This is a genomic window from Agromyces sp. CCNWLW203, from assembly GCF_036576125.1.
Taxonomy (GTDB): domain Bacteria; phylum Actinomycetota; class Actinomycetes; order Actinomycetales; family Microbacteriaceae; genus Agromyces.
In genome coordinates, this window is the sequence record NZ_JAZHYX010000004.1 from 1 (window position 1) to 56974 (window position 56974).

The 56974-nt window shown below is 70.3% G+C and carries 52 protein-coding genes (1 of these 52 cut by a window edge); 5 read left to right on the top strand and 47 right to left on the bottom strand.

Annotated elements, in window-relative coordinates:
• Positions 1 to 242: 242 nt before the first annotated feature.
• The gene (gene tyrS / locus VPH61_RS10310; protein WP_332063412.1) at positions 243 to 1544 is read right to left on the bottom strand and encodes a tyrosine--tRNA ligase; all 1302 of its coding nucleotides are present in this window, start codon (positions 1542 to 1544) and stop codon (positions 243 to 245) included.
• Positions 1545 to 1652: 108 nt separating this feature from the next.
• Between tyrS and VPH61_RS10315 the strand changes: the two genes are divergently transcribed.
• Entirely contained in the window at positions 1653 to 2258 is a 606-nt protein-coding gene (locus tag VPH61_RS10315) for a DNA-binding protein (protein ID WP_332063413.1), read from the top strand.
• Positions 2255 to 2860, top strand: a complete 606-nt coding sequence (locus tag VPH61_RS10320; protein ID WP_332063414.1) for a hypothetical protein — start codon at positions 2255 to 2257, stop codon at positions 2858 to 2860. Before VPH61_RS10315 ends, VPH61_RS10320 begins: the two co-directional genes overlap by 4 nt.
• 89 nt (positions 2861 to 2949) lie before the next feature.
• Here the strand turns inward: VPH61_RS10320 and VPH61_RS10325 are convergent, their stop codons facing one another.
• The 17 genes from VPH61_RS10325 to infC form a co-directional block, all read right to left on the bottom strand.
• On the bottom strand, positions 2950 to 3567 hold the full coding sequence (locus tag VPH61_RS10325) for a DNA-3-methyladenine glycosylase (RefSeq protein ID WP_332063744.1): 618 nt from the start codon (positions 3565 to 3567) through the stop codon (positions 2950 to 2952).
• Complete coding sequence (gene argH, locus VPH61_RS10330) at positions 3564 to 5039, bottom strand: argininosuccinate lyase (protein WP_332063415.1); 1476 nt, start codon at positions 5037 to 5039, stop codon at positions 3564 to 3566. Before argH ends, VPH61_RS10325 begins: the two co-directional genes overlap by 4 nt.
• The gene (argF, locus tag VPH61_RS10335; RefSeq protein ID WP_332063416.1) at positions 5039 to 5968 is read right to left on the bottom strand and encodes an ornithine carbamoyltransferase; all 930 of its coding nucleotides are present in this window, start codon (positions 5966 to 5968) and stop codon (positions 5039 to 5041) included. The genes argH and argF overlap by 1 nt, the downstream gene beginning before the upstream one ends.
• A gap of 33 nt (positions 5969 to 6001) precedes the next feature.
• Positions 6002 to 7189 (bottom strand): acetylornithine transaminase, encoded by a 1188-nt coding sequence (locus VPH61_RS10340; RefSeq protein ID WP_332063417.1) that lies wholly within the window; start codon positions 7187 to 7189, stop codon positions 6002 to 6004.
• On the bottom strand, positions 7186 to 8088 hold the full coding sequence (gene argB / locus VPH61_RS10345) for an acetylglutamate kinase (protein WP_332063418.1): 903 nt from the start codon (positions 8086 to 8088) through the stop codon (positions 7186 to 7188). The genes VPH61_RS10340 and argB overlap by 4 nt, the downstream gene beginning before the upstream one ends.
• A 2-nt stretch (positions 8089 to 8090) precedes the next feature.
• Positions 8091 to 9242: a bifunctional glutamate N-acetyltransferase/amino-acid acetyltransferase ArgJ gene (gene argJ, locus VPH61_RS10350; RefSeq protein ID WP_332063419.1), complete on the bottom strand. Its 1152-nt coding sequence runs from the start codon at positions 9240 to 9242 to the stop codon at positions 8091 to 8093.
• Positions 9239 to 10282: an N-acetyl-gamma-glutamyl-phosphate reductase gene (gene argC, locus VPH61_RS10355; RefSeq protein WP_332063420.1), complete on the bottom strand. Its 1044-nt coding sequence runs from the start codon at positions 10280 to 10282 to the stop codon at positions 9239 to 9241. The genes argJ and argC overlap by 4 nt, the downstream gene beginning before the upstream one ends.
• 467 nt (positions 10283 to 10749) lie before the next feature.
• Complete coding sequence (gene pheT, locus VPH61_RS10360; protein ID WP_332063421.1) at positions 10750 to 13290, bottom strand: phenylalanine--tRNA ligase subunit beta; 2541 nt, start codon at positions 13288 to 13290, stop codon at positions 10750 to 10752.
• A gap of 69 nt (positions 13291 to 13359) precedes the next feature.
• Positions 13360 to 14400: a phenylalanine--tRNA ligase subunit alpha gene (gene pheS, locus VPH61_RS10365; RefSeq protein ID WP_332063422.1), complete on the bottom strand. Its 1041-nt coding sequence runs from the start codon at positions 14398 to 14400 to the stop codon at positions 13360 to 13362.
• 61 nt (positions 14401 to 14461) lie between these two features.
• The gene (locus VPH61_RS10370; protein ID WP_332063423.1) at positions 14462 to 15388 is read right to left on the bottom strand and encodes an amino acid ABC transporter permease; all 927 of its coding nucleotides are present in this window, start codon (positions 15386 to 15388) and stop codon (positions 14462 to 14464) included.
• Positions 15385 to 16032, bottom strand: a complete 648-nt coding sequence (locus VPH61_RS10375) for an amino acid ABC transporter permease (RefSeq protein WP_332063424.1) — start codon at positions 16030 to 16032, stop codon at positions 15385 to 15387. The genes VPH61_RS10370 and VPH61_RS10375 overlap by 4 nt, the downstream gene beginning before the upstream one ends.
• Positions 16033 to 16099: 67 nt before the next feature.
• Positions 16100 to 16966 (bottom strand): glutamate ABC transporter substrate-binding protein, encoded by an 867-nt coding sequence (locus VPH61_RS10380; RefSeq protein WP_332063425.1) that lies wholly within the window; start codon positions 16964 to 16966, stop codon positions 16100 to 16102.
• A 54-nt stretch (positions 16967 to 17020) separates the two neighbouring features.
• Positions 17021 to 17809, bottom strand: coding sequence for an amino acid ABC transporter ATP-binding protein (locus VPH61_RS10385; RefSeq protein ID WP_332063426.1), 789 nt, complete (start codon positions 17807 to 17809; stop codon positions 17021 to 17023).
• A 56-nt stretch (positions 17810 to 17865) separates the two neighbouring features.
• A complete protein-coding gene (locus VPH61_RS10390) occupies positions 17866 to 18678 on the bottom strand; it encodes a TrmH family RNA methyltransferase (protein ID WP_332063427.1) in 813 nt (270 codons plus the stop codon).
• Between the two features lie 91 nt (positions 18679 to 18769).
• The gene (gene rplT / locus VPH61_RS10395; RefSeq protein ID WP_332063428.1) at positions 18770 to 19156 is read right to left on the bottom strand and encodes a 50S ribosomal protein L20; all 387 of its coding nucleotides are present in this window, start codon (positions 19154 to 19156) and stop codon (positions 18770 to 18772) included.
• Positions 19157 to 19187: 31 nt separating this feature from the next.
• The gene (gene rpmI / locus VPH61_RS10400; protein WP_056657888.1) at positions 19188 to 19382 is read right to left on the bottom strand and encodes a 50S ribosomal protein L35; all 195 of its coding nucleotides are present in this window, start codon (positions 19380 to 19382) and stop codon (positions 19188 to 19190) included.
• A 55-nt stretch (positions 19383 to 19437) separates the two neighbouring features.
• On the bottom strand, positions 19438 to 20058 hold the full coding sequence (gene infC, locus VPH61_RS10405; RefSeq protein WP_332063745.1) for a translation initiation factor IF-3: 621 nt from the start codon (positions 20056 to 20058) through the stop codon (positions 19438 to 19440).
• A gap of 262 nt (positions 20059 to 20320) precedes the next feature.
• Here infC and VPH61_RS10410 point away from each other — a divergent pair, with 262 nt between their 5' ends.
• Complete coding sequence (locus tag VPH61_RS10410; protein ID WP_204459730.1) at positions 20321 to 20671, top strand: DUF1844 domain-containing protein; 351 nt, start codon at positions 20321 to 20323, stop codon at positions 20669 to 20671.
• Positions 20672 to 20757: 86 nt separating this feature from the next.
• Here VPH61_RS10410 and VPH61_RS10415 read toward each other — a convergent pair whose 3' ends face one another.
• From VPH61_RS10415 to VPH61_RS10455, 9 genes are all read right to left on the bottom strand, one after another.
• Positions 20758 to 21534: a DNA-formamidopyrimidine glycosylase family protein gene (locus VPH61_RS10415; protein ID WP_332063429.1), complete on the bottom strand. Its 777-nt coding sequence runs from the start codon at positions 21532 to 21534 to the stop codon at positions 20758 to 20760.
• 14 nt (positions 21535 to 21548) lie between these two features.
• Positions 21549 to 26105 carry an ATP-dependent helicase gene (locus VPH61_RS10420; protein ID WP_332063430.1) on the bottom strand — a complete coding sequence of 1519 codons (4557 nt, stop codon included), beginning with the start codon at positions 26103 to 26105 and terminating at the stop codon, positions 21549 to 21551.
• A gap of 8 nt (positions 26106 to 26113) precedes the next feature.
• Positions 26114 to 27541, bottom strand: coding sequence for a pyridoxal phosphate-dependent decarboxylase family protein (locus VPH61_RS10425; protein ID WP_332063431.1), 1428 nt, complete (start codon positions 27539 to 27541; stop codon positions 26114 to 26116).
• A gap of 71 nt (positions 27542 to 27612) precedes the next feature.
• On the bottom strand, positions 27613 to 28398 hold the full coding sequence (locus tag VPH61_RS10430; protein ID WP_332063432.1) for an SseB family protein: 786 nt from the start codon (positions 28396 to 28398) through the stop codon (positions 27613 to 27615).
• Entirely contained in the window at positions 28395 to 29141 is a 747-nt protein-coding gene (gene priA, locus VPH61_RS10435) for a bifunctional 1-(5-phosphoribosyl)-5-((5-phosphoribosylamino)methylideneamino)imidazole-4-carboxamide isomerase/phosphoribosylanthranilate isomerase PriA (protein WP_332063433.1), read from the bottom strand. The genes VPH61_RS10430 and priA overlap by 4 nt, the downstream gene beginning before the upstream one ends.
• A 100-nt stretch (positions 29142 to 29241) precedes the next feature.
• A complete protein-coding gene (gene hisH / locus VPH61_RS10440) occupies positions 29242 to 29880 on the bottom strand; it encodes an imidazole glycerol phosphate synthase subunit HisH (RefSeq protein WP_332063434.1) in 639 nt (212 codons plus the stop codon).
• Positions 29877 to 30491: an imidazoleglycerol-phosphate dehydratase HisB gene (gene hisB / locus VPH61_RS10445; RefSeq protein WP_332063435.1), complete on the bottom strand. Its 615-nt coding sequence runs from the start codon at positions 30489 to 30491 to the stop codon at positions 29877 to 29879. The genes hisH and hisB overlap by 4 nt, the downstream gene beginning before the upstream one ends.
• Positions 30488 to 31579 carry a histidinol-phosphate transaminase gene (locus VPH61_RS10450; protein ID WP_332063436.1) on the bottom strand — a complete coding sequence of 364 codons (1092 nt, stop codon included), beginning with the start codon at positions 31577 to 31579 and terminating at the stop codon, positions 30488 to 30490. The genes hisB and VPH61_RS10450 overlap by 4 nt, the downstream gene beginning before the upstream one ends.
• Before the next feature lie 43 nt (positions 31580 to 31622).
• Entirely contained in the window at positions 31623 to 32033 is a 411-nt protein-coding gene (locus VPH61_RS10455; RefSeq protein WP_332063437.1) for a LysM peptidoglycan-binding domain-containing protein, read from the bottom strand.
• A 266-nt stretch (positions 32034 to 32299) separates the two neighbouring features.
• Here VPH61_RS10455 and lexA point away from each other — a divergent pair, with 266 nt between their 5' ends.
• Positions 32300 to 32977, top strand: coding sequence for a transcriptional repressor LexA (gene lexA, locus VPH61_RS10460; RefSeq protein ID WP_332063746.1), 678 nt, complete (start codon positions 32300 to 32302; stop codon positions 32975 to 32977).
• Positions 32978 to 33013: 36 nt separating this feature from the next.
• Here lexA and VPH61_RS10465 read toward each other — a convergent pair whose 3' ends face one another.
• From VPH61_RS10465 to hflX, 4 genes are all read right to left on the bottom strand, one after another.
• Positions 33014 to 33781, bottom strand: coding sequence for an alpha/beta fold hydrolase (locus VPH61_RS10465; RefSeq protein ID WP_332063438.1), 768 nt, complete (start codon positions 33779 to 33781; stop codon positions 33014 to 33016).
• An 85-nt stretch (positions 33782 to 33866) separates the two neighbouring features.
• Positions 33867 to 36218, bottom strand: a complete 2352-nt coding sequence (gene metE, locus VPH61_RS10470; RefSeq protein ID WP_332063439.1) for a 5-methyltetrahydropteroyltriglutamate--homocysteine S-methyltransferase — start codon at positions 36216 to 36218, stop codon at positions 33867 to 33869.
• Entirely contained in the window at positions 36215 to 37201 is a 987-nt protein-coding gene (locus VPH61_RS10475) for a methylenetetrahydrofolate reductase (protein WP_332063440.1), read from the bottom strand. The genes metE and VPH61_RS10475 overlap by 4 nt, the downstream gene beginning before the upstream one ends.
• Before the next feature lie 216 nt (positions 37202 to 37417).
• Positions 37418 to 38947 (bottom strand): GTPase HflX, encoded by a 1530-nt coding sequence (gene hflX, locus VPH61_RS10480; protein WP_332063441.1) that lies wholly within the window; start codon positions 38945 to 38947, stop codon positions 37418 to 37420.
• A 42-nt stretch (positions 38948 to 38989) separates the two neighbouring features.
• Between hflX and VPH61_RS10485 the strand changes: the two genes are divergently transcribed.
• The gene (locus VPH61_RS10485) at positions 38990 to 39604 is read left to right on the top strand and encodes a class I SAM-dependent methyltransferase (protein ID WP_332063442.1); all 615 of its coding nucleotides are present in this window, start codon (positions 38990 to 38992) and stop codon (positions 39602 to 39604) included.
• Positions 39605 to 39625: 21 nt separating this feature from the next.
• Here VPH61_RS10485 and dapF read toward each other — a convergent pair whose 3' ends face one another.
• From dapF to VPH61_RS10565, 16 genes are all read right to left on the bottom strand, one after another.
• Positions 39626 to 40507 carry a diaminopimelate epimerase gene (dapF, locus tag VPH61_RS10490; RefSeq protein ID WP_332063443.1) on the bottom strand — a complete coding sequence of 294 codons (882 nt, stop codon included), beginning with the start codon at positions 40505 to 40507 and terminating at the stop codon, positions 39626 to 39628.
• A gap of 4 nt (positions 40508 to 40511) precedes the next feature.
• Complete coding sequence (gene miaA / locus VPH61_RS10495) at positions 40512 to 41432, bottom strand: tRNA (adenosine(37)-N6)-dimethylallyltransferase MiaA (RefSeq protein ID WP_332063444.1); 921 nt, start codon at positions 41430 to 41432, stop codon at positions 40512 to 40514.
• Position 41433: 1 nt separating this feature from the next.
• Positions 41434 to 43020: a tRNA (N6-isopentenyl adenosine(37)-C2)-methylthiotransferase MiaB gene (gene miaB, locus VPH61_RS10500; protein WP_332063747.1), complete on the bottom strand. Its 1587-nt coding sequence runs from the start codon at positions 43018 to 43020 to the stop codon at positions 41434 to 41436.
• A 45-nt stretch (positions 43021 to 43065) separates the two neighbouring features.
• Positions 43066 to 43914: a RecX family transcriptional regulator gene (locus VPH61_RS10505; protein WP_332063445.1), complete on the bottom strand. Its 849-nt coding sequence runs from the start codon at positions 43912 to 43914 to the stop codon at positions 43066 to 43068.
• A 35-nt stretch (positions 43915 to 43949) separates the two neighbouring features.
• Positions 43950 to 45014: a recombinase RecA gene (recA, locus tag VPH61_RS10510; protein WP_332063446.1), complete on the bottom strand. Its 1065-nt coding sequence runs from the start codon at positions 45012 to 45014 to the stop codon at positions 43950 to 43952.
• A 276-nt stretch (positions 45015 to 45290) separates the two neighbouring features.
• Positions 45291 to 45536 carry a DUF3046 domain-containing protein gene (locus VPH61_RS10515; RefSeq protein ID WP_332063447.1) on the bottom strand — a complete coding sequence of 82 codons (246 nt, stop codon included), beginning with the start codon at positions 45534 to 45536 and terminating at the stop codon, positions 45291 to 45293.
• A 69-nt stretch (positions 45537 to 45605) separates the two neighbouring features.
• Positions 45606 to 45914, bottom strand: a complete 309-nt coding sequence (locus tag VPH61_RS10520; protein WP_056013571.1) for a helix-turn-helix domain-containing protein — start codon at positions 45912 to 45914, stop codon at positions 45606 to 45608.
• A gap of 146 nt (positions 45915 to 46060) precedes the next feature.
• On the bottom strand, positions 46061 to 46579 hold the full coding sequence (locus VPH61_RS10525) for a CinA family protein (protein WP_332063448.1): 519 nt from the start codon (positions 46577 to 46579) through the stop codon (positions 46061 to 46063).
• A gap of 13 nt (positions 46580 to 46592) precedes the next feature.
• Complete coding sequence (pgsA, locus tag VPH61_RS10530) at positions 46593 to 47195, bottom strand: CDP-diacylglycerol--glycerol-3-phosphate 3-phosphatidyltransferase (RefSeq protein ID WP_332063449.1); 603 nt, start codon at positions 47193 to 47195, stop codon at positions 46593 to 46595.
• 85 nt (positions 47196 to 47280) lie between these two features.
• Entirely contained in the window at positions 47281 to 50190 is a 2910-nt protein-coding gene (locus tag VPH61_RS10535; protein WP_332063450.1) for an FtsK/SpoIIIE family DNA translocase, read from the bottom strand.
• 119 nt (positions 50191 to 50309) lie between these two features.
• Complete coding sequence (locus VPH61_RS10540; RefSeq protein WP_332063451.1) at positions 50310 to 50801, bottom strand: GNAT family N-acetyltransferase; 492 nt, start codon at positions 50799 to 50801, stop codon at positions 50310 to 50312.
• An 87-nt stretch (positions 50802 to 50888) separates the two neighbouring features.
• Positions 50889 to 52487 carry a collagen-binding domain-containing protein gene (locus VPH61_RS10545; protein ID WP_332063452.1) on the bottom strand — a complete coding sequence of 533 codons (1599 nt, stop codon included), beginning with the start codon at positions 52485 to 52487 and terminating at the stop codon, positions 50889 to 50891.
• Between the two features lie 115 nt (positions 52488 to 52602).
• Positions 52603 to 53844, bottom strand: coding sequence for an ABC transporter permease (locus tag VPH61_RS10550; RefSeq protein WP_332063453.1), 1242 nt, complete (start codon positions 53842 to 53844; stop codon positions 52603 to 52605).
• The gene (locus tag VPH61_RS10555; RefSeq protein ID WP_332063454.1) at positions 53841 to 54599 is read right to left on the bottom strand and encodes an ABC transporter ATP-binding protein; all 759 of its coding nucleotides are present in this window, start codon (positions 54597 to 54599) and stop codon (positions 53841 to 53843) included. The genes VPH61_RS10550 and VPH61_RS10555 overlap by 4 nt, the downstream gene beginning before the upstream one ends.
• The gene (locus VPH61_RS10560; protein ID WP_332063455.1) at positions 54596 to 55672 is read right to left on the bottom strand and encodes an efflux RND transporter periplasmic adaptor subunit; all 1077 of its coding nucleotides are present in this window, start codon (positions 55670 to 55672) and stop codon (positions 54596 to 54598) included. The genes VPH61_RS10555 and VPH61_RS10560 overlap by 4 nt, the downstream gene beginning before the upstream one ends.
• 217 nt (positions 55673 to 55889) lie before the next feature.
• A protein-coding gene (locus tag VPH61_RS10565; RefSeq protein ID WP_332063456.1) for a ribonuclease J crosses the window boundary here: on the bottom strand, positions 55890 to 56974 show its 3' portion. Its footprint extends 592 nt past the window's final position; 1085 of the gene's 1677 nt are visible here — the last part of the coding sequence; its start codon lies beyond the right edge, outside the window; its stop codon occupies positions 55890 to 55892.

A 56974-nucleotide genomic window follows, 5' to 3' on the forward strand; every position in this document is an offset into this window, starting at 1 on the left:
GAAGAACAAACCTTCACGAGCTCGGGATCATCGTGCCAACTTGAGGATCAGAACCAGACGCTTCACAGCAATCCCGCTCTGCGCTCCTGTGGGGCAACGAAGGATTACTTTACGCGGGCCCCGCAATCATCCGCAAATCCCCCATGCATCCCGGGCGTGTCGCCCTGAGAGCCCCGGAAACGCACGGAGCCCGGCCGCTCACCGAAGTGAACGACCGGGGCTCGGAACGCGACGAGAAGCCGCTATTCGACGAAGATTCCGGCGAGCGTCTTCTTGCCGCGGCGAAGCACCGCCATGCCGCCTGCCGCCACGCGACCGTCGAGCGTCGCCGTGTCATCGTCGATGCGCACGTTGTCGAGGGAGACTCCGCCCTGGGCGATGGCTCGCCGGCCTTCGCTCTGGCTCGAGACGAGACCGGTGTCGACGAGCAGCTGGACGACCGAGGCATCCGTCGTGGCCGTGGTGTTGGGCAGTTCGCGAAGTGCCGCCTCGAGCGTCGTTCGATCGAGGGCCGCGAGATCGCCCTGCCCGAACAGCGCGCGAGATGCGTCGATCACGGCCTGCGTCGCATCGGCTCCGTGCACCAGCGTGGTGACCTCGGTCGCGAGCACCTTCTGCGCCTCGCGCTTGAACGGCTCGGTCGCGACGAGCGCCTCGAGCTCCTCGATGCGCTCACGAGTCAGGAACGTGAAGATCTTCAGCCGCGAGATCACGTCCGCGTCGTCGGTGTTGAGCCAGAACTGGTAGAACGCGTACGGGCTGCACATCGAGGCATCCAGCCAGATGGCGTTTCCTTCGCTCTTGCCGAACTTCGTGCCGTCGGAGTTCGTGACGAGCGGGGTTCCGATCGCGTGCACGCTGGCCCCCTCCACACGGTGGATGAGATCCGTGCCGCTCGTGAGGTTGCCCCACTGGTCGCTGCCGCCTGTCTGCAGCATGCAGCCGTACTGCCGGTAGAGCTCGAGGTAGTCGAAGCCCTGCAGGATCTGGTAGCTGAACTCGGTGTAGCTGATGCCGGCGTCGGAGTTCAGGCGCGAGGCCACCGCGTCCTTCTTCAGCATCGTGCCGACGCGGTAGTGCTTGCCGATCTCGCGCAGGAAGTCGATGGCCGAGAGCCCGCCCGTCCAATCGAGGTTGTTGACGAGTCGAACCGCGTTCTCACCCTCGCCTGAGAGGAATCGGGAGACCTGGCCCTGCAGGTATCCGACCCACTCGGCGACGGTCTCCTTGGTGTTCAACGTGCGCTCGGCAGTGGGTCGGGGATCGCCGATCAGACCGGTCGAACCGCCGACGAGCCCGAGCGGCTTGTGCCCGGCGAGCTGGATGCGGCGCATCGTCAGCAGCTGCACGAGGTTGCCGAGGTGCAGGCTCGGCGCCGTGGGGTCGAACCCGCAGTAATACGTGATCGGCTCGCCCGCGAGAAGCTCTTTCAGCGCAGCCTGGTCGGTCGACACATGCACGAGGCCGCGCCAGACGAGCTCCTCCCAGACGTCTGCGAACGAGTCGTCGTTGTGCTGGGTACTGAGGATCACGGGGTCTGACACTCCGTCAGGTTATCAGCGCGCGGATTAGGTTCCATCTCTAACCACTTCTTGATTAATGCTGTATGCTTATTCCCATGCCAATGAACGCTGCAAGCTGAAGGAGGCATCATGATCGTCGTCACCGCAGATCAGGTTGCGAGCCGCACCACCGCCGATCTCGCCGGCGCTGCCCGTGATCGCCTCCAGCGCGAGCACGGCGAGCACCTGCTGCTCCCCGTCGCCCGCAACGCCGGAGACGAGATCCAACTGCTCACCCGCGATGCGCGCACGGTCGTCGACGTCGTCCTCGACCTCACGCGCACCGGCGACTGGAGCGTCGGAATCGGCTGCGGCGACGTGCGCACTCCCCTGCCCAGCGACATCCGGGAAGCCAGCGGCGAGGCGTTCTTCGCAGCACGCGACGCCGTCGAGCGGGCCAAGAAGAGCTCGCCGCGCCTCGCGATCGAAGCGGCGCACGGCGACGCCGAGCATGTGGAGGCGCTGTTCCGGCTCGCGCTCCTCCTCCGCGAACGCAGGTCCGACCAGGGCTGGGAGGTCTACGACCGCATCGTCGCCGGCGCCATGCAGTCGGAGATCGCCGACGAGCTCGGGGTGAGCGCCCCGGCCATCAGCTCGCGCATGAAGTCCGCGAACATCCGCGCCGAGCTCGATGCCGTGCCCGCGCTCGCTAGGCTGCTCGAGAACCTCGACGAATCGACTGGAGCCAGCGCATGAACCACTTCGTCTTCATCGCCGACGCCATCACGTGGTCGGCCCTCGTGATCTCCATGGTCGCCGCGGCCGGGCTCTCGGTGCTCTCCTACCTGCGCCCGCGCCGCGCCTACATCTGGTTCGCCGCCGGCGCACTGGGCGTGGCGCTGCTCGCAGCGGCGTCGGCGAACAGTCCTGCCCAGTTCGGTCTCGCACCGCTGATCACCGTGCTCGGCCTCACCGTCGCCGTCTTCGGCGGCAGTCCGGCCGCGTCGACGGCACTCGACCTCGCGATGGGCGGCACCGTCGCACCAGGCCTCCACGGCGGCATCATCGTCGCCGAGAAGCGCTCGGCCGACGAGGAGCGCCGCGGCGTGCAGGCGACCACTCGACGCGAGGTGCTGCGCGGCGGCCTGACGATCGGCGTGCTCGAACGCATCGCCTCGGCGGGCGCCATCATCGCCGGCTTCCCTGAGGCACTCGCGATCGTCGTGGCCGTCAAGGGCGTCGGCCGGTTCACAGAGCTCGAGGCGCCCGAGGCCCGCGAGCGATTCATCATCGGCACCTTCGCGAGCCTCATCTGGGCGTGCGCCGGCGCGCTCGTCGTGCATCTCGCGCTGCGCTGAGCACGCGCTTCACGCGCTTCACGCGACGTCGCGGCCGACCTGGGGCGCTCGGCTCATTCAGATCAGCGGATGCCGCGTGGCCGCTGCCGTCACTCCGCCGCGAGCTTGTGCCGCCGATACGGGGACACACCCTCGTCGCCGGGCAGCCAGAACCGCCACGGATACCGCGAGCCGCCGCCCTCGCCGCCGACACCCGTGCGCGGTCCGCTCGCCGCGTGCAACGGAGCCGCCAGCACCTGCAGGGTGAACGGCGGCGCGAGCAGGTCGCTGCCGCGCGCCTCGAGCGGCACCCCGAGCGTCTTTGCGAGTCGACCCGGGCCGCGCGCGAGATCGCGGTCGGGGACGCCAGGTCGGCGACGCCGCGCCAGCTCGATGCCGTCGACGACGGTGGCTCCGCGCATCAGCACGCCCGATGAGGTGCCCGCCGGCCTCGCGACGATGTTCAGGCACACGTGCATGCCGTAGCTGAAATACGCGTACAGGTGCCCTGGTGCGCCGAACATCACCTCGTTGCGCGGGGTCCGGCCTCGGAAGGCATGCGAGCCGGGATCCTCGCCCACGCCCCGATACGCCTCGAGCTCTGAGAGACGAATCGCCACGCAGCCGTCAGGCGCGTCGAAGGCCAGCACCGCCCCGAGGAGGAGCGGTGCCAGCGCGACGGGATCCTGTTCGAAGAACGCCCGGTCGGGAGTGACGAGGTCGTTCAGCTGCTCGCCTCCGGGCTGTTCTCCACGGGCAGGCTCGCCACGAGGTGTCGCACCCGGTCGGCGAGACGGGAGAACTGCTCGTCGACGCGCACGGGGGCCGTGCCGCCGATGCCGTCGCGGCTCGCGACCGACCCCTCGACCGTGAGCACCTCGCGCACCTCGGGCGTGAGGTGCGTCGAGATCGCCGCGAGGGCGGCGTCGTCGACGGCGTCGAGTTCGAGACCGTGGTCTTCGGCGTATCGAACGAGGCTGCCGGTGATCTCGTGGGCGTCGCGGAACGGCACCCAGCGCTTCACGAGCCACTCCGCGACATCCGTCGCCAGGGAGAAGCCGGCCGGTGCGAGCTCGGCCATGCGCTCGGTGTGGAAGGTCAGGGTCGCGACCATCCCGGTGAAGGCCGGCAGCAGCACCTCGAGCGTCTCGACGGAGTCGAAGACGGGCTCCTTGTCTTCCTGCAGGTCACGGTTGTAGGCGAGCGGCAGCGCCTTCAGCGTCGAGAGCAGACCGGTGAGATTGCCGATCAGCCGGCCAGACTTGCCGCGAGCAAGCTCGGCGATGTCGGGGTTCTTCTTCTGCGGCATGATCGACGAACCGGTCGAATAGCCGTCGTGCAGCGTGACGAACCCGAACTCGCGGGTGTTCCAGAGGATGATCTCCTCCGCGAAGCGCGAGAGGTCGATGCCGATCATGGCCGTGACGAAGGCGAACTCGGCGACCACGTCGCGGCTCGCGGTGGCGTCGATCGAGTTCTCGGCCGGGCTCGCAAGCCCGAGGTCGCGGGCGACGGATGCCGCGTCGAGGCCCAGGGTCGAGCCGGCGAGGGCGCCGCCGCCGTAAGGCGAGACATCCGCTCGCTTGGTCCAGTCGACGAGCCGTTCGAGGTCGCGTGACAGCGCCCACCCGTGTGCCAGCAGATGGTGGGCGAGGAGCACCGGCTGCGCGTGCTGCAGGTGCGTGCGCCCGGGCATGATCGCCGTGCGGTGCACGTCGGCCTGCGCGGCGAGCGCGTCGATGAGGTGCACGAGGTCGCGACCGATGGTCGCGGCGTGGTCTTTCAGATAGAGGCGCACGAGCGTGGCGATCTGGTCGTTGCGGCTGCGGCCCGCGCGGAGCTTGCCGCCGAGCTCGGGGCCGACGATCGTGATCAGGGCGGCCTCGAGGGCGCCGTGCACGTCTTCGTCGCCCTCCTCGGCGACGATCTCGCCCGAGACGACGCGCGCCTCGAGGGTGTCGAGCCCGGCGAGCATCGACTCGAGTTCATCGGCTTCGAGGTAGCCCGCCGCAGCGAGTGCGCGGGCGTGCGCGCGCGACCCCGCGAGGTCGTAGCCCGCGAGCTGCCAGTCGAAGTGCGTCGACTTCGAGAGGCGCGCCAGCTCGGGCGAGGGGCCGGAGGCGAAGCGCGCACCCCAGAGCGAACCTTCGTTGGTGCCGTGGGCCTCGGCCGTGCCGTCGATGCCGTTCTCGTCGCTCATCAGGCGTCCTTCCTCGCGAGCAGCCACACGAGCAGCGCCTTCTGCGCGTGCAGGCGGTTCTCCGCTTCATCCCAGATGATCGACTTCGGACCGTCGATGACGTCGGCGCTCACCTCGTAGCCGCGATCGGCGGGCAGGCAGTGCATGAACACGGCGTCGGATGCCGCGTGCGACATGAGTTCGTCATCGACCTGGTACCCGCCGAAGGTGGCGACGCGATGCGCCTTCTCCTCCTCTTTGCCCATCGACACCCAGGTGTCGGTGACCACGACGTCGGCGCCCGTCACGGATTCGCGTCCGTCGGTGACGACGGCGACGGAGCCGCCCGTCGTCGCCGCGATGCGCTCGGCGTCGGCGACGACGGATGCCTCGGGGGCGAACTCCGCGGGAGCGGCGATGCGCACGTGCATGCCGGCGGTGGCGCCGGCGAGCAGGTACGACTGCGCCATGTTGCTGCGGCCGTCGCCGAGGAAGGTGACCGTGAGCCCGGCGAGCCGGCCCTTGTGCTCGCGGATCGTGAGCAGGTCGGCGAGGAGCTGACATGGGTGGAAGTCGTCGGAGAGGGCGTTGACGACGGGGACGGTGGTGCCTGCGGCCATCTCTTCGAGCCCCGACTGCGCGTAGGTGCGCCAGACGATCGCGGAGACCATTCGCTCGAGCACGCGGGCGGTGTCGGAGGGGGTCTCCTTGCCGCCGAGCTGGCTGTTCGCGGTCGAGATGATGAGCGGTGAGCCGCCGAGGTCGGCGATGCCGACAGCGAACGACACGCGCGTGCGCGTCGAGGACTTGTCGAAGATCACGGCGACGGTCTGCGGGCCGGCGAGCGGGGTCTGCGACCAGCGGTCGGCCTTGAGCTGCTCGGCGAGATCGAGGATCTCGATCTGCTCGGCCTGGGTGAGGTCGTCGTCCCGGAGGAAGTGGCGGGTCATGTGGAGCGTCCGTTCGTGGGGAGGTCGGTCGGGTCAGTACGGGTGAGCGTCGGAGAGGGCGCGCGAGAAGCGCACCTCGAACTCGTCGATCTCGGCGTCGCCGATGATGAGCGGCGGCGCGATGCGGATGGTGGTGTCGTTCGCGGCGTTCACGATGAGCCCGTGGCGCATGGCGTGCGCGACGACGTCGCCGGCGACCGGCGCGGTCAGCGCGACGCCGACGAGGAGCCCGCGACCGCGCGTGCCCGCAACGAGCGGCGAACCGATCGCCTCGATGCGCCGGCGCAGCTGCACGCCGCGCAGGGCGGCGTTCTCGACCAGTCCGGCGCGCTCGATCTCGCCGAGCACGGCGTTGGCGACCGCGGTCGCGAGCGGATTGCCGCCGAACGTCGAGCCGTGATGGCCCTTCTGGTACAGCCCGGATGCACGGCCGAAGGTGACGAGACCGCCGATCGGGATGCCGCCGCCGATGCCCTTCGCGACCGTGATCGCGTCGGGCGTGATGCCGTCGTGCTGGAAGCCGAACCACTCACCGGTGCGGCCGGCTCCGGTCTGGATCTCGTCGACGATGAGCAGCGCGCCGTGCCGGAGCGTCAGCTCGCGGGCCCGCTCGAGGAACCCCTCGGGCAGTTCGACGACACCCGCCTCGCCCTGGATCGGCTCCACGAAGACGGCGGCGACCGCGTCGTCGATGGCTGCCTCGAGCGCCTCGATCGTCGCGGGGATGTGCTCCACTCCCCCGGCCATCGGCTCGAACGGCGCCCGCATGTGCGGCTTGCCGGTCAGGGCCAGCGAGCCCATCGTGCGCCCGTGGAAGGCGTCGACGAGCGCGATCACGCGGGTGCGCGCACCGCCCGAGTTGTTCAGCCGGGCGAGCTTGAACGCAGCCTCGTTGGCCTCGGCGCCCGAGTTGCCGAACCAGGCGCGCCCGTCGGGCCCGGCGCCAGCGAGGCGCACGAGCCGCTCGGCGAGTTCGAGCGCGGGCTCGGTCGTGAAGTAGTTCGACACGTGCGCGAGCTTCGACGCCTGCGCGGTGACCGCCTCGACGAACACGGGGTGGGCGTGCCCGAGGGAGTTCACCGCGATGCCGGCGAGGAAGTCGAGGTAGGTCGTGCCCGCGGCATCCGTCACCCAGGCGCCGGAGCCGTGCTCGAGCTTCGCGAGCGGCATGCCGATGGAGCGCATGATGCGCTGGTCGAATCGCAGCTGCCAGTCGTTCATGCCGCCACCACCTCGGTGCCGATGCCCGACTGCGTGAAGACCTCGAGCAGGATCGAGTGCGGCACGCGACCGTCGATGATCGCCGCCTTCGCGACGCCGCCCTCGACGGCTTCGAGGCACGCCGACATCTTCGGGATCATGCCCGACTCGAGGCTCGGGAGCAGCTCGATGAGCGAGGGCACGTCGATGACCGAGACGAGCGAGTCGCGGTTCGGCCAGTCGCGATAGAGGCCCGCGACGTCGGTGAGGATCACGAGCTTCGCCGCGCCGAGCGCGACCGCGAGCGATGCCGCGGCCGAGTCGGCGTTGACGTTCAGCGACTGGCCGGTCACGTCTCCGTCGGGCGCGATCGAGGAGACCACGGGGATGCGCTCGGCGGCGAGTTCGGCCAGCACCGCGGCCGGGTCGACGGCGATGACGTCGCCGACGAGTCCGAGGTCGACCTCTTCGCCGTCGACGACGGCGCCGCGCCTGCGCCCGGTGAAGAGTCCGGCGTCTTCGCCCGAGAGGCCCGACGCGAGCGGGCCGTGCTCGTTGATGAGCGAGACGAGCTCGCGATTCACCTGACCCGAGAGCACCATGCGCACGACGTCCATGGTCTCTGGTGTCGTCACGCGATATCCGCCGCGGAACTCGCTCGGAATGCCGAGCCGCTCGAGCATCGCCGAGATCTGCGGGCCGCCGCCGTGCACGATGACGGGCTTGATGCCCGCGTAGCGCAGGTAGACCATGTCCTCGGCGAACGCGCGCTGCAGTTCAGGGCTCACCATCGCGTTGCCGCCGAACTTGACGACGATCGTCTCGCCGTGGAATCGCTTCAGCCACGGCAGCGAATCGATGAGCACCTGGGCCTTCGCCGCGGCGTCGTTCGTGTCTTCGGGTTCTGTCTCGTCGCTCATGCTCAACTCGCGTAGGCGCTGTTCTCATGCACGTAGTCGTGCGTGAGATCGTTCGTGAAGATGGTGGCGGATGCCTCGCCCGCGTGCAGCTCGATGAGCACGTGCGTCGCCCGCGGCGTGAGATCGACCTGGTCGCGCGGGGCGTCGGGGCGCCCGGCATGGCAGACGCGCACCCCGTTCATCGAGACGTCGACGAGATACGGGTCGAACGGCGCGCTCGTCGTACCGATCGCGGCGAGTACCCGGCCCCAGTTGGGGTCGTTGCCGAAGATGGCCGCCTTGAACAGGTTGTTGCGGGCCACCGAGCGCCCGACCTCGACCGCGTCGTCTTCGGTCACCGCACCGACGACCTCGATCGCGATGTCGTGGCTCGCGCCCTCGGCGTCGGCCTGCAGCTGCAGCGCCAGGTTCTGGCACGCCTCCGTCAGGGCAGCGGTGAACTCGGCGAGGTCGGGCGTCACGCCCGACGCCCCAGAGGCCAGCAGCGACACCTGGTCGTTCGTCGACATGCAGCCGTCGGAGTCGAGCCGGTCGAACGTCACTCGGGTGGCCTCGCGGAGCGCGGCGTCGAGATCAGGCGCCGGCAACGCGGCATCCGTCGTCACGACCACCAGCATCGTCGCGAGACCGGGTGCCAGCATGCCGGCTCCCTTCGCGATGCCGCCGATCGACCAGCCGTCGCCCTCGACGACGACCTGCTTCGGCGTCGTGTCGGTCGTCATGATCGCCCGCGCCGCATCATCGCCGCCGTCGCCCGAGAGGCGGGCGATCGCCGAGACGACACCCTCTTCGAGCACCTCGCCGTCGAGCTGGTCGCCGATGAGCCCCGTCGAGCAGACGAGCACGTCGCCGGCCGCGATGCCGAGGCCCGACGCGACGGCCTCGGCCGTGCGGTGCGTGACCTGGAAGCCCTCTGGGCCCGTGAAGCAGTTGGCTCCGCCGGAGTTCAGCACGATCGCCGAGACGATGCCGTCGGCAGCGACCTGCTTCGACCAGATGATCGGGTTCGCCTGCGCCCGGTTCGAGGTGAACACGACCGCGGCCTGCTGCGATGGTCCGCGGTTCACGACGAGCGCGAGGTCGAGCGCACCCGATCGCTTGATGCCCGCGGCGATGCCCGCCGCCTCGAATCCCTGCGGGCGGGTGACGGTCACGGGGCGACTCCGTTCACGGGGAGTCCGGTCGACTCGGTGAGCCCGAGTGCGATGTTCGCGGACTGGATGGCGGCACCCGCGGTGCCCTTCACGAGGTTGTCGACGGCGGCCACCACGACGACGCGGCCCGAGTTCTCGTCGATCTGGAGGCCGAGGAGCGCAGTGTTCGCACCGAGCACGTCGGCCGTGCGCGGGAATTGGCCCTCGGGCAGCAACTGCACGAAGCGTTCGCCCGCATAGGCGTCTTCCCACGCGGCCCGGACCGCCGCGGCATCCGTGCCGGGAACGATGCGCGCCGTCGAGGTCGCGAGGATGCCCCGCGACATCGGCACGATCACGGGAGTGAACGAGATGGTGGGGTTGCCGCCGCCCGCCCAGCGCAGCGCCTGCTGGATCTCGGGGATGTGGCGGTGCACGCCGCCGACCGAGTAGGGATTCGCCGAACCGAGGAGCTCGGAGCCGAGCAGGTGCGCCTTCAGGCTCTTGCCGGCACCCGACGGACCGACCGCGAGCACCGAGACGATGTCGGAAGCCTCGATGACCCCCGCCCGGATGCCCGGAGCGAGCGACAGCGCGACGGTCGAGGCGTTGCAGCCGGGCGCCGCGATGCGCTTCGTCTTCGCGAGCCGGTCGCGCTGCGTGCCCGTCAGGCGCGGCAGCTCGGGAACCCCGTAGGTCCACGCGCCGTGGAAGTCGCCGCCGTAGAACGCCGCCCAGTCGGCCTTGCTCTCGAGACGGTGGTCGGCGCCGCAGTCGATGACGAGGGTCTCGGCCGGCAACTGCGCGGCGATCGCCCCCGACGCGCCGTGCGGCAACGCGAGGAACACGATGTCGTGACCGGCGAGATTCTCGGCCGTCGTGTCCTGCAACGTGAGATGCGTGTAGCTGCGCAGGTGCGGCTGCACCGCGATGAGCGGCTGGCCGGCATTGGAGTGCGCGGTCACGGTGCGCACGTCGAAATCGGGATGATCGGCGAGGAGGCGAAGGATCTCGCCTCCGGCATAGCCGGACGCGCCGGAAACGGCGACGGTGAACGTCATGGTTCCACCTTAAAGGTCGGAAGTGGTCGAGGTTGGTTCACGACGACGCATACGACCTCAAAGGTCGGAAGTGGTCGAGTGACTCCCGGCGACGCGTGCGACCTGGACGGTCGGTATGTCGAGGGATGGCTCCGGCGACACCTGCTTCGGCTCCGTTGCCGCATGCGGGGTCGCCTAGAGTCGGCGCTCGCCACGACGTCGGCTGCGCACCACGACGACACGCGAGAAGCGTGCGGGGGCTGCGAACCGAGCGGCGGACATACAGCGACCCTATCCGGGGCGGGTCGTGCGGCGCAAACGCGGCGCAAACGCGCGCGAACGCGCGGCCCCGCCGCCCCCGCCCGTTGTCGCCATGGTCACCGCAGAAACGAGGAGATCCGCAATTCCGAGGACGGATCGACGTTCGATCACCCTCGGAATCGCGGATCTCCTCGGAATCGCAGGCCTTCAGCCGCACGCGACAGCGATCACTCGCGGATGGTCGCTCCGAACCGCTCGTTCGCGAGCGCCGCACCCGCGAGCTTCGCCTCGCTGGCCTCGGCCGCGGTGAGCGTGCGGTCGTCGGCACGGAACCTGAGCGCGAACGTCAGGCTCTTCGCCTCGGCGGGCACGCCCTGGCCTCGGTAGTCGTCGACGATCGAGAGGTGCTCGAGCAGTGCGCCTGCGCCCTCGCGAATCGCAGCGGCGACGTCGGCCGCTGCGACGCCGACGGGCACGATGAGCGAGAGATCCTGCGTCGCGGCGGGCATCGTGTCGATCGTGCGCGCCTCGAGCGCGGCATCGGTCAGCGCGATGACGGCGTCGAGGTCGAGCTCGACGACGGCAACGACCCGCGGCAGGTCGGCCTCGGTCGCGAGTGCCGGCAGCAGTTCGCCGGCGTAGCCCACGAGAGTGCCGGCGACGCGCAACTCGGCCGTGCGGCCCGGGTGCATCGCCCGGTGCGAGCCCTGCGAGACGTCGATGCGAGCGCCCGTCGCCAGTTCGACCTGGTGCACGACGTCGAGCGCGTCGGCGATGCCGGCGGCAACGGCAGGTTGACCAGGCTGCTTCGCCACCATGTCGCCCACGATGAGCGCTCCGAGGTGGCGCGGCTGCGGCGGAATGCCGGCGTCGAGCGACGCGAGCATCTCGTCGCTCGGCTTCGCGCCGCCCGGGGGCAGCTCGAGCGAGCCGTAGCTGTACCCCGGTTCCGGCAGGAAGACCGTGCCGATCTCGAACAGGTCGAGATCGGTGAATCCGCGCGAGAGGTTGCGCCGCGCAGCACCGATCAGGCCCGGTACGAGCGAACGACGCAGGAACGGCGCGGTCTGGTCGAGGGCGTTCGCGATGCGCACGGATGCCACAGGCTCGCCGTCTGCACTGCCGAACACCGCGTTGTCGGATTCGGGGACGAACGGGAACGAGAGCACCTCGACCGATCCGGCCGCCGCGAGCGCGTCGGCCGTGCGACGGCGCAGACGCTGCGAACGCGTGAGACCGCGGCCCGGAGGCGCGACGGGCAGCACGGACGGGATGCGGTCGTAGCCGATCAGGCGGGCGACCTCTTCGGCGAGCTCTTCGCGGCCGGTCAGGTCGGGGCGCCAGGCCGGCGGCACGACCGAGAAGCCGCCATCGACGGAGGTGATGACGCCGCCGATCTCGGCGAGGGCGTCGTGCACCTCGTCTTCGGTGTATTCGACACCGATGATCCTCGAGACGAAGCCCGCCGGGAGGAGGATCGCCGCGCGTGCCGGCACGGTCGAGATCAGGGAGCCGCCCGCATCGGCGGAGCCGCCGGCGAGGTCGACCATGAGCTGCGCGACGCGGGAGACGGCGGCGGCCGCGATCTCGGGGTCGACACCGCGCTCGTAGCGCTTGGCGGCCTCGCTCGGAAGCTTGTGGCGACGCGCGGTGCGCGCGATCGACACCGGGTCCCAGTTGGCGGCCTCGACGAGCACGTTGCGCGTCGTCTCCCCCATCTCGGTCTCCGCGCCGCCCATGACGCCGCCGAGGCCGATCGGCCCGCGGTCGTCGGTGACGACGAGGTCTTCGGCGTCGAGCGTGCGCTCCTTGCCGTCGAGCGTGGTGAACTTCTCCCCCGCCGTGGCGCGCCGCACGACGATGCCGCCGCGGAGCTGGTCGAGGTCGTAGCCGTGGATCGGCTGGCCGAGCTCGAGCATGACGTAGTTCGTGATGTCGACGAGCAGCGAGATCGAGCGGATGCCGGCGAGCTTCAGTCGTGCGATCATCCACGCCGGCGTCGGCCGCGAGGCGTCGACGTCGCGCACGATGCGCGTGGCAAAGACCGAGGAGCCGATCCTGCCGCGGATCGGGGCCGCGTCGTCGATCACGACGGAGAACGCGTCGCCCGAGCCGGCTCCAGTTGGCACAGGCGCCGGCGCCGCCTGCTCGACGGGATCGCGGAAGCGAGCCCCGGTGGCGTGCGCGTACTCGCGAGCGACACCGCGGATCGAGAACGCGTAGCCGCGGTCGGGCGTGACGTTGATCTCGATGGCGGCGTCGTCGAGGCCGAGCAGCGTGATCGCGTCGGTGCCGACGGGCGCGTCGATGCCGAGCGTCGAGAGACGCAGGATGCCGTCGTGGTCTTCGCCGAGGCCGAGCTCGCGAGCCGAGGCGATCATGCCGTCGGAGACGTGCCCGTAGGTCTTGCGGGCCGCGATCGGGAACGGGCCGGGCAGCACGGCGCCCGGCAGCGTCACGACGACCTTGTCGCCGACGAAGAAGTTGCGGGCGCCGCAGACGATGCCATGCACGGCGTCGCCGCCGTCGGCCGCGGTCTCGCCGTCGGGGGCGACGCGCACCTGGCACCAGCGGATCGTCTTGCCATTGGACTGCGGCTCCTCGACGAACTCGAGCACCTCGCCCACGACGATCGGACCCTCGAGGTCGAACGTATGCACGTCCTCCTCTTCGAGGCCGACCTTGACGAGTGCTGCGTGCACGTCTTCAGGCGTCGTGCCCGGCACGAGCTCGACGTACTCGGCGAGCCAGCTCAGTGGAACTCGCATGTCTCAGACCACCATTCCGAAAATCAGGGAAGGATTCGAGCCCCAGTGGGCTGCGCACGCGGCCATGTCTCAGACCACCATTCCGAACTGCTGGGAGAAGCGGATGTCTCCCTCGACCATTTCGCGCATGTCCTGCACGTCGTTGCGAAGCATGAGCCCGCGTTCGATGCCCATGCCGAACGCGAACCCGGTGTAGACCTCGGGGTCGATACCGGCCGCCCGCAGCACATTCGGGTGCACCATGCCGCAGCCGCCCCACTCGATCCAGCGCGCGCCGCCCTTGAAGGTCGGGTGCCAGAAGTCGAGCTCGGCCGACGGCTCGGTGAAGGGGAAGTAGCTCGGGCGCAGGCGGATCTTCGCCTCGTCGCCGAAGATCGACTTCACGAAGTGATCGAGGGTGCCCTTCAGGTGCGCCATCGTGAGGCCCTTGTCGACGGCGAGGCCCTCGAACTGCATGAAGACGGGCAGGTGCGTGGCGTCGAACTCGTCGGTGCGGTACACGCGGCCCGGGGCGAGCACGTAGAGCGGCAGCTCGCGCTCGAGCATCGAGCGGATCTGCACCGGGCTCGTGTGCGTGCGGAGCACCAGGTGCGCCTCGGGCGGGTCGACGAAGAAGGTGTCCTGCATGGCGCGCGCGGGGTGGTCGGCGTCGAAGTTCAGCGCATCGAAGTTGAACCACTCGCTCTCGACCTCCGGCCCCTCGGCGACCTCCCAGCCCATGCCGGTGAAGACGTCGCAGACGCGGTCTTGCAAGAGAGAGAGCGGATGCCGCGCCCCCGGCCGGTATCGCGACGCGAGCGCCGTGACATCCACCGACTCGGCGGCGAGCTGTGCGGCGGCCTCGGCCTCGACGATCTCGGCCTCGCGGGCGGCGAACGCCTGGTTCACTCGGCCGCGGGCGCCGCCGACGAGCTTGCCGAGAGCGGCCTTCTGGTCGTTCGGAACGTTGCGGAGTTCGGCGTTCAGGAGCGCGAGGGCGGATTTCTCGCCCGTGTGCTCGGTGCGGACCTGCTTCAGCGCGGCGGAGTCGCCGGCCGATGCGATGGCCGCGAGGGCTCGATCGACCGCCGTCTGGACAGCGCTCTCGGTGATTTCACGGGGCTCGGACACGAGAAACGAGTCTAGCCTTCTCCGGTCTCGAGCTCCGTGCCTCGTCGGACGATCTCCGGGGTCAGAGGCTGCCCGCCTGCGACCCTGATTGCCGTGCTGCCGCCGACGCCTTTGCGACGAGGATCGCCTGGTTCGGGTCTTCGGGATCGAGCTGGGTGCCGCTCGACTTCGACGCAGTGCGCTTCGAGAGCCAGCGCGCGAACCACGACAGCGAGAGGTTCATGATCAGGTAGAGCACGAGGGTCACGACGAAGAGCGAGAACAGGTACCGGTTGCCGTAGAAGCTGCCGAGGGTGTTCATGTTCGTGCGGAGCAGCTCGGTGTAGCCGACGATGTAGCCGAGCGAGGTGTCTTTCAGGAGCACGACGAGCTGGGCGACGATGATCGGGAGCATCTGCCGGAAGGCCTGCGGGAACTCCACGAGCATCTTCGACTGCAGCGGCCGCATGCCGAGGCTCAGGCCGGCCTCGCGTTGCCCACGAGGCAATGATGCGAGCCCCGCCCGCAGCGCCTCGCCGATGAGCGCGCCGTTGTAGAGGCTGAGCGCGGCCACGACGGCCCAATACGAGCCGGTGTTCAGCACCAGCAGGATGAACAGCATCATGAGCAGCACCGGCATGCCGCGGAGGAACTCGAGCACGACCATGGTCGGCACGCGAATCCATGACGTCTGCGAGCTCCGCAGCAGCGAGAACAGGATGCCGAGGGCGACGGCGAAGACGGCGGCCACCAGTGCAGCCCGGAGCGTGCCGAGCACACCATCCATGATGATGAACTGCCAGACCTCGGGGTCGGCGAAGATGTCCCACCGGGTTGGTGCGAAGAAGCCGGGCAGGGTGATGCCGCCGCTCTCGCGCGGTTGCGCGAGGGTCCACACCATCCAGGCGAGCCCCGCGGCGATGGCGAGGCCGGCGATGATCGAGGAGATCAGCGAGACCCGACGAGCCTTGGGCCCGGGGGCATCGAAGAGCACTGACGAGTGGCTCATCGCTGCACCACCCACTTTCGTTCGAGTTGAGCCGCGAGCACGCCGAGCGGGATCGTGACGACGAGATAGAGCGTCGCCGCCCCGAGCAGGATGGCGATCACCGCGTTGCCGTTCGCATTCGCCAGCTCGCGGGTCGCGGCGAAGAGCTCGAAGACGAAGAACCCGCCGGCCACCGAGGTGTTCTTCGTCAGCGCGATGAAGACGTTGATGAGCGGCGGGATCGTCATGCGGAACGCCTGCGGCATGACCACGAGGCTGACGGTCTGGCCGAACCCCAGGCCGACGCTGCGAGCCGCCTCGGCCTGGCCGAGCGGCACGCCGTTGATGCCCGATCGCAGCGCCTCCGCCACGAACGGCGAGGTGTAGACGGAGAGGCCGATCATCGCTGCCGTGACGTAGTCGAGCCTCGAGCCGAGGTACGGCAGGATGATCGCGCAGAAGAACAGCACCAGTGTGAGCGGCGTGTTGCGCACGAGCTCGGTGTAGACCGTCGCGAAACCGCGCAGCGATGCGACGGGCGAGATGCGCATCGCCGCGATGATCGTGCCGAGGATGAGCGCCGCGACGCCGCTCACGACGAGGAGCAGCAGGGTCATCCTGAAGCCCTCGAGGTACGTCGGCAGGTTCTCGATGACGGCGTCCACGCGTCTCCGTTCCGGTCAGTGGGGGTGGGAACGCGTCCCGGGCGTTTCCGCCCGGGACGCGTGCCGATCAGTAGCGGTCGACTGCCGGCGGCTCGACGAACGGCAGCACGGCTCCGGCGGTGGAGTTCCACGCCTCCTCGTAGCGGCCGTCTTCGAAGGCCTCTTCGAGCACGTCGTTGATCCAGTCGCGGAACTCGGTGTCCTCGAGCGCGAGGCCGATGCCGTACGGCTCCTCGGTGAAGGGCTTGCCGACGACCTTGAACTCGCCCTCGTTCTGCGCAGCGAGACCCGCGAGGATCACGTTGTCGGTCGAGACGGCGACGACCTGACCGCTGCGAAGCGGCTCGAGGCAGTTGCTGTACGTGTCGGTCTCGATGACCTCGGCGCCGAGCTCCTTCAGGTTCGCCGCGGGCGTCGAGCCCGTGACGGAGCAGACGGGCTGGCCGACGAGGTCTTCTTCGGACTCGATGTCGTCGTTGTCGGCGAGCACGAGGATCGACTGACCGGCCATGTAGTACGGCCCGGCGAAGGAGACGACCTCCTTGCGCTTGTCGTTGATCGTGTACGTCGCCACGACGATGTCGACCTGGCCGTTCTCGATGAACGGCTCGCGGTTGGCCGAAACGGTCTCGGTCCACGTGATGCCGTCTTCATCGATGCCGAGCTCGCTCGCGATGATCTTGCCGATCTCGACGTCGAAGCCCTCGGGGTCACCCGACGGGCCCTTGAGGCCGAAGAGGGGCTGGTCGAACTTCGTTCCGATGGTGATCGCGCCGGCCTCGGACAGCTTCTCCATGGTGCTGCCGGCCGCGAACGTCGGCGCAGGCTCGGCCGTCGGCTCCTCGGTGGCTTCTCCGCCGCCGCCGGCGCAGCCGGCAAGCGCGAGCGCCGACACCGCAGCTGCTGCGACGAGTGCGATTCTCATGCGTTTCATGTCTCTGCCTCTTCTCCTGTGTGATGGTTCCTCGTCGCTTGTGACGACGCAGGTCTAGTGCTCGAGGATCTTCGAGAGGAAGTCCTTCGCACGCTCGGACTGGGGGTTGTCGAAGAACTCCGCGGGCGTCGCCTCCTCGACGATCTTGCCGTCGGCCATGAAGAGCACCCGATCGGCGGCCTTCCGGGCGAAGCCCATCTCGTGCGTGACGACGATCATGGTCATGCCGTCTTTGGCCAGGCCGATCATGACGTCGAGCACCTCGTTGATCATCTCGGGGTCGAGCGCGCTCGTCGGCTCGTCCATGAGGATGAGCTTCGGGTTCATCGCGAGCGAACGGGCGATCGCGACGCGCTGCTGCTGACCGCCCGAGAGCTGGGCCGGGAGCTTCTTCGCCTGGTTCGCAACGCCCACGCGCTCAAGGAGCTTCATCGCCTCGGCCTCGGCGTCCTTCCGCGACATCCGCTTGACCTTGATCGGCGCGAGGGTGACGTTCTCGAGCACCGTCTTGTGCGCGAAGAGGTTGAACGACTGGAAGACCATGCCGACGTCGGCGCGCAGCTTCGCGAGCGCCGCACCCTCTTCGGGCAGCTTCACGCCGTCGATCGCGATCGAACCCGAGTCGATGGTCTCGAGACGGTTGATCGCACGGCAGAGCGTCGACTTGCCCGAACCGCTCGGACCGATCACGACGACGACCTCGCCGCGGTTCACGACCGTGTTGATGTCGTTGAGCACGTGCAGTTCGCCGAAGTGCTTGTCGACATGGTCGACGACGACGAGCGGCTCACCGCGACGCACCGAGATGTTGGAGGTCGGCGGGGCAGGCTGCGTGGGCTCCATGTCCCCAAAGCTACGGCCAGCGGCGGTGCCGCGACAAGCCGCCGGGCGTTGGTTATCTAACCGTGATCAGCGCTGCGCTGAGCGAAGGCGCTCTCATACAGGCAGACGGATGCCGCGGTCGCCAGGTTCATCGACTCGGCGTGCCCGTAGATCGGCACGGTGACCACGCGATCGGCGAGCTCGAGCTGCTCGTCGGGCAGGCCTCGAGCCTCGTTGCCGAACACCCAGGCGGTAGGTCCGGCGAGCACGCCGTCGTTGCGGGCGGAGAGCAGGTCGTCGCCCTTGACGTCGGCGGCGAGCACGGTGAGTCCCGCGGCCCGTGCCCGCACGAGCACGTCGGCGAGCTCGGCGCCGATGGCGACGGGGAGGTGGAAGATCGAGCCCGTCGAGGAGCGGACGACCTTCGGGTTGTAGAGATCGACGGTGCGACCCGTGAAGATGACGGCGTCGGCGCCTGCGGCGTCGGCTGCGCGCACGATCGTGCCGGCGTTGCCGGGATCGCGCACCTCTTCGAGGATGGCGACGAGCTTCGGCTTCGCCGCGAACACGTCCTTCACGGCGGTCGGGAACTGGCGGCAGATCGCCACGAAGCCCTGCGGGGTCACGGTGTCGGCCATCGAGTCGAGCACCTCTTCGGTGACGAACTCGATCTCGACGTCTGACGACGCCGCAGCCTCCGCGATCTCGGGGTGCCGCTCGAGCGCGCTCGGCGTGGCGAAGAGCTCATCGACGAGTTCGGACCGGAAGGTGAGCGCCTCGGCGACCGCCTGGGGGCCCTCGAGCAGGAACATGCCGCTCTCGACACGTGCTGCCTTGCGGGCGAGCTTCGCTACTGCGCGCACGCGCGGCGATCGGGGATTCTCGAGCATGCCTCCAATTCTATTGGCGGAATGCGGAACGGCCCGGCACGCCCTGCTGTGCAGCAGGGGGTGCCGGGCCGTTCGAGGCTGAAGTCGCTGCTTACGCGGCGGTCTTCGGGGCCGAGGTGTCGGCCGGGAGCGCCTGACGGGCCGACTCGACCAGCGCGGCGAACGTCGCGGGCTCGTTGACCGCGAGGTCGGCGAGGATACGACGGTCGACCTGGATGCCGGCAAGGCCGAGGCCCTGGATCAGGCGGTTGTAAGTGAGGCCGTTCGCACGCGACGCGGCGTTGATGCGCTGGATCCAGAGGCGACGGAAGTCACCCTTCTTCTGGCGGCGGTCGCGGTACGCGTAGACGAGGGAGTGGGTGACCTGCTCCTTGGCCTTGCGGTAGAGACGCGAACGCTGGCCGCGGTAACCGCTGGCGCGCTCGAGAATGACCCGGCGCTTCTTGTGGGCGTTGACCGCCCGCTTCACTCTTGCCATGACTCTGTTTCTTCCTTAAGGGTCTCGCGGCTCAGTGGCCGAGAAGCTTCTTGATGACCTTGGCGTCGGGGGCCGACACGACCTTGTCCTGGTTCAGACGGGCCTTGCGCTTCGAGGACTTGACCTCGAGGTTGTGGCGCATACCGGCCTGCTGCTTCTTGATCTTGCCGCTGCCGGTGATCTTGAAGCGCTTCTTGGACCCGGAGTGGGTCTTCTGCTTCGGCATCTCGTATTTCTCCTTGGTTCTGCCGTCACGCGAGTGACGGACGGGGATGTTTGGCTCAGCCCTCGATGGGCTCGGCCGTCTGCGCGTCGCCGTCGGCCGGGGCGTCAACCGCCGGTCGCGCCTTCGCTGCAGCACGCTGTGCATTGGCTTCGGCCTTGGCCTCGGCCTTGTTCTTGAGGGGACCGATCACCATGACCATGTTGCGGCCATCGATCGTCGGGTTGTGCTCGACGGTGCCGAACTCGGCCACGTCTTCTGCGAAGCGCTGGAGCAGGCGAACACCCATCTCGGGGCGCGACTGCTCGCGACCGCGGAAGAGGATCATCGCCTTGACCTTGTCGCCGGCCTTGAGGAAGCCGATGGCGCGCTTCATCTTGGTCTCGTAGTCGTGCTTGTCGATCTTGAGACGGAACCGAACCTCTTTGAGGATGGTGTTCGCCTGGTTGCGCCGGGCCTCTTTCGCCTTCTGCGCAGCCTCGTACTTGAACTTGCCGTAGTCCATGATCTTCGCGACCGGCGGCTTCGAGTTCGGAGCGACCTCGACGAGATCGAGGTCGGCCTCCTGCGCGAGCCGCAGGGCCACTTCGATCTTCACGACGCCGACCTGCTCTCCGGCAGGCCCCACGAGTCGAACCTCGGGGACGCGGATACGGTCGTTTGTACGGGGATCGCTGATGCGTGTTCTCCTCTACTCAAGCTGTTTCGCTCGGTCGGGAGGCGGTTGCCGCCCGACGACGAAAGGAGAAATTCGCGCATGCGTGCACGGAATCCCACCGTACTTTTCATGCGGCACCCTACCTACTCCCCCGTCTTGCGACGTGGGAGCGGAGTGCAATGACCCGGTAACCTTGATGAAGCGGTATGCGCGGGTGGGAGAATCTCCACTTTCGTACCGGGGTGAAGCCCCGGAGCCCGAAGTAGTCTAGCAGAGGAAATCCGTGAACAGTAGTTCAGACGAGACCACGGTCGAGGGCGCCACCCGCGACATCGCCGAGGTCCCCGCAGTCGAGATCATCACGACCGCCGCCGTGCACCTCATGAGCGCCGCCGCCGTGAAGGTCGGGCTGGCCGAAGACCCCGATGAGCAGATCGACCTCGACGAGGCGCGCAAGCTCATCAACGCCCTCGCGGGACTCATCACGGCCGGTGCACCCGAGATCAGCGACATGCACGCGCGTTCGCTGCGCGACGGACTGCGTTCACTGCAGCTCGCGTTCCGCGAAGCATCCGTCATTCCCGACCCCATCGGCAAGGGCCCGGGCGAGAAGTGGACCGGCCCGGTCAGCTGACCGGCACCGCACCCGCTGAGTGGCGCAGGCGCCCTGAGCGGCCTGAGCACGACGTGGATGGACTGGCGACCTGAGCCGACTGCTCGCTAACGCTGGCAGTTCGGGCACCACCAGGTCTCGCGCAGCTCGAGTTCGGTGCGCCCGAGGCGACCATGCTCGATGAGCGTGCCACAGCGCCGGCAGGGCTCGCCGCCGCGGCCGTAGACCCAGAGCTGCCGGCCCCGATGCGTGTCGCCGGTCGTCGTGCGCACCGCACGATCGCGATTGGCGCGGATGACGCGACTCGCGAGCGCCACCAAGGGAACGAGTTCGACCTCGCCGACCGGGCGGGCCGGCACGACGCCCCGGAGGAAGCACAGCTCGTTCACGTAGACGTTGCCGAGCCCCGCGAGATTGCGCTGCTCGGCGAGTGCCACCGCCACGGGCGTCTCGGGCGCGCTCGCGAGCCGGCGCACCGCCTCGCCCGCGTCCCAGTCGGGCCCGAGCAGGTCGGGGCCGAGGTAGGCGAGCCGCTCGGCCTCTTCACCGGCACCGAACAGCTCGAGGGTGCCGAGGTCGAAGCCGACCGCCGTGGCATCCGGAACCTCGATGATCGCGCGCGCCTGCCAGGCAGGCCGTCGCCATGGTTCGCCGGGGCGGAACACGCGCCACTCCCCCTCCATCTTCAGGTGCGAGTGCACGACGACGTCGCCGATGCGCATCAGGAGGTGCTTGCCGCGGCTCGCGACGGAGTGCACCGGCTCGCCCGCCAGATCGAGCTCGGCGAGCGCGGGCACCCGGAAGTCGGAGCGCGTCACCGCTCGACCAGCGAGCGCGGCGTCGAGCCGGAGAGCGGCCCGGTAGACGGTGTCACCCTCTGGCATCGAGCCCCCTGGCGTCACCCGCGGGCATCGAAGCGGAGCCCCCTCGGCGTCTCGCGGAACCCGGCTGCGCGAAGCGCGCGGTCGAGCACCGAGCCGAACACCGCATCGCCGTTGACGGTCTCGACGCGGAGTCGTTCGGTGCGCCCGCGGATGAGCGCGGTGGCGAGGGCCGACGTCGCGGCGGCGAGCGCCGTCTCGTCGTCGCTGAAGACGAGGGTCGTGCGCCCGCCGCGTTCGAGGTAGAGCACCGCCTCGCCGTCGACGATCGCGACGAAGGCGCCGGCCTTGCGACCGGGGCGATGCGCACCGTCGCCCGGGAGCTCGGGCCAGTCGAGCGCGGCCCCGAACGGATTGGCCGGGTCGGTGGCCGCGAGCGCGACCGCGTCGCCCTTCGGCGCCGCGCGAAGACGGTCGACGGCCGCCCCGGTCGCGAACTGGGCCCCGCCCTGGCCGTCGATGAAGTAGCCGCGACGAACCCGGCCCGAGTCCTCGAAGCCCGACAGCGTGCGATACGCGAGCGCGAACCCGCCGACGTGCGCCTCGGCCATGACGGAACCCCGGGTCACGATGCCGTAGCGCTCGAGCAACGCCTCGCCGAGTGCGTGCGCCCGTGGCGTGGCGGCGGCGCTCGCGAGCGGCAGCACCGACCAGCGCCCCGCGGCCCGCGGCGGGTTCGCCCTGGCCGCGGCCGTGCGACCGGCCTGCACGGTCGCGGCGAGCGAGCGTCGGGAGAGCGAACCGGCTCGCAGCCGGGCCCGAGGCGTCGGCGCCGTGGTCTTGTGGGCTCCCCCGCCCGCGAGCAGGCCGCGCACAGGCGCGAAGGTGTCGTTGGTCACGAGGCCCGCCCAGACGAGACGCCAGAGTGCATCGGCGAGCGCGCGGTCGTCTTCGGAGCCGACAGCCTCGGCCAACTGCCGGAAGAAGAAGCCGCCGCCACCGCCGAGCACCGCGATGAGTTCGGATTCGAGCGGATCGAGGGCTGCGGCGGCAGGCGGGGGCAACGTGAGCTCGGCCGTCTCGGCGAGGTGCAGGCTGATCCACCCGTCGTCGCCGCCGAGCGATCCGGTGCCGGCCCACAGCACCTCGCCCGACGCTGTCAGCTCGTCGAGCATGCCCGGCCGGTAGTCGGTGACCCTGGCGGGAAGCACGTACGCCTCCCACGCCGAGGCGGGGATGCGCGCGCCCTCGAGCTGCTCGATCACCGCGGCAACGCCGTCGACCCCGCTCAACTTGCCGCCCACGTGCTGCCAGGCCGGCAGGAACCGGGCGAACTCACGCGGCTCGACCGGTTCGACCTCGTTGCGCAGCACCGCGAGCGAGCGACGCCGGATGCGGCGGAGCACTCCGCTGTCGCACCATTCCAGGCCCGACCCGTGCGGCAGGAACTCGCCCTCGACGACTCGGCGCTCCCCGCCGAGCCTCGCGAGCGCAGCGGATGCCACAGCCTGGCCGATGCCGAACCGCGCCGCCACCGCCGTGGCCGTGAACGGGCCGTGGGTGCGCGCATACCGGGCGACGAGATCGCCGAGCGGGTCGCGCACCCCCTCGCCGAACGCTTCGGGGAGACCGGGCGGGATCGGCACGCCGAGTGCGTCGCGCAGCCTGCTGACGTCTTCGACGGCGACGAACCACGACTCGCCCGCGAAGCTCACGGGTGCCGCACGACGCGCAGCGACGAGGGCGGCAAGAGCCGCCGCAGCATCCGTCTCGTCGTCGACCCTCGCCGCGACCTCGTCGGCGGTGAGCGGACCGAGGTCGCCGAGCAGGTCGGCCACGCCCTCTTCGCCGCGTGCGCGGCGATCGGGATGGAGTCGCTGGAGCATCTGCTCGACCTCGTCGACCACCTCGGGGTCGAGGAGTTCCCGCAGCTCGACCGTGCCGAGCAGCTCGGCGAGCAGCGCCGGGTCGAGCGAGAGCGCCGCTGCCCGCCGCTCGGCGAGCGGGGCGTCGCCCTCGTACATGAAGGCGCCGACGTAGCCGAAGAGCAGGCTCGACGCGAACGGGCTCGGCGACTCGGTCGTGACGTCGACGAACCGCAGCTCGCGCCGCTCGATGCGCTCGGCGAGCCGGGTCAGCGCCGGCAGGTCGTAGACGTCTTGCAGGCACTCGCGCACCGCCTCGAGCACGATGGGGAACTCGGGGAAGTCGCGGGCGACCTCGAGCAGCTGCGAGGCGCGCTGACGTTGCTGCCAGAGCGGCGAGCGCTTGCCCGGGTTCGATCGCGGCAGGATGAGGGCTCGCGCCGCGCACTCGCGGAACCTGGCCGCGAACAGTGCCGAGCCGCCGACGTTCGCCGTGACGAGCTCGGCGAGCTCGGCGGGTTCGAACGCGAAGAGCTCGGCGCCGGGCGGGTCGTCGCCCGTGTCAGGCATGCGCAGCACGATGCCGTCGTCGCTCGCCACGGCATTGGAGTCGACCCCGCTCTGCTCCCGCACGCGCGCGCCGATGGCGAGCGCCCATGGCGCGTGCACGCGCATGCCATAGGGCGAGTGCAGCACGATGCGCCAGTCGCCGAGCTCGTCGCGGAACCGCTCGACGACGAGGTTCGTCGCATCGGGCACGACCCGGGTCGCCGCACGCTGGTCGTCGATGAACTTCACGAGGTTCGCGGCGGCGCGCTCGTCGAGCCCTGCGGCACGGCTGCGAGCGAGGGCATCGGATGCCGGTGCGCCCGACAGTTCGGCGATGAATCCGCCGATCGCCGCCCCGAGTTCGGCCGGGCGCCCGATGCCGTCGCCCTTCCAGAAGGGCAGGCGCCCGGGCTCGCCGAACGCCGGCGCGACGAGCACCCGGTCATGCGTGATCTCTTGAATGCGCCAGCTCGTGGCTCCGAGGGCGAAGACGTCGCCGACCCGCGACTCGTAGACCATCTCTTCGTCGAGCTCGCCGACACGGCGGCCAGGCCCGGCCTCGCCGATCATGAACACGCCGAACAGGCCCCGGTCGGGGATCGTGCCACCGCTCGTGACCGCCAAGCGCTGGGCGCCCCGCCGTCCGACGATCGTGCCGGCGTCGCGGTCCCAGACGATGCGGGCGCGCAGCTCGCCGAACCGGTCGGAGGGGTAGCGCCCCGCAAGCAGGTCGAGTGTGGCGTCGAACGCCGAGCGGGGCAACGCGGCATAGGGCGCGGCGCGGCGTACGAGCTCGAACCACGCCTCGACGTCCCACTCGTCGAGCGCGGTCGCCGCGATCGTCTGCTGGGCGAGCACGTCGAGCGGGTTCGCGGGGATTCGGAGCTCTTCGATCGCCCCGCCGATCATGCGCTCGGCGACGACGGCGGAGTGCAGCACGTCGGCGCGGTGCTTCGGGAAGATGAGGCCCTTCGAGACCTCGCCCACCTGGTGCCCGGCGCGGCCGAGCCGCTGCAGGCCGCTCGCGACCGAGGGCGGCGACTCGACCTGCATGACGAGGTCGACGGCGCCCATGTCGATGCCGAGTTCGAGGCTCGACGTCGCCACGACGCAGCGAAGGCGGCCCGACTTGAGGTCGTCTTCGACGAGGGCGCGCTCCTCTTTGCTCACCGAACCGTGGTGCGACCGCGCGATCACGGGAGGCGCCCCGCCGGTGACGCCCGAGGCGCCGACGGCCTCTGCCGGCGCTCGTCTCGCTGCCGGCGCTCCCACGGCCGCTGTCGCCGGCACCACCGCGGAGTCGAGGGATGCATCGTCCAGCACCGCCGTGCGTTCGGCCCAGAGTTCGTTGAGCCGTGCCGTGAGCCGCTCGGCGAGGCGCCGGGAGTTCGCGAAGACGATCGTCGAGCGGTGCGCGAGCACCTCGTCGAGGATGGCCTCTTCGACATGCGGCCACACCGAGCCAGCGCTCGTCTCGCCGGCGAGGTCGGAGAGGTCGTCGACGGGTACCGTCACCCGCAGGTCGAACTTCTTGCCCGAGGCCGGCGCCACGATCGTCACCGCCCTGGTGCCGCCGAGGAACCGCGCCACCTCTTCATGGGGCCGCACGGTCGCCGAGAGCCCGATGCGCTGCACGGGCGCGGCCGTCAGCTCGTCGAGCCGCTCGAGCGAGAGCGCGAGGTGCGAGCCTCGCTTCGTGCCGGCGAGCGCGTGGATCTCGTCGACGATCACCGTCTGCACTCCGCGGAGCGTCTCGCGCGCCGCCGAAGTGAGCATGAGAAAGAGCGACTCGGGTGTCGTGATGAGGATCTCGGGCGGATGCGTGACGAGCCGTCGCCGTTCGCCGGGAGGAGTGTCACCCGAGCGCACCCCGACCGAGACCTCGGGCACCTCGATGCCGTGCGCCGCAGCGGTGCGGGCGATGCCGACGAGGGGCGCCCGGAGGTTGCGCTCGACGTCGACGCCGAGGGCCTTCAGCGGTGAGAGGTAGATGACGCGCGTGCCCGTCGACTCGGCATCGGCGCCCTCGTGATGCAACCGGTCGATCGCCCAGAGGAACGCCGCGAGGGTCTTGCCCGAACCGGTCGGGGCGACGACGAGCGAGTGCTCGCCGCGCGAGATGGCCTGCCACGCGCCGTTCTGCACGGTGGTGGGGGCGCTGAAGGACTCGGTGAACCACGCCCTGGTCGCGGGCGAGAACGCGTCGAGCGCCGGAGTCATGTCTCCATTCAAGCGGATGCCGCTGACAGCGCACGGGCGACGGCGTCGACCGTGCGGCGCACCTCCGCGGCATCCGTTCGCCAATTGCTCACCGAGAAGCGCACGACGGCCCGGCCCTGCCAGCGCGACGTCATGGCGAGCACCTCGCCCTCGTTCCAGAGGCGTTCGCTCAGCGCCTCGGTCGCCTCGTCGGTGTCGAGCGCGATGCAGACCTGGGTGAAGACGATGTCGTTCAGCACTTCGACGCCCGGAAGCGCGCCCACGCCGTCGGCGATGCCGCGCGCCGCCTCGGCGAGGCCGTCGACGAGTTGCGCGACGCCCTCGCGTCCGAGCGAACGGAGCACTGCCCAGGTCGGCACGCCGCGGGCCCGGCGCGAGAGCTCGGGCGCCTTCTCGTGCGGGTCGGCGCCGACCTCGGTCGCCTGCAGGTAACTCGCGTGCATGCCGAGCGCACGCCGCATCGCGGCCGGGTCGCGCACGATCGCGATGCCGCAGTCGTAGGGCACGTTGAGCGTCTTGTGGGCATCGGTCGACCACGAGTCCGCGGCCTCGTACCCCGTGGTGAGATGGCGGAGCGACGGCGACGCGGCCGCCCAGAGCCCGAACGCGCCGTCGACGTGCACCCACGCGCCCGCCGCGTGCGCGGCCTCGATCGCTCCCGCGAAGTCGTCGAACCCACCGGAGTGGATGTTGCCGGCCTGCAGCGCGACGATCGCCGGCCCCTCGCCATCGGCGAGCACCCTGGCCAACTCATCGACGCGGATGCGGCCCTGCCCATCGGAGGGCACCGTGATCGGCGCGCCGAGTCCCAGGTACCTGGCTGCGAGATCCATGGTGCCGTGGCGCTCCTCGCCCGCGATGAACCGGATCGCCGGCCCGCCGGCGAGCCCTCTGGCCTCGACGTCCCATCCGGCCCGGCGCAGCACCTCGTTGCGCGCCGCGGCCATGCACGAGAACTGCGCCATCGTGGCGCCTGTCGTGAAGCCGACGTCGCTCTGCGGCGGCAGGCCGAGGAGGTCGAGGAGCCATTCGGCGGCGAGTTCCTCGACGGCGACGGCGCCCGGCGTGATCGCGCGGAGCCCGGTGTTCTGGTCCCACGCCGAAACGAGCCAGTCGGCGCCGAGGGCGACCGGCTGCGTGCCGCCGATGACCCAGCCGTAGAAGCGCGGCGAGCCGATCGCGATGAGCCCGGGCTCCGCCCCTTCGGCGAGACGGGCGATGACCTCGAGGTCGGGCTCTCCCTCCGCCGGCAGTTCGCGCCCGAGACGGTCCTTGATCTCGTCAGCGCTCGCCTGCGGTGGGATCGGCCGTTCGCCGACGCCCGACAGCCACGCGCGCGCATGGCGAGCGGATGCCTCGATGATCGCGTCGTACGAGGCATCCGCTGCCCGGTCGTCGTCGACGACGCTGCCGCTCGTCGTGTTCGCATCAGTCATGGCGCACCTGGATTCCGTGCGCCGCGCGCACACCACCGATTGTGCGCCGGTTCGCCGACGCGGTCAACGGCTCAGCTCGCGGGCGCGCCCACCAGCTTGACCGTCAGCGAATCCACCGAGGTCGCGATGACGTCGTCGGCTGCCCAGCGGCGCGCGAGCCTCGCCGTGATGGCGTCGAGCTCTTCCCGGCTCAGGCCCGCGACGAGTTCGAGGCGCACGATGAGCTCAGGGCCGAGGAGGCGCGCGGTCGGGTCGCCCGTGAACAGCGTGACGCCGAGCACGGCGAGCTCCCGCCCGATCGAATTGCGGAAGGCCTCGCCGACGGCGGGCGACTCGAACGGCGGCTGCCACTCGGCGCCCTGCGCGACGGACCAGACCGCCGGCCGTCGGAGCACGAACTCGGTCGGCGAACCCGGGTCGAGCACGACGAGTTCGGTGCCGTCGTCGGCGGCCGCGAGCGCGACGCGAATACCGTCGGCGGGCACGGGCCTCGCCACCGGATTCCACCGCGACACCGCCTCGACCGACGAGAAGACGGGGAGGACCTTCCGACCGTCGGGGCCCTCGACCGTCACGATCGAGAGCTCCTGGCTCTTGTCGACCGCGAGGGCGTGCGCACCGACCTCGGATCCACCGTCGCCGAGATCGGCGAGCAGCGGGATCAGCAGGCGCGAACGCGCGAACTCCGCGACCACGGGCGCTTGGCCTGCGGCACCGGAACGGAACGCGTCGAGTGCGGCGACGAGCGCCTCAGGTGCCCGGCCGTCGTCGGAGGCGTGCGTGTTGGGCTGGAACGAACGCCCGGCCCACGGCACACCCGCGGAGTCGGCGTGGCTCCCACCCGCATCGGCGCTCACTGCGAAGCGACGTCCAATGCCTCGACCAGGGTGAACGCGCCCGCGTACAGCGCCTTGCCGACGATCGTGCCCTCGAGGCCGAGCGGCACGAGCTCGCGCAGCGCGACGATGTCGTCGAGGCTCGAGATGCCACCCGATGCGACCACCGGTCGGTGCGTGCGCTCCATCACCTGGCGGAGCAGTTCGAGGTTCGGGCCCTGGAGCGTGCCGTCCTTCGTGACATCGGTGACGACGTAGCGGGCGGCGCCGGCCTCCTCGAGGCGGTCCATGACCTGCCACAGGTCGCCGCCGTCCTTCGTCCAGCCGCGAGCGGCGAGCGTCGTGCCGCGCACGTCGAGCCCGACGGCGATCGCCTCGCCGTACTGGGCGATGACGGAGGCGGCCCACTCGGGGTTCTCGAGCGCAGCGGTGCCGAGGTTGATGCGCTTCGCACCGATCTCGAGCGCGTGCTCGAGCGACTCGTCGTCGCGGATGCCGCCCGAGAGCTCGACGTTCACGCCGCGCACCTGACGGATGGTCTTCTTCAGCACGCTCGTGTTCGAGCCTCGTCCGAACGCGGCGTCGAGGTCGACGAGGTGGATCCACTCGGCGCCCTGATCCGCCCACTCGACGGCGGCGTCGACGGGGTCGCCGTAGCTCGTCTCGGTACCGGCCTCGCCCTTGGTCAGGCGCACTGCCTTGCCACCGGCGACGTCCACCGCCGGAAGCAGCACGAGGCGGGGGGTCTTGTTGAATTCACTCATTCACTGTCCTAGTCATCGCGGTCGCGCCTTGCGAGTCGGCACAGTCACAGCATCCTAGTCCGACCTCGTCGGAGCGGCGTGCACGTGACGTTCGAGCGGCTCAGCCGAGGGTGCCGAGCCAGTTCGCGAGCAGCCGGATGCCCGCCTCGGCCGACTTCTCGGGGTGGAACTGGGTCGCCGTCAACGGGCCGTTCTCGACGGCGGCGAGGAATCGGCCGCCGTGCTCGGCCCACGTCAGCTTCGGCGCCGGGAACGGCGGCTCGACGTCGAGCAGCCACTGCTGCGCGGCGAACGAGTGCACGAAGTAGAAGCGCTCCTCTTCGATGCCGGCGAAGAGCGCAGAGCCCTCACCGGCCTCGGCGGTGTTCCAGCCCATGTGCGGCAGCACCGGGGCCGGCAGCTCGGTGACCGTGCCGGGCCATTCGCCGAGGCCCTCGGTGTCGACGCCGCGCTCCACGCCGCGCTCGAAGAGCACCTGCATGCCCACGCAGATGCCGAGCACCGGGCGCCCGCCCGCCAGACGGCGATCGATGATCTCGCCGCCGCGCACCGCGTGCAGCTGGTCCATGACGGCCTTGAAGGCGCCGACGCCGGGCACGAGCAGCCCGTCGGCCTCGAGGGCGGCGGTGCGGTCGGCCGTCACCGTGACTTCGGCGCCCGCGTGCTCGAGCGCCTTCGCGGCCGAGTGCACGTTGCCCGAACCGTAGTCGAGCACGACGACACGAGGGCTGCGCGTCACAGCGCGCCCTTGGTCGAGGGCACGCCCGACACGAGCGGGTCGAACGCCTTGGCCTGGCGGAACGCGCGCGCGAACGCCTTGAACTCCGCTTCGGCGATGTGGTGCGGGTCACGGCCGCCGAGCACGGTCACGTGCACGGTGAGCGCCGCGTTGTAGGCGATCGCCTCGAACACGTGCCGCACCATCGAACCCGTGAAGTGACCGCCGATGAGGTGGTATTCGAAGCCGACGGGCTCGCCCGAGTGCACGAGGAACGGCCGGCCCGAGATGTCGACGACCGCCTGCGCGAGCGCCTCGTCGAGCGGTACGAGCGCGTCGCCGTAGCGGGAGATGCCGCGCTTGTCGCCGAGCGCCTGCTTGATGGCCTGCCCGAGCACGATGCCGACGTCTTCGACCGTGTGGTGCACGTCGATCTCGAGGTCGCCGCTCGCGCGCACGGTCAGGTCGGTGAGCGAGTGCTTCGCGAACGCCGTGAGCAGGTGGTCGTAGAACGGAACACCGGTCTCGATGTCGCTCGAACCCGTGCCGTCGAGGTCGATCGAGAGGTCGATGCTGGATTCGCTCGTCTCGCGCTGCACCCGGGCAGTGCGCGAAGGGCTCGATGCGGTCATGAGGCAATCCTATTCGGGGCTGACACGGCGATCGCTTCGAGGAAGGCGGTGGTCTCGGCCTCGGTGCCCGCCGTGACGCGCAGGTGACCGGGAATGCCGATCTCCCTGATCAGGATGCCGCGTGCGAGCAGTTGTTCGAACACGGCGTGCGGGTCGTCGACGCCGCCGAAGAGCACGAAGTTCGAGCCGCTGCAATAGGGAGTGAAACCGAGCCGGGCCAGCTCGTCCGAAATGCGCTCGCGCTGCCCGCGGATCTCGTCGACCATCGCGAGCATCTCGCCGGAGTGGGCGAGCGCACCGAGCGCCGCCGCCTGCGTCAGCGCCGACAGGTGGTACGGCAAACGCACGAGTCGGAGCGCGTCGATCGCAGCGGGGTCGGCCGCGAGATAGCCGACGCGGGCGCCGGCGAACGCGAAGGCCTTGCTCATCGTGCGCGAGACGAGGAGTCGCGGCCGACCCTCGAGCAGCGTGAGCGCGCTCGGGGTGCCCGGGTCGGCGAATTCGAAGTACGCCTCGTCGACGACGACGATGCCGCGAGCGGCGTCGGACACCGCCTCGATCGTCTCGATCGAGAGCGGCGTGCCGGTCGGGTTGTTCGGGGCGCAGAGCAGCACGATGTCGGGGTCGTGCTCGCGCACCGCGGCGACAGCGGTCTCGGGGCTGAGTTCGAAATCGTCGTCACGGCCGGCCGTGATCCACTCGGTGCCGGTGCCCGAGGCGAGCAGTCCGTACATGGAGTAGGTCGGCGCGAAACCCAGCACCGATCGTCCCGGCCCGCCGTAGGCCTGCATGATGTGCTGCAGCACCTCGTTGGAGCCGTTCGCGGCCCAGATCTGATCGGGGTCGAGGCCGTGGCCGAGGTAGTCGGCGAGGGAGCGACGCAGCGCGGTGAACTCGCGGTCGGGGTAGCGATTGAGCGTCATGATGGCCGCGGCCACGCGGGCGACGATGTCGTGCGCCACGGCCTCGGGAATGGGATGCGTGTTCTCGTTGACGTTGAGCGCGACCGGCACGGCCTGCTGCGGCGCTCCGTACGGAGTGCGACCGCGGAGATCGTCGCGGATGGGGAGGTCTTCGAGACTCGTCACCCGTCAAGCCTAACGAGGCCCGCGGGCGTGTTTCAGCGGTGAGTCACGGAGCGAGCGGCAGTGCGAGTCGCTGCCCGGGCTCGACGACCGCGTCGTCGAGGCCGTTCAGTCGAACGATCTCGGCGATGACCTCGCGCACATCGCCGCTCGGGTCGAGCGTCTCGGCTATGCCCCACAGCGAGTCACCCTCGCCGACGGTGACGTATTCGAAGGTTGCGCCTGCGGAGTCGACGTCGGCCGCGGCGGCACCTGAGCCGAGCACGAGCACGAACGCCCAGATCACGAGCGGAAGCGCCGCGAGGCCGGTGAAGACGACGCGACCGCGCCGCGTCAGGCGAAGACGGGTGCGCACCACTGTGGTCTGTGCCGGGGCCTGCGCCTGCTGCGTCTGGTCGAAGCCGCGCGGAAGAGCCCGCGAGGGCTGGAAGCCGGTCGTTGCGATCACTGCGCTCATGTCACACCTCCTGTAGGAGTCGCATCCGGCCCTCGGCCGGGAGGACCGGATGCGAAACTCTGTTCCGAACATACATTCGAATTTCGAACATTGCAAGCATCGAACTCCGGAAACCCGCGGAAGCGGATCTCCGACACACTCGAACAGATGTTTGCCGCACGCACGCGAGACGGATACAGTTTCGAATGTCTGGAAGACAGTCGACCAGACACCACCGACATCCGGCCTCACGGCCGCTACGAGGGGCGGAGACGTTGAGCACCGACATCGACGACGTGCAGGCAGCAGGCAGGCCCCGCCGCCGCAAGAGTCTGAGCGCGAAGCAGATCGCCATCCTCGAGATGATCCAGCGCTCGGTCTCGAGCCGCGGCTACCCGCCGAGCATGCGCGAGATCGGCGACGCCGTCGGGCTCTCCTCGCTCTCGAGCGTGACCCACCAGCTCAATCAACTCGAGCTGGCCGGTTACCTGCGGCGCGATCCCAACCGCCCGCGTGCGCTCGAAGTGCTCATCGAACTGCCGGGCGTGACCGACCGACCGACAACCCAATCCGATCCCACGCCGGTCGGCGACGCGGCGATGGTTCCCCTCGTCGGGCGCATCGCGGCAGGTGTGCCGATCACGGCCGAGCAGCAGATCGACGAGGTCTTCCCGCTCCCCCGCCAGCTGGTCGGCAAGGGCGAGCTGTTCATGCTGAAGGTCTCCGGCGACTCCATGATCGACGCCGCGATCTGCGACGGCGACTGGGTCGTCGTGCGATCGCAGCGCACCGCCGAGAACGGCGAGATCGTCGCGGCGATGCTCGACGGCGAGGCCACCGTCAAGGTCTTCCGCCAGCGCGACGGCCACACCTGGCTGCTTCCCCGCAACAGCGCGTTCGAGCCGATCGTGGGCGACCACGCCGAGGTGCTCGGCAAGATCGTCGCGGTGCTGCGCGCGGTCTGACTCCCACGCCCCAGCGCGGCGAGCGGATGCCTCCCGCTACGCGGCGGAACGCGCCCCGACCGGCACGGGTTCCGGCGTCGCCGGCGAGAGGTCGCGGAGCCACCCGAGCACCGCATCCATGAATCCGGCGTGGTCGTCGCGGAAGACCGTGTGCCCGGTGCCCTGCACCGTTTCGACGGTCATGCCCTGGTGCCGCAGCTGACGCGCGACCTTCGCCGTGATGAGCAGGCTCTTCTCGGCGAGCACGACGAGCGTCGGCGCTACGAGCCGGGCGGGCGGCACGAGCGGCCGGGTGTCGGTGAAGCCGAGGATCGTGCGTTTGTCCCAGTCGCGCAGCGTCGCGAGTTCGATATCGACGTCGGCGGCGCTCCACTTCGGGTTCATGCGCACGAGTGCCGATCGCCTGGGCCGCGGCGCGATGGCGAAGAACGCCTTGAACGCCCAGCCCTTCACGCCCTTCGGGAACGAGAACGCGGGGTCGATGTAGATCGCGGCCCGCGGAGCGAGCCGGTCGGCCACGAGACTCGCGACGAGGCCGCCGAGCGAATGCCCCATGACGACGTCGGGCGGCCCGTCGAGCAGGGGCTCGAGCGTCTCGACGACGTCACTCGCCCAGGCCGCCGGCGAATAGCGCAGCGCTCGCGGGCTGCGGCCGTGGCCGGCGAGGTCGACGGCGAGCACGCGGAATCCCTGGGCCTCGAGCTCGGCGGTGACGCGATGCCAGGCGCGCGAGTCCGACATGATGCCGTGGATGAGGATCGCGGTGCGCGCACCCCCGCCGGATTCGTGGACCGCGAGTTGCATGCGTCGACCGTACGCGCCGCGCCTGTACATCACCCCGGCATGAGCCGAGCGGATGCCGCGAGCCGCGGCATCCGCTCGGTTGCTGCTAGCCCGCGAGCACCGGGGCGGCGCGCTCGGCCCGCACCGCGACGGTCGCCTCGACGATGTGCCGCAGCGACTCGACGGTCTCGTCGTACCCGCGGGTCTTCAGGCCGCAGTCGGGGTTGACCCAGAGTCGGTTCGCCGGGATCGCGCCCGCGGCCCGCTCGAGCAGCGCCTGCACCTCGGCGACACCGGGCACTCGGGGCGAGTGGATGTCGTAGACGCCCGGGCCGATGCCGTGGTCGAAGCCGCTCGTCTCGAGGTCGTCGACGACCTCCATGCGGCTGCGGGCCGCCTCGATCGAGGTGACGTCGGCGTCGAGGTTCTTGATCGCGTCGATGACGACGCCGAACTCCGAGTAGCAGAGGTGCGTGTGAACCTGCGTGCCGGGCTCGGCCCCGCCCGTCGCGAGGCGGAAGGAGCCGACCGACCAGTCGAGGTACGCGGGCTGGTCGGCGAGCTTCAGCGGCAGCAGCTCCCGCAGCGCGGGCTCGTCGACCTGGATGATGCGGATGCCCGCCGTCTCGAGGTCGGTGATCTCGTCGCGGAGCGCGAGTGCGACCTGCCGTGCGGTGTCGCCGAGCGGCTGGTCGTCGCGCACGAACGACCACGCGAGGATCGTGACCGGACCGGTCAGCATGCCCTTCATCGGTTGCTCGGTGAGCGACTGCGCGTAGCTCGACCACTCGACCGTCATCGGCGCGGGCCGCGAGACGTCGCCCCAGAGGATCGACGGCCGCGTGCAGCGCGAGCCGTACGACTGCACCCAGCCGTGTTTCGTCACCGCGAAGCCGTCGAGCAGCTCGGCGAAGTACTGCACCATGTCGTTACGCTCGGGCTCGCCGTGCACGAGCACGTCGAGGCCGAGCTCTTCCTGCAAGCGCACGACGCGCTCGATCTCGGCGCGCATGAGGGCCGCGTAGTCGTCGGCGGGCAGCTCGCCCTTGACGAGACGGGCGCGGGCGCGGCGGATCTCGGCCGTCTGCGGGAACGAACCGATCGTGGTGGTCGGCAGCTCGGGCAGTCCGAGCGACTCCTGCGCTGCGACGCGCTCGTCGTAGTTCACGCGGGCGAAGTCCGCCTCGGCGAGCCCCGCGAGGCGGTCGCGCACCGAGGGCACGCGCACGCCGGGCGCGGCGTCGCGGTCGGCGAGGGCAGCGGATGCCGCGGCGAGCTCGCCCTCGATCGCGTCGCGCCCTTCGGAGAGCCCGCGACCGAGCACGGCCACCTGGCCCACCTTCTGGTCGGCGAACGCGAGCCAGGAGATGAGGCGGGCGTCGAGCTCGTCTTCATCGGCGATGTCGTGCGGCACGTGCAGCAGCGACGTGGAGGTCGACACCGAGACGGCCGGCGAGAGGTGCTGCACGGCGACGACACGGTCGAACGCGGCGGCGAGGTCGCCGCGCCAGATGTTGTGGCCGTCGATGACGCCGGCCACGAGGGTTTTCGCGGCGAGCGACTCGGCCGTGACGGGGTCGAGGCCGTCGGGAAGCGAGCCGCGCACGAGATCGAGGCCGATCGCCTCCACCGGTGTCGCGGCGAGGGCCGGCAGCGCGTCGTCGAGCGAGCCGTAGGGCGCGGCGACGAAGATCGCCGGACGGGCGTCGCGCGCGCCGAGGGCGTCGTAGGCGATGCCGACCGACTCGATCACGCGGGCGCGGTCGACGTCGATGCTCTCGCTCACGAGCGCGGGCTCGTCGAGCTGCACCCATTCCGCGCCCGCCGCGGCGAGCTGCTCGAGCAGCGCCTCGTAGACGGGCACGAGGTCGGCGAGCCGATCGATCGGCGCGAAGCCGGCCGGGGCGCCGTCGGCGGCCTTCGCGAGGAGGAGGAAGGTCACCGGTCCGACGATCACGGGCCGCGTCGTGAAGCCGGCCGCCGTCGACTCGGCGAACTCGGCGAGGATGCGCTCGGCGTGCAGCGAGAACACGGTGTCGGGGCCGATCTCGGGCACGAGGTAGTGGTAGTTCGAGTCGAACCACTTCGTCATCTCGAGCGGGGCGTCGTCACCGACTCCACGGGCGATCGTGAAGTACGCGGCGAGGTCGAAGCGGCCCTCGCCATCGGCGAGGACGGCGAACCGCTCGGGCACCGCACCGACGGCGACCGCGGTGTCGAGCACCTGGTCGTAGAACGAGAAGGTCTCGGGGATCGCCGAGCCGGTGCGGGCGAGACCGAGCGACGCGAGGCGCTCGCGGGTCGCAGCGCGCAGCGCCGCCGCCTCGCCTTCGAGGTCGTCGGCCGTGATCGAGCCGGCCCAGAACGCCTCGACGGCCCGCTTGAGTTCGCGCCGGCGGCCGATGCGCGGATAGCCGAGGATCGTGGCGTTCGGGAAGCCGGGTGCAGGGGTGGTCATCGTGCGGTGTTCCTCTCGTCGGCGAACCGGTCGGTTCGCAGTCCGAGCCGGTCGACGACGTCGAGCACGGCTTCATGGCGGTTGAACGTGTAGAGATGCAGGCCGGGAGCGCCACCCGCGATCACCTCGGCGGCGAGCCGGGTGGCGAAGGCGATGCCGAGCTCGGTCTGCGCGGCGGCATCCGGTTCGATCTCGAGGTTGATGGCGAGGGCCGCGGGCGGTTCGACCCCCGTCAGCTCCGTAAGCCGCGCAAGGCGTGCCGGAGTGGTGACCGGCATGATGCCGGGAAGGATCGGGATCGTGACGCCGCCCGCGCGGGCGCGCTCGACGAAGCCGAGGTAGTCGTCGGCCCGCCAGAAGAGCTGGGTGATCGCGAGGTTCGCCCCGGCGATCTCCTTGGCGAGGAGCGTGTCGACGTCGTGGTCGAGGTTCCGCGACCGCGGGTGGCCGGTGGGGAACGCGGCGACCGCGACGCGCTCGGGGCGGGGCCGTTCCCTGATGCGCGAGGCGCCCGGGTTGCCGGGGACGCCGACCTGCGCGAAGGGCTCACGCTCCTCCTGCACCCGGTGGATGAGCTGCACGAGCTCGGCCGCGCTGCCGAGGTCGCCGATGCCCGCGTCGGGGTCGGCGTCGACCGGCGGGTCACCGCGCAGGGCGAGGAAGCTCGTGATGCCCGCATCGAGGAACTCCCGCACGAGCCGGTTCGCCTCGAGATGTGAGGAGCCGACGCACGTCAGGTGCGCCATCGGTTCGACGTGCGTGTGCTCGAGCATGTAACGGAGCACCGTGAGCGAGCGGGCGCGCGAGCTGCCGCCCGCCCCGAAGGTCACCGAGATGAACGCCGGGTCGACCTCGGCCAACCGATCGATCGTGCGCCCGAGGGCCAGCGCCGCCGCGTCGGTTCGCGGCGGGTAGAGCTCGAAGGAGAGCGGCAGTCGGGGCGTACAGTCGGCGCCCGATGCGTCGGTTGCGGTCGATGCCATGGTGCTCCTGCAGGGCGAGCGGCAACGGGAAGAACACGGCAGGCCGCGTTCCCCCGGCCGGAACGGCGGGTGGATGTCGCGGGCGGGTGCCGGGCTCGGCGGTCGCTCCAAGTGACCCGCTTCGGCCGGTCACTGATCGATCAGGTGCGACGATACGCGCCGGTGCAGAGTGACGCCACGACTGTGACGCAGGGTGACGCAGGGTTGCGAGAAGCGTCAGCGACCGGCGGCAGTCGCCGAGAACTCCTCGAGCTGGCCGGCCAGTTCGGGCGAGGCGAGCGCACGAACGCGAGTGCCGTCTTCGTCGTACTCGATCGAGAGCACTCGACCGGTCTCGTGCAGCGTCGATACGACGTCGCCCCGGTCGTAGGGCACGAGCAGGTCGATCTCGATGGCGGGGTCGGGCATCATGCGCGCGATCGCCTCGAGCACCTCGGGGATGCCCTCCCCAGTGCGGGCGGAGGCGAAGATCGCGCCGGGTTCGAGACCGCGCAGCACGAGCCGGTCTTCGGGCGTCACGAGGTCGGCCTTGTTGAAGACGATGAGCTCGGGGATGTCGCGGGCACCGACCTCGCCGATCACATCGCGCACCGTGGCGATCTGGCCGGCCGGGTCGGGGTGGGCCGCGTCGACGACGTGCACGATGAGGTCGGAGTCGCCGACCTCCTCGAGCGTCGAGCGGAACGCCTCGACGAGCTGGTGCGGCAGATTGCGCACGAAGCCGACGGTGTCGGCGATCGTGTAGACGCGGCCGTCCGCCGTGGTGTTACGTCGCACGGTCGCGTCGAGCGTGGCGAACAGGGCGTTCTCGACGAGCACCCCGGCACCCGTGATGCGGTTCAGGATGCTCGACTTGCCGGCGTTCGTGTAGCCCGCGATCGCGACCGACGGCACAGCGTTGCGCTTGCGATTGGCTCGCTTGGCCTCGCGGGCCGGCTTCATGCCCGCGATCTGCTTGCGGAGCTTCGCCATGCGCGAGTGGATACGACGGCGATCGAGCTCGATCTTCGTCTCACCGGGGCCACGGGAGCCCATGCCCGCCCCGGCACCGCCGACCTGGCCACCGGCCTGTCGCGACATCGACTCGCCCCAGCCGCGCAGTCGCGGCAGGAGGTACTCGAGCTGGGCGAGTTCGACCTGCGCCTTGCCCTCGCGGCTCTTGGCGTGCTGGCTGAAGATGTCGAGGATCACGGCGGTGCGGTCGATGACCTTGACCTTGATCGCGTCTTCGAGCGCACGCCGTTGGCTCGGCGCGAGCTCGGTGTCGGCGACGACCGTGTCGGCGCCGAGCGAGGCGACGATGTGCCGGAGCTCCTCGACCTTGCCGCGGCCGAGGTAGGTGCTGGGGTCGGGGTGCGGCCGGCGCTGCAGCACGCCGTCGAGAACGCGCGCGCCAGCCGTCTCGGCGAGGGCGGCGAGTTCTCGCATGGAGTTCTCGGCCTCGTCTTGCGAGCCCTGCGAGTAGACGCCGATGAGCACGACGTTCTCGAGCCGCAACTGCCGGTACTCGACCTCGGTGACGTCTTCGAGCTCGGTGGAGAGACCGGCGACCCGGCGGAGACCGGCGCGAGCCTCGCGGTCGTACTGCTCGCCGTCGGTGTCGGAGCCGAACAGGTCGACCGAGTCGGGCGACATGAGCGCCTCGGCGGAATCCGATCCGAAGCGGGTCACCCCGGCCTTCGTCTCGGCGCCCTTGAGCACCCGCTCGACGGCGTCGTCTGCGGAGTTCTGTTCAGCGTCATTCATCGCGTTAACCCTAGTTCCCATCGCTGCGATAGGTTCCCCTGTATGGCCTCCGAGCATTACTTCTCCTCTCGTCCGGGCGGCGAGGCCACTCTCCGCACCATCACCGCAACCCTCGCCGGTCGCGAACTGACGCTCTCGACCTCGGGCGGCGTCTTCAGCCCCGAGCACCTCGACACCGGCACCCGCATCCTGCTCGATCGCGCCCCTGCACCGCCGGCGACCGGTGACCTGCTCGACCTCGGCTGCGGTTGGGGACCGATCGCGATCTCACTCGCGCTTCGGGCACCGGATGCCACGGTGTGGGCCGTCGACGTGAACGAACGCGCCCTCGACCTCGTGCGACGCAACACCGCACGCCTCGGCATCACCAATGTCAACGCGGTGCTGCCGGGCGATGTTCCCGCCGACGTGCGCTTCGCCGGCATCTGGTCGAACCCGCCCATCAGGGTGGGCAAGGCCGAGCTGCACGCCATGCTCGAGCACTGGCTCCCCCGCCTCGAAGACGACGCGAGCGCGTGGCTCGTCGTCGCGAAGCACTTGGGCGCGGAGTCGCTGCAGAAGTGGATCGCCGATGACCTCGGCCTCGACATCGACCGAGCGGCGCAGGACAAGGGCTTCCGGGTGCTCGAGGTGAGCGCCGCGGCATCCGCTCGCTGATCGCAGCCGCGCGCAGCGGCCTCAGGCGAGGCTGAGGACGCCGTCGAAGACGAGCTCGGCCGGACCCGAGAGCGCCGCGTGCTCGCCGTCGGCGGCCTGGAACATGCGCACGCCGAGCACGCCGCCCGGCACCTGCACCCGCCAGCGGTCGGGTGCGGCCTCCCCCGCCCAGTGGCGCACCGCGAGGGCGGAGGCCACGGCACCGGTGCCGCACGAGAGCGTCTCGCCCGAGCCGCGCTCGTGCACGCGCATGCGTATGCGGCCCACGCCGTCTTCGACGAGCGGCTCGGCCGGCACGACGAACTCGATATTGGCGCCCGCCTCGGGCTCGGGCTCGATGATCGGCTGGTAGGCGAGGTCGAGCCCGTCGAGCTCGTCGTCATCGGCCAGGGCGACGACGACATGCGGGTTGCCGACGTCGATGCCGAGACCGGGCCGGGCGACCGGCAGGCTCTTGCCGCGCACGAGCGGCTCGCCGCCGTCGAGACGCCAGACGCCGAGGTCGGCCTCGAACCCCGTCGCCGTGCGGCGCACCGTGCGAACACCGGCGCGGGTTCCGATCGCGATCTGGTCGTTCACGGCGAGGTCGACGAGCCCCTGGTCGATCAGGTAGCTCGCGAAGACGCGGATGCCGTTGCCGCACATCTCGGAGACGGTGCCGTCGGCGTTCCAGTAGTCCATGAACCACACAGCATGCGGGTCTTCAGCGAGCGACGCCGAGCCCGCGTCGAGGTTCGCCGAGCGCACAGCGCGGATGACGCCGTCGGCGCCGACCCCGAACCGGCGGTCGCACACCGCGGCGATCTGGGTCGGAGTGAGCTCCGACTCCCCCTCGGGGTCGCTGAAGAGCACGAAGTCGTTACCGGTGCCCTGGCCCTTGGTGAACCGCAGATCGAATGCCATCCGATCAGTCTATGGCTGCGATCCGGGCGAGTTCGGTGCCGCGTGCGACCGCGTCGTCGGCATCGACCGTGACGGCGTCGCGGTAGCGCTTGAACCAGCTCACCTGTCGCCGAGCATAGGTGCGGGTGAGCTGCTGCGTCTCGGCGATCGCCTCGGCCCGCGAGAGGCGGCCCGTGATCTCGCCGAGCGCCTGCGCGTACCCGATCGCCCTGCTCGCGGTCACGCCTCGCTCGATGCCCGCCGGGATCAGACCCCGCACCTCGTCGACGAGGCCGTCTCGCCACATGCCCTCGACGCGCTCGTCGAGGCGTTCGACGAGGGTCGCCCGTTCGCTCCGGAGGTGCACGATGCCGTGAGGGCGCCACGGAACGGGCTCGTCGGGCAGCCGCGCGGCCTTCGGCTCGCCGGTCACCTCGATGACCTCGAGGGCGCGCACGAGCCGGCGCCCGTTCTGCGCGTCGACGCTCGCGGCCGTCTCGGGGTCGATCCCGCGCAGACGCGCGTGGAGCAGGCCCGGGCCCTCTGCGGCGAGTTCGGCTTCGAGCCGCGCCCGCACCGCGGCATCCGTGCCCGGAAAGCGGAAGTCGTGGATGACCGACGAGACGTAGAGGCCCGAGCCGCCGACGAGCAGCGCCACGCCGTCGCGCGAGATCACCTCGTCGACGGCGGCGCGCGCCGCCGTCTGGTACGCGGCGACGGATGCCTCGTCGGCCACGTCGAGCACGTCGAGCAGGTGATGCGGCACGCCGCGGCGTTCGGCGGTCGGGAGCTTCGCCGTGCCGATGTCCATGCCGCGGTAGAGCTGCATCGCGTCGGCATTCACGACCTCGGCTTCGCGGCCGACCCTGCCGTGGGCTTCGGCGAGGTCGAGCGCGAACGCCGACTTGCCGGTGCCCGTCGCACCGACGACCGCGATGAGCGTCACGTCAGCGCTGGCCGTCGGCGGGGTCGTAGATGGGCATGGTGCCGACGCCCGGCGCAACGAGCGGCTCGGTGCCGCGCGCGCGAAGCGTCGGCAGTCCGAGCGAGACCCGACCGGCAGCGGATGCGGCGGCGGCACCGGGCGCCGCGGGCACGCCGCAACTCTCGGCTTGCATGCGATCCCACGCGTCGCCGGCACGCGTGCGGCGCACGCGGAGCGGCGAGTCGTCGAGCGAGTCGGCGATCAGGTGGAAGGGCGCCGCCTGGGTGATGGTCACGGAGATGACGTCGCCCGGGCGCGGCAGGTCGGAGCCGGCCGGCACCTCGAAGTGCACGAGGCGGCTGTCTTCGGCGCGCCCGCTCAGGCGGTGGGTCTCTGCGTTCTTCTTGCCGTCGCCGGTCGAGACGAGCACTTCGACGGGGTGGCCGATGAGGCGCTGGTTCTCCTCCCACGAGATACGGTCCTGCAGGGCCAGGAGTCGTTCGTAGCGCTCCTGCACGACCTCCTTGGGCACCTGGTCCTCCATCGTCGCCGCGGGCGTGCCCGGGCGGATGGAGTACTGGAAGGTGAAGGCCGAGGCGAACCGGGCCGCTTCGACGACGCGGAGCGTCTCTTGGAAGTCCTCTTCGGTCTCGCCCGGGAAGCCCACGATGATGTCGGTCGAGATCGCCGCGTTCGGGATGCGCGCGCGGACCCGGTCGAGGATGCCGAGGAACTTCTCGGAACGGTAGGAGCGGCGCATCGCCTTCAGCACCCGATCGGACCCGGACTGCAGCGGCATGTGCAGTTGCGGCATGACGCTCGGTGTCTCGGCCATCGCGTCGATGACGTCGTCGGTGAACGCGGCCGGGTGCGGGCTCGTGAAGCGGATGCGTTCGAGGCCGTCGATCTGCCCCGCGGCGCGCAGCAGCTTGCCGAAGGCCTGCCGGTCGCCGAACTCGACGCCGTAGGAGTTCACGTTCTGGCCGAGAAGCGTGATCTCCATGACCCCGTCGTCGACGAGCGCCTGGATCTCGGCGAGGATGTCGCCGGGCCTGCGGTCCTTCTCCTTGCCGCGAAGTGCCGGCACGATGCAGAAGGTGCAGGTGTTGTTGCAGCCGACCGAGATCGACACCCACCCGCTGTAGCTGGAGTCGCGTTTCGTGGGCAACGTCGACGGGAAGACCTCGAGGGAGTCGAGGATCTCGAGCTGCGCCTCGTCGTTGTGGCGCGCGCGCTCGAGCAAGCTCGGGAGGGCGCCCATGTTGTGCGTGCCGAAGACGACGTCGACCCACGGCGCCTTCTCGAGGATGACGTTCTTGTCCTTCTGGGCGAGGCAACCGCCGACGGCGATCTGCATGCCCTCGTGACGGCGCTTGACCGACGCGAGGTGGCCGAGGTTGCCGTAGAGCTTGTTGTCGGCGTTCTCGCGGACGGCGCACGTGTTGATGACCACGACGTCGGGCTCTGCGCCATCGGCGGGCACGTAGCCGGCGGCTTCGAGCGAGCCCGAGAGCCGCTCTGAGTCGTGGACGTTCATCTGGCACCCGACGGTGCGGACCTCGTACGTGCGCGGCGTCGTTGCCGCTTCGGCGAGCTGGTCGCCGCCCATCTCATCAGTGGAGACGTCGTGAATGGTGCTCATGATCGCACCAGTTTACGAGCCTTCGGCAGCGAGTGCCGCCGTCACCGCCTCGCGCACAACGTCACCCGGGTAGCCACGCCGCTGGAGGAACGCCGACAGGCGGCGCTCTGCCGTCTGCCGGTCGAGGCCGCGCAGCTGGCGGGCCCGCCGCTCGGCGACGGTGCGTGCGTTCTCGAGTTCGGTCTCGGGGTCGAGGTCTTCGACTGCCGCGCGAGCGAGCGCGTTGTCGACGCCGCGACGACCGAGCTCTTGCAGGATCGCCCCGCTGCCCCGGCCGCGGCGCACGCCGTGGCTGTGCACGACCTGCTCGGCGAGCTTCGCGTCGTCGAGGTAGCCGAGCCGCTCGTAGCGCTCGATCCACTCCTCGACCTCGACGTCGTCGAGCCCGTGCTCGACGAGCACCGCACGCACCTCGGAGACGGAGAGCGCCGAGCGCCGCAGCCGGGAGATCACGAGCCGGTCGATGCGCTCATCGCGCTCGGCCCCGGTCTCCTCGGGTTCGGAATCGTCAGACGACTCCGCCCAGCGGTCGCTGCGCGAGACCGAGCGAAGGCGACCACGGCCCCCGTCGGCCTTCCCGCCACTCCGCGAGGCCGCAGTAGACGGAGCCTCGGGTTCGACGGGCTCGATCGGCTCGACGGGGTCGGACGAAGGACGGCTCCGCGATGCCGGAGCGGGCGGCGCCTCCGGCACGTCGGACTGGGCCGCCGGACGGCTTCGCGCCGCCGCAACGGGCTGCGCCCCGGGATCGATCTGCTCGACCGGTGGACGACTCCGCCGTGCCGCAGCAGGCGAAGCCTCGGGCTTCGCCCATGGCAGGTAGGTGACCGGGGCGAGCCGTTCTGATGATGCGTCGCTCATGTCTGGCTCACCCCGGTCGTGTCGTAGTTCGGAACTCAGGCGCCCTTGCGCCCGAGCTTCGGTGCGATGGGCTCGACGTTCGCCGGAGCGGCAGCAGCGGCCGGCTGACCGACGCCCAGCTTCACGAGGATCTTCTGCTCGATGTCGGCCGCGATGTCAGGGTTCTGCAGCAGGAAGTTGCGGGCGTTCTCTTTGCCCTGCCCCAGCTGGTCGCCGTCGTACGTGTACCACGCACCCGACTTCTTCACGATCGCCTGGTCGACGCCGAAGTCGATGAGGCTGCCCTCACGCGAGATGCCGGTGCCGTACAGGATGTCGAACTCGGCCTGCTTGAAGGGCGGCGCCATCTTGTTCTTCACGACCTTGACCCGGGTGCGGTTGCCCACCGCCTCGGTGCCGTCTTTCATCGTCTCGATGCGACGGATGTCGAGCCGCACCGAGGCGTAGAACTTCAGCGCCTTGCCACCGGCGGTCGTCTCGGGGCTGCCGAAGAACACGCCGATCTTCTCGCGCAGCTGGTTGATGAAGATCATGGTGGTGTTCGTCTGGCTGAGCCCACCCGTGAGCTTGCGGAGTGCCTGCGACATGAGTCGGGCCTGGAGGCCGACGTGGGAGTCGCCCATCTCGCCCTCGATCTCGGCTCGGGGCACGAGCGCCGCGACCGAGTCGATGACGATGAGGTCGATGGAGCCGGAACGCACGAGCATGTCGGCGATCTCGAGCGCCTGCTCGCCCGTGTCGGGTTGGGAGACGAGCAGCGCGTCGATGTCGACGCCGAGCTTCTTCGCGTACTCGGGGTCGAGCGCGTGCTCGGCGTCGATGAACGCGGCGATGCCGCCGTTGCGCTGCGCGTTGGCGATGGCGTGGAGGGTCAGCGTCGTCTTACCCGACGACTCGGGGCCGTAGATCTCGATGATGCGGCCGCGCGGGAGACCGCCGATGCCGAGCGCGATGTCGAGGGCGATCGAGCCAGTGGGGATGACCTCGACGGGGGCGCGCTCTTCGCTGCCGAGGCGCATGACCGAGCCCTTGCCGAACTGGCGGTCGATCTGCGCGAGGGCGGTCTCGAGTGACTTCTCGCGGTCTGCTGCTGATGCCATGGGTGGGGCTCCTTCTTGCTCGATTGCGGCTGCCTCTAGGCTGTCGTTCCACGTTGCGGGCACTGACCGTTGGGTTCTGACCTGCGGTGTCTTGCGACAAGGCGTTTGCGGTGTGTTCCGTTGCATCGACCGTATGGTCGGCCACCGACATCCGTCGCCGATCTCGACGCGAATGTGGACAGCTGCACTGGAACTCCTGCTGTTGAGGAGCCTACCCCAGCCACCGAACGCATGTTCGAAGAAACGCCCGCGTGTCGAACACGCCTTCGGACGCGCCTACGGGTGTCGCGGCGTGCGTGTCTCCCCGGGCACCGGGCGGCCGGCGCCATGTCGACGCTCCTCCGGGACATCCGTCGCCTCGCAGAGGGCGAGCCACACCTCGCGCGGGCGCACCCCGGCGGCCAGCGCCTCGCGGGCCGTGCGGCCGCCGAGTGCGGTGAGCACGAGGTCGCCGACGATCGCGCCGCCGTAGCCGACGCCGAACTCCTCCGCGACCGCGGCCTGGAACTCGCTCTGCTTCACCGGATCACCTCTGGACAGACGATCGGCCGGTCCGAGGACCGGCCGATCTGTGTCGCATGTGCGGGGTCGTCAGCGGACCATCAGGTCGGCGTCGAACTCCGCCACGAGCTCGTCGGGCAGGCTGTCGGGCACCACGGAGAGGCCCTCGAGCACTGCGATGCGGTCGCCGACCTCGTGCATGATCACGGAGATGGGCGTATCGAGTGCGTCGGCGACGGAGGCGAGGATCTCGGAGGAGGCCTCTTTCTGGCCGCGCTCCACCTCGCTCAGGTAGCCGAGCGCGACGCTCGCCTTGGACGCGACCTGGCGAAGGGTACGGCCCTTCTGCAGGCGGAAGTCCCTCAGCACATCGCCGATCTCCTGTCGAACCAGGACCATCGGGAACCTCCTTCTCTCTGCCTGCGACTCCGCTAGGAGTCGGAAACGGGAGCGTCAGTCTAGCCGACTCTCCGTGCTTCCAATCTAGCGTTGCACACTGGGGCTTTCGTGTGAACCTGCCACATGTAACAGGGTGTTCACGAAGACTATTCCGGCTGATTCGGAGAAGATCCCTCGACGCGCGCGAATGCCGCCTCGATCGCGACCTGCACGGTCGCGGCGCGGATCTCGGCACGGCTGCCGGTCACGGAAAGCTCGATCGCCTCGACCGCACCGTCGAACGCGATGCCGACGAAGACGGTGCCCGGCGGCTTGCCGTCTTGATCGGTCGGCCCCGCGACCCCGGTGGTCGCGATGCCGAGCTCGGCCGGTCGGCCATCGACCACGAGCACGGTTCGCACGCGATCGGCCATCTGGCGGGCGACCTCGGGGTGCACGGCGCCCTCGGCCTCCAGCAGCTCGGCGTCGACTCCGAGCACCGACCGCTTCACCGAGGTGTCGTAGGCGACGACCCCGCCGCTCACCACGACGGATGCGCCGGGCACGCTCGTGAGCTCGGCGACCACGAGCCCGCCCGTCAGCGACTCGGCCACGGCGACCCGCAGCCCGCGCACGGTGAGCTCGGAGATGAGCCGGGCTGCCGGGTCTTCGGTGGCACGAGGCATCCTCTCGCCCGTCTCAGCTCGCGTCGCGAGGCGCGCGGGCGAGGCGTACAGCGTCGCGCACGTAGAGCAGACCCGACCAGAGGGTGAGCACCACGGCCGCGGTCATGAGCACGCCGTTGACCCAGAAGATCCAGTCGCCGACGACGGTCCAGAGCGGCACGAGCGCGAACGAGATGGCGACCGACTGCACGAGGGTCTTGAGCTTGCCACCGGATGACGCGGGCACGACGTTGCCGCGACGGAGCTCGACGAGGCGCCAGACCGTGATGCCGACCTCGCGGACGACGATGATCGCGGTGACCCACCACGGCAGCTCGCCGAGGATCGAGAGGCAGATGAGCGCGCCGCTCGTGAGGAGCTTGTCGGCGATCGGATCGAGGATCTTGCCGAGGTCGGTGACGAGCCCGCGCGAGCGCGCGATGTGGCCGTCGATGCCGTCGGTCGCGATCGCGAGGATGAAGAGGACGGCCGCTGCCCAGCGCAGCCAGCCGTCGGCTCCCGCGTCGGCGAGCAGCATCCAGAAGAAGACGGGCGCAGCGAGGATGCGGACGACGGTGATCGCGTTCGGAAGGTTCCAGTTCGCCGATCGCGCGGGGGTGCCGGCGGAAGAGGTCATGCCGCCAGACTACCGGCCGCGAGGCCGTGCGGAGCGGCCGGCGATCATGTCGGCAGGGCTGCCGGGGCGGCGGCCCGGTCGCAACTCAGTCGCGGCCGGTGAGGCCCCAGGCGTCTTCATCGGTGTCGCCCTCGACCTCGGGAAGGCCCTCGCTCATGCGGGCGACGGGGTCGTCGTAGCGCGCGTCGGGGGCGTCGTACGCCTCGGTCGGTGCGATGCCGCCGCCGAGCGGGCCGGTCTGCGCCGGAGCAGGCGCCTGTGCCGCAGCGGCGGCCGGCGTCGGTCGCGCTGCCGGAGCAGCGGCCGGCTCCTCGCCGCGGAGGCGCGCGAGCACGCCCGGCAGCTGCTCGGCGGTCACGAGCACGTCGCGCGCCTTCGAGCCCTCAGACGGGCCGACGATCTCGCGCGACTCGAGCAGGTCCATGAGACGCCCGGCCTTCGCGAAGCCCACGCGGAGCTTGCGCTGCAGCATCGATGTCGAGCCGAACTGGGTCGACACGACGAGCTCGGCGGCGGCGAGGAGCAGCTCGAGGTCGTCGCCGATGTCGGAGTCGATCTCCTTGCGGGGTGCGGATTCCGCGACATCCTGCCGGTACTCGGGACGAGCCTGACGGGTGACGTGCTTCACGACCCGCTCGATCTCGTCTTCGCTCACCCAGGCGCCCTGCACGCGGATCGGCTTGGATGCGCCCATCGGCAGGAAGAGCGCGTCGCCCTGGCCGATGAGCTTGTCGGCGCCGGGCTGGTCGAGGATGACGCGGGAGTCGGTGACGCTCGTGACCGCGAAGGCGAGTCGCGACGGCACGTTGGCCTTGATGAGGCCCGTGACGACGTCGACCGACGGGCGTTGCGTGGCGAGCACGAGGTGGATGCCGGAGGCGCGGGCGAGCTGCGTGATGCGAACGATCGAGTCCTCGACGTCGCGCGGAGCGACCATCATGAGGTCGGCGAGCTCGTCGACGACGACGAGCAGGTACGGGTAGGGCTTGAGCTTGCGCTCGGAGCCGGCCGGCAGCACGATCTCGCCGCCCACGACAGCCTTGTTGAAGTCGTCGATGTGGCGGAAGCCGAACGACGCGAGGTCGTCGTACCGCATGTCCATCTCCTTCACGACCCACGAGAGCGCCTCGGCGGCCTTCTTCGGGTTCGTGATGATGGGCGTGATGAGGTGGGGCACGCCCGCGTACGGGGCGAGCTCGACGCGCTTCGGGTCGATGAGCACCATGCGCACGTCGGAGGGCTTCGCCCGCATGAGAAGGCTCGTGATCATTGAGTTCACGAAGCTCGACTTGCCGGAGCCCGTGGAGCCGGCGACGAGCAGGTGCGGCATCTTCGCGAGGTTCGCGACGACGTAGCCGCCGCCGACGTCTTTGCCGACGCCGATCGTCATGGAGTGCGTCGCGTTCGCGGCGTTGCCCGAGCGCAGCACGTCGCCGAGGGTCACGATCTCACGGTCGGCGTTCGGGATCTCGATGCCGATCGCGCTCTTGCCCGGGATCGGCGAGAGGATGCGCACCTCGTTCGAGGCGACGGCGTACGCGAGGTTCTTCGACAGCGCCGTGACACGCTCGACCTTCACGCCCGGGCCGAGCTCGATCTCGTACTGGGTCACGGTCGGGCCGCGAGAGAAGCCGGTGACCTTCGCATCGACGCCGAACTGCTCGAGCACTCCAGTGATCTGGCGCACGACGTCGTCGTTGGCCTGCGAGCGCTTCTTCGCAGGGGCGCCGGCCGCGAGCGTGGACGCCGCGGGGAGGCTGTAGGGGCGATCGGGTTCGGATGCCGCCTCCGCATCGAACTCAGACGCCTCTGCGGCGCCGGCTCCCGGCAGACCCGCCGCATCGCCCGCGAGGTCGAACGCCGCGAGCACGTTCGTGGCCCCGGCGTCGTCGCCGCGGAGCCCGGTGCCACCGCGCGGCACGTCGCCCGTGAACTGCTGCAGCGCCGACTCGGCGCGCTCGAGGTCGCCGATCACCTCGGTGTTGTAGCTCGGCTGGCCGACACCCTCGAGCGGCGTCTCGAAGCTGCCGGCGGCCGACCCCGCCCCGAACACCTCGGTGAGGCCTTCGACACCCGGCGCCTCGAACGCCGGGTCCTCTTCACGGTTGGAGTCGTTGCGGCGCCACCAGGGCAGCATTCCACCCTTCGGCTCCTCGTCGTCGCCGGCGCCGAGGGCGTCGATGCCATCGAGTTCGGTCTGCACCGACTTCTTGCGCTCGCGCTTCGTGGGCTTCGGGCCGACCTCGGTGACGGGTTCGTCGTGGGTCGCGCCGAAGAGCCATTCGTAGAGCTCGCGGAAGCGTGCAGGGATGCGGTTCGGCGGGGTCTTCGTGATGATGAGCAGCGAGAGCAGCAGGATCACGATGACCACGGCCGTCGCGCCCGCCTCGGTGATGAGGACAGTGAGCGGCGCCGCGACCATCCAGCCGAGGATGCCGCCGGCGCGGGCGAGCACGGCCATGCCCTCGCGCGGCTCGGGCTGGCCGCCGAAGATGTTGCAGAGCGCCGAGACGGTCAGGAGCAGGAGAGCCAGCCCGATGCCGATGCGCGTGTTGTCGTGCACGGAACTCGGGTGCCGGAACAGCCAGACCGCGAAGATCAGCATGACGACGGGCAGGGCGAAGGCCACGCGGCCGAAGAGGAGGCCGAAGGTCCACGAATCGAGGGTCTGGGCGATGGGCTCGTTGATGAGGAACCACTCGACGACGGCGCCGATGATCGCGAGCACCACGATGAAGAAGGGCAGTCCGTCGCGGCGCTCCTCCTTCGAGAGCGTCTCGGGCCCGAGCGCGCGGGCGGCCCCGCCGGTCAGGTGCGCGAGACCCATCCACGCGCGCACGAAGAGATTCGGGCGCTCCGGTGCTGCGGGCGCCTTCTTCGTCGCGGTTGCGCGAGTGCTCGCGGCCGGCAGCTTCTTCGTGGGCGCGGTGCGGGAACTCGAAGCACGCGAGGACGCGCCCGAGGCACGCCCGTTCGACCTGGTGCTCGTAGCCATGCTGACAAGGCTACGGCCGCGCGCCGTCACTGGGCGACAGCCCGGCGCGAGTGTTCGCGATCCGCGCCACCCTCGCAGATGCCGGGATCGGCGCGATCAGCGGGCACGAGCGACCGAGCTCAGGCCAGCGAACGCACCATCGTGTCTCGTCCGGCCGCCGAGGCGACGACCGTGTACCCCTCCGACCGGTACAGCGAGACGGCGAAGTTGCCGTGCTCGACGCTCAGGGCGAGGCGGGCGAATCCGGCGTCTCGTGCCGTCTCGGCGAGCGAGCGCATCAGTGCGCGGCCGACCCCCTGGGCACGCCAGAGCGGCCGCACGCCGATGATGAGCTCGGGCACGCCGACCGCGACGAAGCCGTGGGCCGCGGCATCGGCGGCGAAGAGCCGGTACCAAGCGGCCCCGACCGGCCTGCCATCGCCGTCGAGCGCGACGACGCCGCGGTCGGCGGGGCGCTGCCAGCCGGCGATGTAGCCGCGAGAGGCGGGGTCGGCGAGCACCGTCGGTCGCGGTCGGGTACCGCCCGCCCGCCAGTTCGCGGCCTCGACCACCATGTCGGCGAGGAACGAGCCGTCATCGGGAGTGGCCGGCCGCACGCTGAATGCCGCCATGGCCGGATGCTATGCCCGGCGTGTTACGCCGGTGTTTCGCCGTCGACATTGGGCGTCGTCCGTGCGCGCTCCGACCTGGAGTCGGGATCAGGCCCGGACGCCGCGACGCAGCCTGAACCCCACGCCGGCGGCGATCAGGAGTGCGGCGATGGCCAGCGCCCAGCCCGGATCGGCACCGGATTCCGCAAGCCCGCTGGGTGTCGGCGAGGGAGTCGGGCTGGGTGTCGGCGCCGGCGGCACGAGCTGCGCCGCGTTCGCGAGCCCGACCTCGATCGTGGCCGAGCCGTCGGCGACGAAGCTGACGGAGCCGTCAGCGGCGGGGGTCAGCACCTCGCCGTCGACCGACCATACCGGCGACCCCCAGACGACGCCGTCGATCTCCGGCAGCACCGGCTCGGCGAGCACTACCGTGGCGCCCGTCGGAACGTCCATTCCGGCCGGCACCCCCGGACTGACGACGAGCGGGCCCTGCGCGATGCCGTCGACCGTGACGGCGACCGTGAACGCCGCATCAGCGGGAACAGCGGATGCCGCATCGCCCGTGATCGACTTCGTCACCTCGAAGCGGGTCACATCCTGCGCGATGCAGGGCAGAACCCCTTGGAACAGGTAGGCATGGGTCTCGCCGCTCCCGGTCTCCGTCGTCACGTTGCGGCCGAGGATCTGGCCCTGGGCGGGCGAACCGAACACGCTGAGGTCCGCCTCGGGTCCGTAGAGCGAGCCGTCGATGCGGCCGTTCGCCGCCTGGATCGTGATCGGACCGGTGAACTCCGACAGGTCGTACATGATGTACCGTTCGAAGCCGCTGTCGACGAACGGGGCGTTCACCACCGTGGTGCCGGCCGGCACGCGGACGACGATCGGGTTCTGCGCTCCCGGCTGGGGGCCGTCTGCCGCGAACTCCACCTGTTGCACCCCGAGATCCTGGTACTCGACGACGTTCGGCTGATCCGCGGAGAGGCCGGTGAGCACGAGGCGACCGCCGGAGAGTTCCTGGATCGTCGGGAAAGCGGCGATGCCGGTTGCGGGGTCGGCGACCTCGGCCAGGCATTGCGCCGCCTCGTCGTACGTCCAGGTCATCTCGGCCTCGACGTAGTCGGCGACATTCGGGAGTTCGGTGTAGGTCGCATCCTCCGCGGCCTCGACGGTCGTGAACGGCATCGCGCGGATGTCGATCAGGGGCGGCGTGTCCTCCCCCGCTGCCGCGAGCCGGTACCGCGTGAAGTCGCCGCGCCCGGCGAAGGTGAAGGCATCGTCCGGTTGCGTGACCTTCAGCACTCCGAGGTCTTCGGGATCGCTCGTGCCGGCGTTGGTGATCGCCACACGGCCGTCGCTCGACTCGTCGTACGCGCCGATGAGCAGTCGTGTCGGATCACCGTCGACGACGGGAACCGAGTAGTCGCCGGTGCCGGTGACGACGTGGGCGATCGCGTACTCGGATCCGCCGCGCGCACGGAAGGTGTCGCCCGCCGCAACGGACCCTTCGGTCTCCGAGCCGTTGAGGGTGACGTCTTCACGCCCGTAGACGCTGTAGCCGCCGGCCGCGACGAACGGATTGAACTCGTCTGGGATGACTGCCGCCGCGGGCGTCGCGGCGGCGCCTGCGCCGAGCGCGAGGGCTCCGGCGACCAGCAGGGCCGCGACGGCGCGAGCGCGCGAACGTGTCGAATGCCGTTCGGGTTGCATTCGGGTGCTCCTTCCGGGGATCGGATACCCGAACCCCACCCCCTCATCCTCGCAGGGACCGTTCGAGGAGTCGAGCATCCGAACGGCTGCCGCGACCGGCGCCGAGTCGCTCGCCTCAGAACCGGATCGCGTCGATCACCTTCACCCGTACCGCGCCGAGTGCCGGTAGGAGCCCGGCGAGCGCGCCGACCGCGACCGCGGCGCCGATGCCGATCAGCGCCGCCTCGATCGGGAATCCGGGCATGTCCTGCACCTCGGCCCCGCCGAGGGCCATGCCCATGAGCGGGCTGCGCACGAGCGCGATCGCGACGCCGACGCCGACGACGCCCGCGACGAACGTGCCGACGACCGTCTCCATGAGCACCGAGAAGAACACCCGCCCTGCGGTGGCGCCGAACGAGCGACGGATGCCGATCTCGCGGATGCGCCCGCGCACGGTGACGAGCGCGATGGTGAGCAGGCCGAGCGCGCCGAGCAGCAGGATGACGACCGCGACGCCGACGACCATGAGCTTGATCGGCAGGAATGGGTCTTCCTCCTGCGCGGCGTAGTCGCTGCGCCATCCGTCGACCGTTGCGCCACCGCCGAGTTCCGACTCGAACGCGCGCTGCACCGACTCGGTGAGCTCATCGGCCGAACCGTCGGGGATCCACATCTCGTACGACGGCATGTAGGCGCCCATCATCGGATCCGCCGTTGCCGACTGCAGCGGGAGGAACGAGTCCGTGAGTATGAACGCGGTCGGCTCGACGTCCCACTCGCTTTGCGCCGGCGTCACGCCCGTGACGACACCCGTGACCCGCCCGTTGCCGACCAGCTCGACCGTCGGGTGCGTCGCGAGGGGCGGGCTTCCGAGCCGCTTCCAGAAGGCCTCGTTCACGATGACGGCCGGAGCCAGGCGATCGCCGTCGCGCTCGGTGAACCAGACGCCCTCGACGAGGCGCACCCGGTGCATCGGCCCGTAGTCGGGGTCGACGACCTGCATCGACACGGGCACCGCACCATCGGCGAACTGCACCGTGAGGCTGCCGTAGCCCGAACGGCTCGCGTACTCGATGCCGTGCCGGTCGAGCGTGGTCTGCCATGCGGCCGCGATCGCCTCATGGTCGGGGGCGGCACCGCCGGTTCCGACGTTCATCGACACGGTCGCCGGTCGACCGCCGTATCGCTCGGACATCTCACGACCGGCCTGCTCGGCGATGGCCCCGGCGCCGACGACGGTCGTGAGTGCGCAGACGGCGACCGCGACCCCGATGAGCGAGAGCAGCACCCGCCCGCGGTGGATGCGGAGCTCTTCGAGCGCCTCGACGACGGTGCTCACGATGCCCGTCGCCGTGCGGGTCAGCCACCCGGTCATGCGACGGCCTCGACGGGCTCAGCGGCCTCCGTCACGGTGGAAGCGTCTCCGTCGATCGGCTCGTCGCCCGCGGCATCCGCTGACTCGAGCCTGCCGCCTCGCAGCAGGAAGTGACGATTCGATCGCGCCGCGATCGTCGGGTCGTGCGTGATCGTGACGAGGGCGGCGCCCGTCTCGGCCGCGACCGCCTCGATGAGCGACATGACCTCGGCGCCCGTCTCGAGGTCGAGGGCGCCAGTCGGCTCGTCGGCGAGGATGAGCCGGGGCTTGCGTACGAGCGCTCGTGCGATCGCCACGCGTTGCTGCTCGCCGCCCGACAGTCGCTCGGGCTTCGTCGTGAGCCGCTCCCCCAGCCCGACGCGCTCGAGCATGTCGCGCGCGATGCGCTCGCGCCGCCAGAACTCGCGGCCACCCGAGTACAGGAGCGGCGTCTGCACGTTCTCGAGCGCGGTGCGACCCGGCAGCAGGTTGAACTGCTGGAAGACGAAGCCCACCTCGCTGCCGCGCAAGCGGTCGCGAGCACCACTGCCGATGCGGCGCACATCGTGGCCGAGGAAGGCGAGCTCGCCCTCGGTCGGGGCGTCGAGCAGGCCGAGCAGGTTCAGGAGCGTCGACTTGCCCGAACCCGAGCGGCCGACGATCGACACCCGATCGCCCTCGGAAACCGTGAGATCGACGCCCGACAGGATCGTGAGCGGCCGCCCGTCGGGCAGCTCGACGGTGCGGCCGACGCCGCGTGCCTCGACGAGCGTCATTTCGTCAGGGTCCCGCACATCATCATGCCGTCGGGCGACTGCACGCAGCCCTCCTGCGCGACCTCGCCCGGAGCACCGGGGACGAACTCGAGCACCTGGTCGCCCTCGGCGACGCCCTCGACGACCTCGACCTGCGTGCCGTCGCTGAGCCCGAGCCGCACGGGCTTCTCGACGCGTTCGCCATCGGGCGTCACGAGCCAGACGACCCCTGTCTCGGCCCCGCCCTCGACCGCGGTGATCGGCACCACGAGCACGTCGGCGGCGCTGCCCGCGGAGATCTTCACCTGGGCGGAGAGCCCCGGGAACACGCGGACGTCACCCGGCACCGCGCAACGAACCGTCGTGCCACCGGATGCCTCTGCGCCCGCGCCTGCGCCCGCGGCACCGCCGGGGGCTCCCGCGCCGGATCCAGCCGTGCCGGCGCCCGCGCCCGACAGCGGCGTCGAGATCACGAGGCCGCCGCACGTGAAGGGTGCCGGCCCGCCCGCGATCGTCACGAGCGCCTCGGTCGGCGCACTCGTCAGCCGGTACTGCTGTTCGGGGCTGAGGGTCGCGGTCACGTTGTAGCTCGGCGGGGCCACCTGGCCCGTGACATCGCCGGTCGCGACGGGCTGGCCCGTGATGACATCGAGCGACGAGAGCACGCCGGCCGTGGGGGCGAGCACCTTCTCGAAGTGGAACGAGGGCTTCGGGGTCGTCATCGTCGGCATGCCGTCGGGCCCGACCGTCTCGGTGGGTTCCACCTCGTCGGCCACCTTGATGTCGTAGAGCTTCTGTCCGGCGACGACCTGCTGGCCCGCGGCGACGAACACCTCGTCGACGGCACCCGTGCCGGTGGCCTTGACGGGAGCCGAGGCATCCGCGTTGACCGTGCCCGTCAGCACCACGTCGTTCGCGATCGATCCGCGCACAACCGCGACCTGCGGCTCGACGACACTGCCGGTCGGCGAGAGCGTCTCGGCGTCGGCCTCGGCCCGATCGGGGAAGAACGCGAGCTTCGCGAGTGCGACCGCGATCACCGCCACCAGCACGACTCGCATCGTCGGGAAGATCCACTTGCGCCAGACGCCCACGCCACTCCTTCGTCGGGTCGCCCGGGCGTAGGGGCCGCCGGGCATCTCCCCCACCCTAGAGAGTCGGCGGCGACGGCGGAATCCTTCTCGGGGAGGAATCCGGGTCATCCCCGAGACCCGCTCTCCGGCGCCCGCCCGGAACGCCGAACGGCCCGTCCGAGGACGGGCCGTTCGTGCTTGATACGCGCTGCGTGGTGCGTGCGTGCTGAGCGCCGGACTACGCCTCGATGACGAGCGGCACGAGCATCGGGCGACGACGCAGGCGACGGTTGACCCAGCCGCCGAGTACGCGGCGCACGATCTGCGACAGCGCGTGCGAGTCGCGTACCCCGTTGCGGGCGGCCTCGGCGAGGGCGTCGATGATCTTCGGCTTGACGTCGTCGAAGACCGAGTCGTCCTCGGCGAATCCGCGGGCGTGGATCTCGGGCCCCGTGATGACCCGGCCCGTCGAGGCGTCGACGACGACGATGACCGAGATGAAGCCCTCTTCCGCGAGGATGCGACGGTCCTTCAGGTCGGCGTCGGTGATCTCGCCGACGGTCGAACCGTCGACGTAGACGAACCCGAGGTCGAGCTGGCCGACCTGGCTGAGCACGCCGCCGCGCAGGTCGTAGACCGACCCGTTCTCGCCGATGAAGGTGTTCTTCTCGGGGATGCCGGTGTCTTGCGCGAGTTTCGCGTTCGCGAACAGGTGCCGGTACTCGCCGTGGATCGGCAGCACGTTCTTCGGCTTCAGGATGTTGTAGCAGTAGAGCAGCTCGCCGGCGGCCGCGTGGCCCGAGACGTGCACCTTCGCGTTCGCCTTGTGCACGACGTTCGCGCCGAGCTTCGTGAGGCCGTCGATCACGCGGTAGACCGCGTTCTCGTTGCCCGGGATGAGGCTCGACGCGAGGATCACCGTGTCGCCCTCGCCGATCTCGATCTGGTGGTCGCGGTTGGCCATGCGCGAGAGCACGGCCATCGGCTCGCCCTGCGACCCCGTCGACATGTAGACGATCTCGTCGTCGGGCACGTTGCCGGCCTTCTTGTAGTCGATCAGCACGCCCTCGGGCACCTTCAGGTAGCCGAGGTCGGCGGCGATCGTCATGTTGCGCACCATGCTGCGGCCGAGGAGCGCCACGCGACGGTGGTTCGCCCACGCGGCGTCGAGCACCTGCTGCACGCGGTGCACGTGGCTCGAGAAGCTCGCGACGATGACCCGGCGCGGGGCGCGGTTGATGACCTCGTCGAGCACGGGACCGATCGAGCGCTCGAGCGGCGTGAAGCCCGGGACATCCGCGTTCGTGGAGTCCACCATGAAGA

Excerpts from the sequence above, each read along its gene's own strand:
- VPH61_RS10455 (WP_332063437.1), bottom strand. The coding sequence starts at position 32,033 with ATGAGCGCAGTGATCGCAACGACCGGCTTCCAGCCCTCGCGGGCTCTT.
- VPH61_RS10385 (WP_332063426.1), bottom strand. The coding sequence starts at position 17,809 with ATGGAGCCCACGCAGCCTGCCCCGCCGACCTCCAACATCTCGGTGCGT.
- VPH61_RS10550 (WP_332063453.1), bottom strand. The coding sequence starts at position 53,844 with ATGACCGGGTGGCTGACCCGCACGGCGACGGGCATCGTGAGCACCGTC.
- VPH61_RS10520 (WP_056013571.1), bottom strand. The coding sequence starts at position 45,914 with ATGGTCCTGGTTCGACAGGAGATCGGCGATGTGCTGAGGGACTTCCGC.
- VPH61_RS10555 (WP_332063454.1), bottom strand. The coding sequence starts at position 54,599 with ATGACGCTCGTCGAGGCACGCGGCGTCGGCCGCACCGTCGAGCTGCCC.
- argH (WP_332063415.1), bottom strand. The coding sequence starts at position 5,039 with ATGAGCGACGAGAACGGCATCGACGGCACGGCCGAGGCCCACGGCACC.
- rpmI (WP_056657888.1), bottom strand. The coding sequence starts at position 19,382 with ATGCCGAAGCAGAAGACCCACTCCGGGTCCAAGAAGCGCTTCAAGATC.
- VPH61_RS10485 (WP_332063442.1), top strand. The coding sequence starts at position 38,990 with ATGGCCTCCGAGCATTACTTCTCCTCTCGTCCGGGCGGCGAGGCCACT.
- VPH61_RS10540 (WP_332063451.1), bottom strand. The coding sequence starts at position 50,801 with ATGGCGGCATTCAGCGTGCGGCCGGCCACTCCCGATGACGGCTCGTTC.
- VPH61_RS10340 (WP_332063417.1), bottom strand. The coding sequence starts at position 7,189 with ATGAACGACTGGCAGCTGCGATTCGACCAGCGCATCATGCGCTCCATC.
- VPH61_RS10420 (WP_332063430.1), bottom strand. The coding sequence starts at position 26,105 with ATGACTCCGGCGCTCGACGCGTTCTCGCCCGCGACCAGGGCGTGGTTC.
- metE (WP_332063439.1), bottom strand. The coding sequence starts at position 36,218 with ATGACCACCCCTGCACCCGGCTTCCCGAACGCCACGATCCTCGGCTAT.
- VPH61_RS10535 (WP_332063450.1), bottom strand. The coding sequence starts at position 50,190 with ATGGCTACGAGCACCAGGTCGAACGGGCGTGCCTCGGGCGCGTCCTCG.
- hflX (WP_332063441.1), bottom strand. The coding sequence starts at position 38,947 with ATGAATGACGCTGAACAGAACTCCGCAGACGACGCCGTCGAGCGGGTG.
- miaB (WP_332063747.1), bottom strand. The coding sequence starts at position 43,020 with ATGGGCGGCGACCAGCTCGCCGAAGCGGCAACGACGCCGCGCACGTAC.
- recA (WP_332063446.1), bottom strand. The coding sequence starts at position 45,014 with ATGGCATCAGCAGCAGACCGCGAGAAGTCACTCGAGACCGCCCTCGCG.
- rplT (WP_332063428.1), bottom strand. The coding sequence starts at position 19,156 with ATGGCAAGAGTGAAGCGGGCGGTCAACGCCCACAAGAAGCGCCGGGTC.
- priA (WP_332063433.1), bottom strand. The coding sequence starts at position 29,141 with ATGAGTGAATTCAACAAGACCCCCCGCCTCGTGCTGCTTCCGGCGGTG.
- VPH61_RS10545 (WP_332063452.1), bottom strand. The coding sequence starts at position 52,487 with ATGCAACCCGAACGGCATTCGACACGTTCGCGCGCTCGCGCCGTCGCG.
- VPH61_RS10415 (WP_332063429.1), bottom strand. The coding sequence starts at position 21,534 with ATGCCAGAGGGTGACACCGTCTACCGGGCCGCTCTCCGGCTCGACGCC.
- pgsA (WP_332063449.1), bottom strand. The coding sequence starts at position 47,195 with ATGACCTCTTCCGCCGGCACCCCCGCGCGATCGGCGAACTGGAACCTT.
- VPH61_RS10390 (WP_332063427.1), bottom strand. The coding sequence starts at position 18,678 with ATGCTCGAGAATCCCCGATCGCCGCGCGTGCGCGCAGTAGCGAAGCTC.
- argC (WP_332063420.1), bottom strand. The coding sequence starts at position 10,282 with ATGACGTTCACCGTCGCCGTTTCCGGCGCGTCCGGCTATGCCGGAGGC.
- VPH61_RS10320 (WP_332063414.1), top strand. The coding sequence starts at position 2,255 with ATGAACCACTTCGTCTTCATCGCCGACGCCATCACGTGGTCGGCCCTC.
- VPH61_RS10315 (WP_332063413.1), top strand. The coding sequence starts at position 1,653 with ATGATCGTCGTCACCGCAGATCAGGTTGCGAGCCGCACCACCGCCGAT.
- VPH61_RS10525 (WP_332063448.1), bottom strand. The coding sequence starts at position 46,579 with ATGCCTCGTGCCACCGAAGACCCGGCAGCCCGGCTCATCTCCGAGCTC.
- VPH61_RS10370 (WP_332063423.1), bottom strand. The coding sequence starts at position 15,388 with ATGAGCCACTCGTCAGTGCTCTTCGATGCCCCCGGGCCCAAGGCTCGT.
- argF (WP_332063416.1), bottom strand. The coding sequence starts at position 5,968 with ATGACCCGCCACTTCCTCCGGGACGACGACCTCACCCAGGCCGAGCAG.
- VPH61_RS10505 (WP_332063445.1), bottom strand. The coding sequence starts at position 43,914 with ATGAGCGACGCATCATCAGAACGGCTCGCCCCGGTCACCTACCTGCCA.
- VPH61_RS10475 (WP_332063440.1), bottom strand. The coding sequence starts at position 37,201 with ATGGCATCGACCGCAACCGACGCATCGGGCGCCGACTGTACGCCCCGA.
- pheT (WP_332063421.1), bottom strand. The coding sequence starts at position 13,290 with ATGCGAGTTCCACTGAGCTGGCTCGCCGAGTACGTCGAGCTCGTGCCG.
- VPH61_RS10380 (WP_332063425.1), bottom strand. The coding sequence starts at position 16,966 with ATGAAACGCATGAGAATCGCACTCGTCGCAGCAGCTGCGGTGTCGGCG.
- hisB (WP_332063435.1), bottom strand. The coding sequence starts at position 30,491 with ATGACCGCATCGAGCCCTTCGCGCACTGCCCGGGTGCAGCGCGAGACG.
- VPH61_RS10425 (WP_332063431.1), bottom strand. The coding sequence starts at position 27,541 with ATGACTGATGCGAACACGACGAGCGGCAGCGTCGTCGACGACGACCGG.
- dapF (WP_332063443.1), bottom strand. The coding sequence starts at position 40,507 with ATGGCATTCGATCTGCGGTTCACCAAGGGCCAGGGCACCGGTAACGAC.
- VPH61_RS10465 (WP_332063438.1), bottom strand. The coding sequence starts at position 33,781 with ATGCAACTCGCGGTCCACGAATCCGGCGGGGGTGCGCGCACCGCGATC.
- argB (WP_332063418.1), bottom strand. The coding sequence starts at position 8,088 with ATGAGCGACGAGACAGAACCCGAAGACACGAACGACGCCGCGGCGAAG.